Origin of the sequence: Pseudobutyrivibrio sp. OR37, from assembly GCF_900113655.1 — a bacterium.
In the GTDB taxonomy this organism is placed as follows: domain Bacteria; phylum Bacillota; class Clostridia; order Lachnospirales; family Lachnospiraceae; genus Pseudobutyrivibrio.
In genome coordinates this window covers 1-57671 of record NZ_FOQF01000006.1, presented here as the reverse complement: position 1 = coordinate 57671, position 57671 = coordinate 1, and the positions used below count along the sequence as shown (strand labels likewise).

48 protein-coding genes (1 of these 48 running past the window's edge) are annotated in these 57671 nt (G+C 39.6%); 15 read left to right on the top strand and 33 right to left on the bottom strand.

Annotated elements, in window-relative coordinates; all coding sequences use genetic code 11:
- The 4 genes from polA to BM097_RS04420 all read right to left on the bottom strand — a co-directional run.
- Nucleotides 1–279 carry the start of a DNA polymerase I gene (gene polA, locus BM097_RS04435; RefSeq protein ID WP_090546297.1) on the bottom strand. Its footprint begins 2424 nt before the window's first position, so 279 of the gene's 2703 nt are visible here — the first part of the coding sequence; the start codon lies at nucleotides 277–279; its stop codon lies beyond the left edge, outside the window.
- A gap of 148 nt (nucleotides 280–427) precedes the next feature.
- Entirely contained in the window at nucleotides 428–2221 is a 1794-nt protein-coding gene (locus BM097_RS04430) for an aminopeptidase P family protein (RefSeq protein WP_090546295.1), read from the bottom strand.
- A 13-nt stretch (nucleotides 2222–2234) separates the two neighbouring features.
- Complete coding sequence (locus BM097_RS04425) at nucleotides 2235–3530, bottom strand: glycoside hydrolase family 5 protein (protein ID WP_090546293.1); 1296 nt, start codon at nucleotides 3528–3530, stop codon at nucleotides 2235–2237.
- A gap of 14 nt (nucleotides 3531–3544) precedes the next feature.
- Nucleotides 3545–3751 (bottom strand): hypothetical protein, encoded by a 207-nt coding sequence (locus tag BM097_RS04420; protein ID WP_090546291.1) that lies wholly within the window; start codon nucleotides 3749–3751, stop codon nucleotides 3545–3547.
- 183 nt (nucleotides 3752–3934) lie between these two features.
- Here BM097_RS04420 and BM097_RS04415 point away from each other — a divergent pair, with 183 nt between their 5' ends.
- From BM097_RS04415 to proC, 4 genes are all read left to right on the top strand, one after another.
- Nucleotides 3935–4219, top strand: a complete 285-nt coding sequence (locus BM097_RS04415) for a hypothetical protein (RefSeq protein ID WP_090546289.1) — start codon at nucleotides 3935–3937, stop codon at nucleotides 4217–4219.
- 462 nt (nucleotides 4220–4681) lie between these two features.
- Nucleotides 4682–4933, top strand: a complete 252-nt coding sequence (locus BM097_RS04410) for an AbrB/MazE/SpoVT family DNA-binding domain-containing protein (protein WP_177197369.1) — start codon at nucleotides 4682–4684, stop codon at nucleotides 4931–4933.
- The gene (locus BM097_RS04405; protein ID WP_090546286.1) at nucleotides 4927–5217 is read left to right on the top strand and encodes a type II toxin-antitoxin system PemK/MazF family toxin; all 291 of its coding nucleotides are present in this window, start codon (nucleotides 4927–4929) and stop codon (nucleotides 5215–5217) included. Before BM097_RS04410 ends, BM097_RS04405 begins: the two co-directional genes overlap by 7 nt.
- Nucleotides 5218–5257: 40 nt before the next feature.
- Nucleotides 5258–6052 carry a pyrroline-5-carboxylate reductase gene (gene proC / locus BM097_RS04400; RefSeq protein ID WP_090546284.1) on the top strand — a complete coding sequence of 265 codons (795 nt, stop codon included), beginning with the start codon at nucleotides 5258–5260 and terminating at the stop codon, nucleotides 6050–6052.
- A gap of 86 nt (nucleotides 6053–6138) precedes the next feature.
- Here proC and BM097_RS04395 read toward each other — a convergent pair whose 3' ends face one another.
- The 8 genes from BM097_RS04395 to BM097_RS04360 all read right to left on the bottom strand — a co-directional run bounded on the left by BM097_RS04395 (nucleotide 6139) and on the right by BM097_RS04360 (nucleotide 16346).
- Nucleotides 6139–7350, bottom strand: coding sequence for a 6-phosphofructokinase (locus tag BM097_RS04395; RefSeq protein ID WP_090546282.1), 1212 nt, complete (start codon nucleotides 7348–7350; stop codon nucleotides 6139–6141).
- A gap of 87 nt (nucleotides 7351–7437) precedes the next feature.
- A complete protein-coding gene (locus BM097_RS04390) occupies nucleotides 7438–8727 on the bottom strand; it encodes an aspartate aminotransferase type Ic (protein ID WP_090546280.1) in 1290 nt (429 codons plus the stop codon).
- 91 nt (nucleotides 8728–8818) lie between these two features.
- The gene (locus tag BM097_RS04385; RefSeq protein ID WP_090546278.1) at nucleotides 8819–10138 is read right to left on the bottom strand and encodes a replication-associated recombination protein A; all 1320 of its coding nucleotides are present in this window, start codon (nucleotides 10136–10138) and stop codon (nucleotides 8819–8821) included.
- A gap of 93 nt (nucleotides 10139–10231) precedes the next feature.
- The gene (locus tag BM097_RS04380; RefSeq protein ID WP_330389554.1) at nucleotides 10232–11197 is read right to left on the bottom strand and encodes a carbohydrate kinase family protein; all 966 of its coding nucleotides are present in this window, start codon (nucleotides 11195–11197) and stop codon (nucleotides 10232–10234) included.
- A 20-nt stretch (nucleotides 11198–11217) separates the two neighbouring features.
- Nucleotides 11218–12744: a glycoside hydrolase family 32 protein gene (locus BM097_RS04375; protein WP_090546273.1), complete on the bottom strand. Its 1527-nt coding sequence runs from the start codon at nucleotides 12742–12744 to the stop codon at nucleotides 11218–11220.
- Nucleotides 12745–12771: 27 nt separating this feature from the next.
- The gene (locus BM097_RS04370; protein ID WP_090546271.1) at nucleotides 12772–14436 is read right to left on the bottom strand and encodes an ABC transporter substrate-binding protein; all 1665 of its coding nucleotides are present in this window, start codon (nucleotides 14434–14436) and stop codon (nucleotides 12772–12774) included.
- Between the two features lie 73 nt (nucleotides 14437–14509).
- Nucleotides 14510–15421, bottom strand: a complete 912-nt coding sequence (locus BM097_RS04365) for a carbohydrate ABC transporter permease (protein WP_242944656.1) — start codon at nucleotides 15419–15421, stop codon at nucleotides 14510–14512.
- 13 nt (nucleotides 15422–15434) lie between these two features.
- On the bottom strand, nucleotides 15435–16346 hold the full coding sequence (locus BM097_RS04360) for an ABC transporter permease (protein ID WP_090546267.1): 912 nt from the start codon (nucleotides 16344–16346) through the stop codon (nucleotides 15435–15437).
- Between the two features lie 263 nt (nucleotides 16347–16609).
- On the opposite strand from BM097_RS04360, the gene BM097_RS04355 reads away from it, so the two are divergent.
- The 3 genes from BM097_RS04355 to BM097_RS04345 are packed head-to-tail and all read left to right on the top strand — an operon-like array spanning nucleotide 16610 to nucleotide 18923.
- Nucleotides 16610–17665: a LacI family DNA-binding transcriptional regulator gene (locus BM097_RS04355; RefSeq protein WP_090546265.1), complete on the top strand. Its 1056-nt coding sequence runs from the start codon at nucleotides 16610–16612 to the stop codon at nucleotides 17663–17665.
- An 18-nt stretch (nucleotides 17666–17683) separates the two neighbouring features.
- Entirely contained in the window at nucleotides 17684–18304 is a 621-nt protein-coding gene (locus tag BM097_RS04350) for a YesL family protein (RefSeq protein WP_090546263.1), read from the top strand.
- A 4-nt stretch (nucleotides 18305–18308) separates the two neighbouring features.
- Nucleotides 18309–18923 carry a hypothetical protein gene (locus BM097_RS04345; protein WP_143084955.1) on the top strand — a complete coding sequence of 205 codons (615 nt, stop codon included), beginning with the start codon at nucleotides 18309–18311 and terminating at the stop codon, nucleotides 18921–18923.
- A gap of 322 nt (nucleotides 18924–19245) precedes the next feature.
- On the opposite strand, the gene BM097_RS04340 is transcribed toward BM097_RS04345, so the two are convergent.
- The 7 genes from BM097_RS04340 to BM097_RS04310 form a co-directional block, all read right to left on the bottom strand.
- Complete coding sequence (locus BM097_RS04340; protein ID WP_090546258.1) at nucleotides 19246–21792, bottom strand: heavy metal translocating P-type ATPase; 2547 nt, start codon at nucleotides 21790–21792, stop codon at nucleotides 19246–19248.
- 21 nt (nucleotides 21793–21813) lie between these two features.
- Nucleotides 21814–22143, bottom strand: coding sequence for a metal-sensing transcriptional repressor (locus BM097_RS04335; RefSeq protein ID WP_090546256.1), 330 nt, complete (start codon nucleotides 22141–22143; stop codon nucleotides 21814–21816).
- Between the two features lie 642 nt (nucleotides 22144–22785).
- Nucleotides 22786–23481: an L-ribulose-5-phosphate 4-epimerase gene (locus BM097_RS04330; protein ID WP_072918251.1), complete on the bottom strand. Its 696-nt coding sequence runs from the start codon at nucleotides 23479–23481 to the stop codon at nucleotides 22786–22788.
- Between the two features lie 125 nt (nucleotides 23482–23606).
- A complete protein-coding gene (locus BM097_RS04325) occupies nucleotides 23607–25202 on the bottom strand; it encodes a xylulokinase (protein WP_090546254.1) in 1596 nt (531 codons plus the stop codon).
- A 28-nt stretch (nucleotides 25203–25230) separates the two neighbouring features.
- Nucleotides 25231–25887: a fructose-6-phosphate aldolase gene (fsa, locus tag BM097_RS04320; RefSeq protein WP_028235785.1), complete on the bottom strand. Its 657-nt coding sequence runs from the start codon at nucleotides 25885–25887 to the stop codon at nucleotides 25231–25233.
- 163 nt (nucleotides 25888–26050) lie between these two features.
- Entirely contained in the window at nucleotides 26051–27550 is a 1500-nt protein-coding gene (araA, locus tag BM097_RS04315; protein ID WP_177197368.1) for an L-arabinose isomerase, read from the bottom strand.
- A 153-nt stretch (nucleotides 27551–27703) separates the two neighbouring features.
- Complete coding sequence (locus BM097_RS04310; RefSeq protein WP_090546252.1) at nucleotides 27704–28588, bottom strand: AraC family transcriptional regulator; 885 nt, start codon at nucleotides 28586–28588, stop codon at nucleotides 27704–27706.
- Between the two features lie 322 nt (nucleotides 28589–28910).
- On the opposite strand from BM097_RS04310, the gene BM097_RS04305 reads away from it, so the two are divergent.
- The 4 genes from BM097_RS04305 (at nucleotide 28911) to BM097_RS04290 (ending at nucleotide 33013) form a co-directional block, all read left to right on the top strand.
- Nucleotides 28911–30197, top strand: coding sequence for an ABC transporter substrate-binding protein (locus tag BM097_RS04305; RefSeq protein WP_090546249.1), 1287 nt, complete (start codon nucleotides 28911–28913; stop codon nucleotides 30195–30197).
- Between the two features lie 96 nt (nucleotides 30198–30293).
- Complete coding sequence (locus BM097_RS04300; protein WP_090546246.1) at nucleotides 30294–31178, top strand: carbohydrate ABC transporter permease; 885 nt, start codon at nucleotides 30294–30296, stop codon at nucleotides 31176–31178.
- A gap of 12 nt (nucleotides 31179–31190) precedes the next feature.
- Nucleotides 31191–32018, top strand: a complete 828-nt coding sequence (locus BM097_RS04295; RefSeq protein ID WP_090546244.1) for a carbohydrate ABC transporter permease — start codon at nucleotides 31191–31193, stop codon at nucleotides 32016–32018.
- 20 nt (nucleotides 32019–32038) lie between these two features.
- Nucleotides 32039–33013: a glycoside hydrolase family 43 protein gene (locus tag BM097_RS04290; RefSeq protein ID WP_090546242.1), complete on the top strand. Its 975-nt coding sequence runs from the start codon at nucleotides 32039–32041 to the stop codon at nucleotides 33011–33013.
- Between the two features lie 903 nt (nucleotides 33014–33916).
- On the opposite strand, the gene BM097_RS04285 is transcribed toward BM097_RS04290, so the two are convergent.
- The 3 genes from BM097_RS04285 to BM097_RS04275 form a co-directional block, all read right to left on the bottom strand.
- Nucleotides 33917–34273 carry an HD domain-containing protein gene (locus BM097_RS04285; protein ID WP_090546240.1) on the bottom strand — a complete coding sequence of 119 codons (357 nt, stop codon included), beginning with the start codon at nucleotides 34271–34273 and terminating at the stop codon, nucleotides 33917–33919.
- Nucleotides 34274–34558: 285 nt separating this feature from the next.
- Complete coding sequence (locus BM097_RS04280) at nucleotides 34559–34978, bottom strand: type II toxin-antitoxin system VapC family toxin (RefSeq protein ID WP_090546238.1); 420 nt, start codon at nucleotides 34976–34978, stop codon at nucleotides 34559–34561.
- Entirely contained in the window at nucleotides 34962–35204 is a 243-nt protein-coding gene (locus BM097_RS04275) for a type II toxin-antitoxin system Phd/YefM family antitoxin (protein ID WP_090546236.1), read from the bottom strand. The genes BM097_RS04280 and BM097_RS04275 overlap by 17 nt, the downstream gene beginning before the upstream one ends.
- A 643-nt stretch (nucleotides 35205–35847) precedes the next feature.
- On the opposite strand from BM097_RS04275, the gene BM097_RS04270 reads away from it, so the two are divergent.
- A complete protein-coding gene (locus BM097_RS04270; RefSeq protein WP_090546234.1) occupies nucleotides 35848–36633 on the top strand; it encodes a hypothetical protein in 786 nt (261 codons plus the stop codon).
- A 127-nt stretch (nucleotides 36634–36760) separates the two neighbouring features.
- On the opposite strand, the gene BM097_RS04265 is transcribed toward BM097_RS04270, so the two are convergent.
- The 7 genes from BM097_RS04265 to BM097_RS04230 form a co-directional block, all read right to left on the bottom strand.
- On the bottom strand, nucleotides 36761–37462 hold the full coding sequence (locus tag BM097_RS04265) for a hypothetical protein (RefSeq protein WP_090546232.1): 702 nt from the start codon (nucleotides 37460–37462) through the stop codon (nucleotides 36761–36763).
- 15 nt (nucleotides 37463–37477) lie between these two features.
- On the bottom strand, nucleotides 37478–37747 hold the full coding sequence (locus BM097_RS04260; protein ID WP_090546230.1) for a hypothetical protein: 270 nt from the start codon (nucleotides 37745–37747) through the stop codon (nucleotides 37478–37480).
- 177 nt (nucleotides 37748–37924) lie between these two features.
- Nucleotides 37925–38128, bottom strand: coding sequence for a hypothetical protein (locus BM097_RS04255; protein WP_090546228.1), 204 nt, complete (start codon nucleotides 38126–38128; stop codon nucleotides 37925–37927).
- A 58-nt stretch (nucleotides 38129–38186) separates the two neighbouring features.
- On the bottom strand, nucleotides 38187–38603 hold the full coding sequence (locus BM097_RS04250; RefSeq protein WP_090546226.1) for a hypothetical protein: 417 nt from the start codon (nucleotides 38601–38603) through the stop codon (nucleotides 38187–38189).
- A 106-nt stretch (nucleotides 38604–38709) separates the two neighbouring features.
- Nucleotides 38710–42030 (bottom strand): hypothetical protein, encoded by a 3321-nt coding sequence (locus tag BM097_RS04245; protein WP_143084953.1) that lies wholly within the window; start codon nucleotides 42028–42030, stop codon nucleotides 38710–38712.
- Nucleotides 42031–42260: 230 nt separating this feature from the next.
- Nucleotides 42261–46829, bottom strand: a complete 4569-nt coding sequence (locus tag BM097_RS04235; protein WP_090546223.1) for a hypothetical protein — start codon at nucleotides 46827–46829, stop codon at nucleotides 42261–42263.
- A gap of 19 nt (nucleotides 46830–46848) precedes the next feature.
- Entirely contained in the window at nucleotides 46849–48351 is a 1503-nt protein-coding gene (locus BM097_RS04230; protein ID WP_242944655.1) for a glycoside hydrolase family 32 protein, read from the bottom strand.
- A 230-nt stretch (nucleotides 48352–48581) separates the two neighbouring features.
- On the opposite strand from BM097_RS04230, the gene BM097_RS04225 reads away from it, so the two are divergent.
- Nucleotides 48582–49637, top strand: coding sequence for a LacI family DNA-binding transcriptional regulator (locus BM097_RS04225; protein WP_090546220.1), 1056 nt, complete (start codon nucleotides 48582–48584; stop codon nucleotides 49635–49637).
- Here the strand turns inward: BM097_RS04225 and BM097_RS04220 are convergent, their stop codons facing one another.
- The 4 genes from BM097_RS04220 to BM097_RS04210 form a co-directional block, all read right to left on the bottom strand.
- Nucleotides 49638–50522: a ParB/RepB/Spo0J family partition protein gene (locus BM097_RS04220; RefSeq protein WP_090546218.1), complete on the bottom strand. Its 885-nt coding sequence runs from the start codon at nucleotides 50520–50522 to the stop codon at nucleotides 49638–49640.
- 150 nt (nucleotides 50523–50672) lie between these two features.
- Complete coding sequence (gloA2, locus tag BM097_RS04215; RefSeq protein WP_090546217.1) at nucleotides 50673–51056, bottom strand: SMU1112c/YaeR family gloxylase I-like metalloprotein; 384 nt, start codon at nucleotides 51054–51056, stop codon at nucleotides 50673–50675.
- A gap of 64 nt (nucleotides 51057–51120) precedes the next feature.
- Nucleotides 51121–51249 (bottom strand): hypothetical protein, encoded by a 129-nt coding sequence (locus BM097_RS16810; protein ID WP_255406616.1) that lies wholly within the window; start codon nucleotides 51247–51249, stop codon nucleotides 51121–51123.
- Between the two features lie 260 nt (nucleotides 51250–51509).
- Entirely contained in the window at nucleotides 51510–55040 is a 3531-nt protein-coding gene (locus tag BM097_RS04210; protein WP_177197367.1) for a carboxypeptidase regulatory-like domain-containing protein, read from the bottom strand.
- Between the two features lie 194 nt (nucleotides 55041–55234).
- On the opposite strand from BM097_RS04210, the gene BM097_RS04205 reads away from it, so the two are divergent.
- Nucleotides 55235–57280 carry a M13 family metallopeptidase gene (locus tag BM097_RS04205; RefSeq protein ID WP_090546213.1) on the top strand — a complete coding sequence of 682 codons (2046 nt, stop codon included), beginning with the start codon at nucleotides 55235–55237 and terminating at the stop codon, nucleotides 57278–57280.
- A gap of 236 nt (nucleotides 57281–57516) precedes the next feature.
- Nucleotides 57517–57671, top strand: a 155-nt coding sequence (locus tag BM097_RS04200; RefSeq protein WP_177197366.1) for a helix-turn-helix domain-containing protein, incomplete at its 3' end; no start/stop codon positions are given.

The following is a 57671-nucleotide window of genomic DNA, read 5'->3' as shown; positions in this document are numbered from 1 at the left end:
AAGCATTTCCTGGATACGTGGAATCTGCTCCTTAAGCTCTGGAAGCATAGGCTTACGTGTGCCCTTGTATGCATCAAACATCTTGTGACGGAAGGTTGGTGCATGTACATCGAATGCAACAGCAAAATTATCTGGCTGCTCATCCTCTATAAATTTGAACATCATATTCAAGAAACCAAAAATGGCGCCGGTGTGTTCTCCGGCGCTATTTGTAAGGTCTGGGACTCCATAAAAAGCCCTGTTTGCAATACTATGTCCATCCATTAAAAGTAATTTCATAACATTAGTCCTAGTCTTTCTAAATTTTACGCTTGTTACGTGAACAAGCCCTAAATATTTTTCACTCAGCTAGGATGCTTCGTTCAAAACATTTAGTGCTTGTTCACTACAAGCTTGTGTTTAGATGTACCTAATACAACCTAGTATTTTATATCTCACGTGTTTCCTTAGCGAGCCATGCGTTTTCCTCGTCGGTGAGGTATGGCTTGAGTGTTTCGCGAACCATTGCGTGGTAGTCGTTAAGAGTCTTCTTTTCGTATTCTGTAAGCATCTCTGGAATAACTGCATCCAATTCGTATGGGCAGTATGTGATTGCTTCGAAATGACGGAACTCGCCGTATTCTGTAGTCTCGCCTGGTACGCAAAGGAGTTCGTTTTCGATACGGATACCGAAGCCGTCTTCAATGTAAAGACCTGGCTCATCTGTTGTGATCATGCCTGGCTGGATTTCTGCTGATGGTCCACCATTAACAGTTCTCCAACGGAAGTTGTTAGGTCCTTCGTGTACGTTAAGGATGTGACCTACACCGTGGCCTGTACCACATCTGTAATCAAGTCCCATATCCCAAACTGGTCCACGTGAAAGGATGTCAAGGTTTGCTCCTGTAGCTCCCTTAGGGAAGTTTGCAGCCATAAGTCTTAAGTGGCAACGAAGAACTACTGTATAGTATTCCTTCATCTGCTGTGTAAGCTCGCCAAGTGCGATAGTTCTAGTGATATCTGTAGTACCCTCAAGGTAGTGGGCTCCTGAATCAACAAGCAAAAATCCCTCTGGCTTAAGGGTTGCTTCAGAACCAGCCTTTGCACTGTAATGCATCATTGCAGCGTTTGGTCCGTAAGCAGAAATAGTGCCAAATGAAAGGTCCACATAGTTTTCCTGCTCCTTACGTCTAGCCTCGTAGTAGTCAGAAGCTGTGATTTCTGTCATTGGAATCTTGCCAACGTTTTCCTTGATGTATTTGATAGCCTTTGTACAAGCTACGCCATCCTTAATGTGGGCAATGCGTGTGTTCTTGATTTCTGTTTCGTTCTTGATAGCACGCATAAGCTCTGATGGGTTCTTTCCATCGATAATCTTAGCTGAGCCCTTAAGAGCCTTAACAAGGTTGTAGTTAACAATGCTCTCGTCAAGAAGTACTCTTCTATCTGCCATATCAGCGCTCTGCATGTAGTGATATACCATATCGTATGGATAAAGCTTAACGCCGTTTTCGTTGAGGTAGCTCATAGCCTCCTCTGGCCAGTTTGTTGTATCTGTAAATAAAATGATGCTATCGTCTGTAATAAGAAGGAATGAAAGGAAAACTGGTACGTTGTCGATATCATTTCCTCTAAGGTTCATGATGTAAGCAATATCGTAAAGGCATGTAATAAGATGTGCATCTGCCTTTTTCTTTTTCATCTCTTCTCTGATGCGGCTTACCTTTGACTGCATAGTCTCGCCAGAGAATTCGTCTGCAAGTACCCATGTAGTAGCCTTTGGAAGTGCAGGTCTGTCCTCCCAAATCATATCTACTAAATCTTCTGTTGTAGCAAGCTCGCCGCCCTTTTCCTGCGCAATTTCAAAATATTTTGCAGCATTCTTAGCTGAAACGCATCTGCCGTCAAAGCCAAGGCAACCGCCTGATGGGAAATTGTTTTCGATAAATTCGTTAACCTCTGGAACGTTTGGCTCGCCCATGCGCTCTAAGATTACCTCTGAACCAGCAATCTGCTTTGCAGCCTGAACGAAATATCTGCCATCTGCCCAAAGATGTGCCTCTGTAAGTGTGATTACAGCTGTACCAGCTGAACCTGTAAATCCTGTAATAAAGCTACGTGCCTTAAAATGCTCTCCTACATATTCTGATGAATGAAAATCGTCTGTTGGGATGAGGTACATATCGATACCTCTCTCTTTCATTAAATCACGCAAAGCTGCGATTTTCTCATTAGTTGTCATTGCTAAATATCTCCTATCTATTATTATTCTCAGGTGTGATCCAATCCACACCTTCTTCTAAATCACTGTGCTTAAGCTGTGAAATTTGATCAATCAACCACATTGCTGATTCAGAAAGGTCTTCTTCTGTAAAATCTGAAAGCTTATCACAATCAGCATTGATCATGGCAGAACCTTCATCCTTGTTTGAAAGATTCCACATGCAAGAAGATACACCATATTCCTTGCGAATCATATCATACCAATAATCAGCCTCTTTATCATTCAAGTCTCCATCTCCATCAGCATCTACCAAACCATACTCTGAAATGAAAACTGGAAGACCTTCATCCAACGCATCTCTAAGAGCGTTTCTTTCAGCTTTATGATGAGTGCCTGCATAAAAATGATATGTGTACATGATATTATCAAAATCAAGTGGTTTATCTAAAACTGAATCTAAATCGGTAGCCCACTTAGGTGTTCCCACTAAAATGATAGCATCCTTATCAACATTTCTGATGACCGGAATAACCTCGTTAGCGTATCTTCTAACGTCATTCCAAGTGGTATCTCCATTTGGTTCGTTACAAATTTCGTAGATAACATTCTCGTTATCCTTGTATTTGCGCACCATTTCACCGAAGAACTGAATAGCATCAGCCTTATATTCGTTAGGGTCTGCATCATTTAATGTGTGCCAGTCAATAATGACATACATATCGTTATCAGTTGCAGCTTCTACTGCATCATCAATAATATCCTTAAGCTTTTCCTGGTTTTCCTTACCTGCCACACAATAACCATTATAGTCGCTTGTGTACATAGCAAGTCTGATGACATTGATGCCCCAGGTATCTCTTAAGGATTTGAGAGTCTCTGCTGAAGCATATTCTGGATACCAGTTAATTCCATGAGTGCTGACGCCCATAAGAAGAACCTCATGGCCATCTGCATCTACAAGATGAGAATCCTCAACAGCAAGCTTGCCATAATATTTAAGCTTCATATCGTTAAGAAGATTATCAACAGGCTCTTCTTCAGTTTTTTCTGTTTCTTTTTCTACAGCTGCCTCTGCTTCTTCTTTGGCTTTCTTAAGCTCTTGTTCCTTTTTGGCGGACTCGTCCTGTTTCTTTTCCTTTATTACAAGCTTAGGCTCTTCCTTTGCAGGCTCCTTCACCTGTTCAGTTTTAGCTTCGCTATTTTGAAGCTGCCAAGGGAAAGTAACCCTGCCCTTAACAAAGCTGATTCCAAAAACTCCGCCAACAATAACTATAGCAAGAACTATTACAAGTATGACTGTTAAGAACTTCTGCTTCTTACTAACCATTATAATCCTCCCAATTAGTCAAATGATATAGTAGCCTCTCCATTGTGTGAGTACTGAATGTAGTCGTAAAGACGTGAGCTTGTGAGCAAATCAAGAGCCTCTAAATCGAAGTCATAATCTGCAAAATCCACCTCGTCGATAAACTTATCTAATTCCTCGTTGCTGAGAGAATTAACATATTCTTTTATTTCTAATATTGTTTTTCCTGTTAAATCGTACATATAAAACCTCTTTTCTAATCTGTAATTAATTATTCTCTATGGGACATATTTTACTACAATCTATGGCTTTAAAAAAGATGATTTTATTGTGAATACTATTGCTATAAATAGTTATATTTGCTAACGTATTAGTGTAGGGATGAATCAACAAGCTTTTTTAGAAGCTAGTTAGGATAATGTATTATGAGAAAGAAACCAAAACTATCTAAAAATGTTTGTAAAGATGTGGTATTATGCCGTACAACTAACAGACAGGTATCTAATCGCACATCTGATTTGCTTTTAGAGCAGTCAGTAGCGTTTTCTAAATCTTTCCAGCCCATTCCATTTTTCCTTCGCAGAAAATACAATGGTGCTCGTCAGTTTTATATTATTTCAATCAGCAGAATTCAATACTCTAAGGCTAGACACGCTCTCACTTTGCTGGAGGAGCGCGATTTAAGCAGATTGTGGTTGAATGTAATATAATCTGATATCTAACCATGTCATTAACAAGAATTCTACTACCTAACAATAAAAAAACAATTTCAGATAGTAGTGTAAATTCTTAAACTTACTATCTACAAAAAATATTTGTCAGTAGATAGTAGTATGATATAGCATAATTACTATCTGACGTGAAAAACAAAAAATAGATAGTAACACATTAATTAACAATTACTACCTGTATAATAAAATCTTTATACAGATAGTAATAACACCATAATCATTTACTATCTGTAACAAAAAAATGCAATCCAGATAGTAAATATCCATTCAAGCACTACTATCTCACATAAAAAACCTTTGACTAGATAGTAATATCATTAAACACCAACAACAAAATAGAGATTTTTAATTAGCATCAGCAATGATGCTTTCTTTATTTACTTATGAATGCATAGCGTGTACAATGTAGTATATACATTGTATAACTATAGGAGGAGCGATATGCAAGTTTCCATTAAAAAATGGGGAAATAGTCAGGGGATTATTTTGCCAAAAGAAATCATGGAATTAATGAATGCTAAAATAGGCGATGCATTGGATGCTGTTATTGATAATGGTAAATTAACTCTACAACCTGCCAAAAAACAATTTACGCATAAGACGCTTGAAGAAAGAATGGATGAGACAGGATTACAGCTTTCTTTTGGTCATGAGATAGAGTGGGGAGAAAGCCGAGGTAGTGAGTTGTGGTAAGCCAAGGAGAAATTATTAAAGTTGAAGGCATAAAAAACCATTTATTAGTTGTTAGCCGTGATATAATTAATGAAAATGAAGTTTGCATTGTGATTCCTTTAAGTAACAACTTTAGCGAATCTGTCACTCATATTAAAAATTCATTTTCTAAAGATTTACTTATTACAGAACAGCTAAGATATATTGATTTAAATACACGTTTCTATAAAAAACTTGGGACTTTACCACTAAATGAAATGCAAAATATAATAGATGTTATACAGGGATTATTCGATATTTTATAATTCAGTACAAATAATAGCAAAGTAGGAGGTATTGACTAAAATGAAAATCGGTTTTATTGGAACAGGTAACATGGGTTCTGCCATGATGGGTGGAATTATTTCTGCCGGTATGGTAGATGCAGAGGATGTGATGGCCAGTGATATTTTCCAGGCTGCTCTTGATAAAGTTAGCGAAGATTTTGGTGTAAAGACCAGCACTAACAATAGAGATGCTGTTGAATTTGCTGATATCGTATTTTTAGCAGTTAAGCCTCAGTATTTAGCACATGTAATTGATGGCATCAAGGATATGGATTTTAACAATAAGATTGTTGTAAGCATCGCTGCAGGCCAGTCGCTTGAAAAGCTTTCAGAGCTGTTTGGCAAGAAGCTTAAGCTTATTCGTGTAATGCCTAACACTCCTGCCCTTGTTGGCGAGGCCATGAGCGCTCTTAGCCCTAACGAACTGGTATCTGACGAGGAAGCAACAGATATACTAAAGCTTTTCGAATCCTTCGGAAAGGCTGAGATTGTTCCTGAAAGACTTCAGGATGCAGTTGTAGGAATCAGCGGTTCTTCACCTGCCTATGTATTTATGTTTATAGAGGCACTGGCAGATGGTGCCGTAGCAGAAGGCATGCCTCGTGCACAAGCTTACAAATTCGCAGCACAGGCCGTTCTTGGTTCTGCCAAAATGGTTCTTGAAACAGGTGAACATCCTGGCGTACTTAAGGATCAGGTTTGCTCACCAGGTGGCACTACTATTGAGGCTGTTGCAACACTTGAAGCACTTGGCTTTAGAAATGCGGTTATTGAAGCTGAAAGGGTTTGTATTGATAAATCTAGAGAATTGTAAAAAAATAACTGATGAGGGGCATTTGTAGACACAGCCCTCATCAGTCACCTTCGGTGACAGCTTCCCCCTTTGGGGGAAGCCTTTTTTTACATTGTCACATATACAGGTAATCCATCTTTATATTCAAGCTTTGGCTCTCCGATAACCAAAGGCTTTAAGTATTCAATCATTTCATCCGTAACCCAATTGTGAGTTGAATTAATCCACTCCTTAGGCACTTCCTTTGCTTCATTAGCAATATCATGTATCTTGGCGTAATCGTATTCAACAGTATATGGCGCGTTGCTTGTGCGCTTTAAGATAACCATCGCACCTGTAACTCCATCCTCAGCATACTTAACTCCATGCTTACCAAGCTCTACAGATTCTTCGATATCCGTAAGCGAGCACATGTGAGCAGCTGCACGCTGAAGTACGTTTACCTCGATAGAACGGCACTTGCAACCAAGTCTGTCCTTTACAAGATATTCAAGTGTCTTTCCAGCACCCGAAAGCTGGGCATGTCCAAAGTTATCAAGTGTTCCTGTTGATGCTGAGATATATTCTCCTGCTGCATCACGAATCCCCTCTGAAACTGCAACAACGATGTTTGTCTTTTCCTTAAGAAGACGAGACAAATCGTTAACAAAAATCTCTGTGTTAAATGGAACCTCAGGTAAGTAAATTAAATCTGGGCCTGCACAGTATTCGTTTCTGGCAAGTGATGTAGCTGCTGTAAGCCATCCTGCATCACGTCCCATTACTTCGATGATAGTTACGCTAGGTGAATTGTAAATCTTAGCGTCGTATACTACTTCCATTGTGGTAGTAGCGATGTATTTAGCTGCCGAACCAAAACCTGGTGTATGGTCTGTGACACAAAGGTCATTATCAATTGTTTTAGGGACTCCAATAAATCTGATGTGTGAATCGATTTGTTTTGCGTATGCAGAAAGCTTATCAACGGTATCCATAGAATCATTTCCGCCGATGTAGAAAAATGCGTCGATATTGTACTTATCGAACTGCTCGAAAAGATGCTTGTAAATAGGGTCATTTGACTCAACACTAGGTAGCTTAAAGCGGCATGAACCTAAAAACATAGCAGGTGTTGTTTTAAGTTGTTTAATAAAGTTTGGATCTGAATTTGCGATTTTTCCAAGGTCGATGACGTTATCATCTTTGATACCGAGAATTCCATTTAAGGAACCGTAGATATTATCGTATTTTGAGGCAAGTGCTCCCTCGATGACACCAGCAAGACTGGCATTAATTGCAACAGTAGGACCACCTGACTGTGCGACGATTGCGTTACCCATGATATATCCTCCCATTAATTGCTCATCAGAGCTTATTAATGGTTATTTTACCATAAGTAGATGGGAGGATGAATAGGTATTTTTATATTATTCCATCTTAGCTAAAATAAGCTTTTCCAAATATGCGATACGTGCGCATACTGTAAAGATTTTAGCTGCCTGTTCAAGCTCTTCGATTGGTGGAAGAGATGGAGCAAAGCGGATAATTGAATCGCCTGGATCCATGTGATATGGGAATGGTGCGCCGGCTGGTGTAAGCTTAACGCCTGCCTCTGATGCTAAATCTACGATACGAGTAGCTGTTCCCTTTGGAGCCTCAAATGTGATGAAATATCCACCCTTTGGTGAAATCCATGAACCGCATCCAGGACCTGTTAAATCCTCTTCCATTGTCTTAATAACAAGCTCAAACTTAGGACGAAGAATCTTTGCATGTCTCTCCATGTGCTTAGATACTGATTCCACATCCTGGAAGTATCTAGCATGGCGAAGCATGTTGATTTTATCAAATCCGATTGTCTGAACAGTAAGTGTCTTCTTAAGTTCTTCACGGTTGTTGTGGTTGCAAGCGATTGCAGCGATACCTCCACCTGCAAATGTAATCTTGGATGTAGATGCAAATTCAAATACAAGATTTGGATTGTCTGCTTCCTCACACTCGTGAAGGATATTTAAAATCTTGCTCTTTTCCTTGTAAAGATGATGTACCGCATAAGCGTTATCCCAGAATACTCTAAAATCCTTAGCTGCTGGCTTAAGGTTTGCCATACGTCTAACAACCTCATCCGAATATACTATACCCTGTGGATTAGAATATTTAGGTACGCACCAAATACCCTTGATACTATCGTCTGCGGCAACAAGGCCTTCGATAACATCCATATCTGGACCGTCCTCGTTCATAGGAACGTTAATCATATCAAATCCAAAATGCTGTGTGATAGCAAAATGTCTGTCATAACCTGGAACTGGGCATAACCATCTTACACGCTCAAGCTTGCACCATGGTGTGCATCCATCGAAACCAAACATGTAACCACGGGCAACCGTATCAAACATGATATTAAGAGATGAGTTACCACATACGATAACCTGCTCTGGCTGGCAATCCATGATTTCTGCCATAAGATGCTGTGCCTCTACGATACCTTCAAGCTGACCGTAGTTTCTGGTCTCTACACCATTCATACACTTCATAAGTGACTTTCCATCAAGGATATCGAATAGTGGCATAGATAGGTTAAGCTGTTCAAGTGATGGCTTTCCACGGCTCATATCAAGCTTAAGGCCCTTTGCCTGCCATGCTACATACTCTTTTCTGAGTAGTTCCTTCTCTGCTGCTAATTCTTCTGGGGTCATTTCAGTGTACTTTTTCATAGTTGTCCTCTCTCTCTTTCTATATATGAAATGTCATACCCTCATCAGTCAGCTGCGCTGACAGCTTCCCCCTACTTAAGGGGGAAGCCTCTTAGTGGGTTCTTATGTATTCTAAATAATCTTTAATTTGCTTTTCGTAGCCAAGGTCCCCTGGCTTGTAGAAATCACCGATTTCAAGTCCCTCAGGCAGATACCTTTGGTGGGAAAAATGATTTGGGAAATCGTGTGCATATTCATATCCAATGCCATGTCCAAGCTTGCCTGCTGATTTGTAATGGGCATCCTGAAGATGTGTTGGGATTGGTCTGGTAGTGTTGTTTTTTACCTCCTGCATAGCAAGGTCAATGGCTCCGTAGGCTGCATTTGACTTTGGTGCACATGCCACATAGGTGGCTGCATGAGATAAAATAATCTGGCATTCTGGCATGCCGATGCGTTCTGTTGCAAGGAATGCTGATGTGGCAACCACAAGGGCCTGTGGGTCTGCATTTCCTACATCCTCTGATGCACATATACAGATACGTCTTGCTATAAATTTTGGATCTTCTCCTGCGTATAGCATCCTTGCCAGATAATATACTGCCGCATCTGGGTCAGAGCCTCTCATACTTTTAATAAAAGCAGAGATGGTGTCATAATGATTATCGCCATCTTTGTCGTATTTGATAACTCTTCTTTGGATGCATTCGCTGGCTACATCTATAGTGATGTGAATCTTACCATCCTCAGACCTGTCTGTAGTAAGAACGCCCAGCTCTATAGCTGTAAGTGCACTTCTGGCATCTCCGTTTGCTATATCTGCTAAAAATTCCAGTGCGTCATCATCGATAATGGCATCATAGCTGCCAAGTCCCTTCTCAACATCTGTAAGGGCTCGCATAATAAGTGTTTTTATATCCTCAGAATCAAGTGGCTTCAGTTCGAAGATGATGGAACGAGACAGAAGCGCTCCGTTTACCTCGAAGTAAGGATTTTCTGTGGTGGCACCTATCAATATGATTGTGCCATCCTCCACAAATGGAAGAAGATAATCCTGCTGGCCTTTATTAAATCTGTGAATCTCGTCTATGAAAAGTATGGTCTTTTTGCCGTAGGCTCCAAGGGTCTGTTTGGCTCCCTCTACCACGGCCTCCATATCCTTTTTACCTGATGTAGTTGCGTTAATTGATGTAAATTCCGCCGATGTTGTGTGGGCAATAACCTGTGCTAGTGTAGTCTTTCCTGTGCCTGGCGGTCCATAAAATATAATAGAAGAAAGCTTGTCCGCCTTGATGGCACGATACAAAAGCTTGTCTTTGCCAATGATATGCTGCTGCCCAACCACTTCATCAAGAGTGGTAGGACGAAGTCTTGCAGCAAGAGGCGATTCTTTTTTCTTCGCTTCCTGCCTCATGTAATCAAATAAATCCATGTAATACCTCTATATAAAAAGATAGTATCAAAAGCGCTCACTTTAATATACTAAAGTATTCACTCTTGATACTATACTATAAATCAATTGTTATTACAATGTTTTCTTGTAATTCTCAATTTCTTCTACTGTAGGCATTACCCTTAAAGCTCCGCGCTTAGTAGTGATGAGAGATGCAGCTGCATTAGCTGTTGTAAGCATAGCCATGAGGCTGTCCTCATCGTAATTGTCGATACCAACCTCAAGCACTGAGTTAAGAACTGAACCCATGAATGTATCACCAGCTCCTGTTGTCTCGATTGTGTTTGGATTAAGGAATGGATTGCATTTAACTACCTTATCACCATAAAGTGCATAGCTGCCATCCTTACCAAGCGTAGCACATACAAGCTTGATTCCGTATCTTTCTTTGATGAGCTGTGCTCCCTTAAGGACGTCAGCCTCGCCTGTAAAGAAAGTAACCTCATCATCAGAAATCTTTAAGATATCACAATTACTAAATCCGTAATCCATCTTTTCCTTTGCAACGCTTAAATCGTTCCAAAGAGGTGGACGTAAGTTAGGATCAAAGCTGATTAAGCAGCCATTATCCTTTGCAAGCTGAATAGCCTTGATTGTGGCATGTTCAACTGTTGAATGTGTCATTGAAAGTGTGCCGAAATGGAAGATTCTGGCACTTCCGATAAGCTCAGGATTAATTTCCTCTGCGCTTAATCTTACATCAGCACCTGGATTTCTATAGAACGAGAAATCTCTGTCTCCATCTTCGTAGGTGTGTACAAAAGCAAGTGTTGTGTGTACCTCATCATCATATTTCAAATTAGAAATATCGATGCCAAGACTCTTAACAGTGTCTGCTAAGATGTGTCCGAAATTGTCGTTTCCTACCTTGCCAATGAATGCTGTGGACTTACCATAATTTTGAAGCATTGCAAGCACGTTACATGGGGCGCCACCTGGGTTGGCCTCAAGAAGTGGGTTACCCTGCTCACTTAACCCGTTTTCAGTGAAATCAATTAATAGCTCGCCTAAAGCAACTACGTCAAATGTTTTACTCATAATCCCTCGCTCTTAAAAATTTAATTTAAATCATATTTTGTGATGCTTACGATAGCATCCTCGTTAGTATTGAAATAGATTCCGTCGCAGGATACATCTGTTGGAAGTGATGCTGTCATAACATACTTACCTTCCTCAAAGAATACCTCCATGCTGTATCTATCCATGACAATTCTAACCTTTATTGTCTCATCTGTCCATGGAATATGAGCACGTCTTTGATGCACTATTGCGCGTCTACTTCCAGAGAACTTTCTGTCAATCTTTGCAATATTTTCCTTTGGACGAAGTACAATATCTGTATGGAATTTGTCATCTGCAGCGATTGAAATAACAAATCTGTCGAACATTGCGTCAAGATCCTTTGGCTTAACCTCAAGCTCCATATCAAGGCATCTACCCTTGATTCCGTCGAATGAAACACCACCTGTGATAGATTCGCTATCACTATCCTTAAGGTCCTTTGTTGCTTCAACAACTGCATCTTTGTACTCTACCTTATTTGTACGCATGTCGTCAAGTTCTTTTATAGGCCACTGACATAATCTGCCGTCCTTGATTGTAACTTCTCTAGGAAGTGACATCTGACCAAACCATGGCTCTCTAGCATCATGAGCACCTGCTGTATCCCAGTTCTGCATCCAGCCAATCATTACACGTCTGCCATCCTTTGTAAGGATTGTTTGCATAGCGTAGAAATCGATTCCGTAATCAACAGCCTGAACATTTTCCTCTGTAAAGGTATCTGTAGCATCATCATAAGAGCCAATAATGCAAAGGTTACCGTTACCATTGTGGAATTCAAAGCCTTCTGGGAGCATATCCTGTGGACTAGTGAGAAGTACGCCCTTTCCATCTAAAGTAAAGAAATCTGGGCACTCCCACATGAGACCATAGCGTCTCTGATTTTCAGCAAAAACTTTTTCAAAATCCCAGTGGATGCAGTCGTCACTCTTGAATAAGAGTAACTGACCACTTCCATCTGCTGGACGGTTTGCTACAAGACATCTGTAGGTTCCATCAGCCTTTTCCCAAATCTTTGGGTCTCTGAAGTCTGTCTTGCTGGCACCCTCTGGAATTAAATCCGAATTGATTACCGGATTATTTTCATATTTTTCATAATCTAGGCCATCGCCTATAGCAATACACTGTGTCTGAAATTCCTTCATCTGTCCATTTTCCACAGTGCGCTTCATAACTCCCGTGTATATGAGCAAATGTCTTCCATCCTTTAAGGTAATGGCGCTTCCTGAGAAAACGCCATCCTTATCGTAATACTCATCTGGTGCAAGTGCTACAGGAAGGAACTCCCAGTGGAGCAAATCCTTACTTACTGCATGACCCCAATGCATTGGTCCCCAATGTGCATCATATGGATGGTACTGATAAAACAAATGGTACTGATCGTTATAGATGCAAAATCCGTTTGGATCGTTCATCCAACCTACTCGTGGAGACAAATGAAATTTTGGTCTTTGCTCCGCTGGAATTAACTTTTCAAAGGCCTCCTCGTATTTTCTAGCCTCTCTCAAAGTTTGACTGTTCATATATCTTCTCTTCCTTACTATTTAATATTATTTTCCTGAATAGAAATCATCGAAATACTTCTGATAGATTTCAAGGTACTGGTCTAAGCCGTAGCTATCAACCTGGTTAATGTATGCATTCCATGAATCATCTGTAATACCATCTCTGATGAACTCAGCCTTGCTTGAGTTTAAGTATGATACTAAATCTGTCTGGATTGCTGAAAGCTTTTCTGTGTCTTCTGCTGACATAAATACGCGTGGGTAAACATACTTGCAGTGCATATCATCTGTGTAGTAATCCTTGATCCAATCAAGACGATACTGTGCATCATCTGGGCATGTTACATACTTTCCGTAGTACTCATCAAGTACTGCAAGAGGACCACCAACGCACTCAGCCTCACGAACTTCTACTGGAGAAGCATCGCCAAGTGGTGCATGCTTAAGCATCTTCTCGCCATCTGCGTTCTCGCTAAGCTCGAAGATATCGAAATCATCATCTTCACCGTATGTTCCCCAGTTGTTCTGTGGAGACTGGAATGGATCATACATCTTATCAAGCCATGCGCAAACGAAAGCTGGGTTCTTGCATACACTTGTTACAACACAACGACCTCTATCAAAACCTGATGTAAATGAACCGTTCTGAGGTGTTACATTTACTGTATCAGCCTTAAGAGCCTTAAGTGGAACATAGTCCTGAATGTTATCGATGTTAGCTACATCCCATGTGAAGCAAACGCCATATCTGTGTGACTTACCCTTTGCAACGTATGTTGACCAATCCTGTGTAAAGCACTCTGGATCGATAAGTCCTTCAGCGTAGAGCTTGTGTAACCATTCAACACCCTTTCTGAAGCCATCTGTTGTTGCTGTACAAACAACCTTCTTGTCATCTGTAACTGCAATGTGCTGTCCCATATCAACATCACCGATACCATCGCCAAAACCGTTGATAAGAAGGTTTGGATCCTGGTCGTTTACGATGCAAGACATTGGAATGATGTCACCATCAATACCGAATTCCTTCTGAAGCTCTGGAGCGTGCTCCTGGAAAGCAAGTAATACCTGCTCGAATTCATCAACTGTTGTTGGTGTCTCAAGTCCAAGGAAATCTAACCATTTCTGGTTGATGAATGTCATGTTGTTACCAACTGTCTGGATAGCAGTCTTTTCTGAACCAAGCTGCTCAATCCATGGAAGTGCCCAGATGTGTCCATCAGCATCCTCACACATTGTGCGATACTCTGGGTACTTGTCAAATACTGCCTTAAGGTTTGGCATGTAGTTATCAATGTATTCTTCAACTGGAACGATAACGCCCTGGTCAGCATATCTGATTAAGTCGTTGTCGCCGAAGCCTGCTGTAAATACGAAATCTGTAAGTGTGTTTGCATTAGCCATGTTAAGTGAAATCTTGTCACCCCACTGGTCTGATGAAATTGCTGTCCAATCAACATGTACGTTTGTCTCTTCCTCTAATCTCTTGAAGATTGTACGCTTGTTTGGATCTTCTTCAGTTCCTACAGGATAGCTTGTTGTACCTGTAATAGTAACTGTCTCTGCAAGTGGGAATGTAAGGTTTTCCATATCAACCTTATCAGCGTTACTTGCATTGTTTCCCTTTGAACCGCAACCGGCAAACATTGTAGATGCCATTGTTACGGCTAGAGCTGCTGCAACAACTCTCTTTGCGCTTTTCATTTTCATTCTTTTCTCTCCTCCTATATATGAAACTACTTTAATGTAGTCTCTTACAGTGTTTTGTGACCCCTTATTGAAGTTAGCCCTTTACTGAACCTACCATAATTCCAGCATCGAAGTACTTCTGGAAGAATGGATACATTACAAGAAGTGGTAAACTTGAAATAATAATTGTTGAATACTTAAGTAGCTCTGCAAGTCTTGCTCTTTCAGCTGTAGACTGCATATCAGCAATCATACCTGCATCTGGCTGGTTCTGAATAAGGATAGCTCTAAGTACAAGCTGAAGTGGCTGCTTAGATGCTGTGTTTAAGTAAATCATAGCATCGAAGTAGCTGTTCCACATTCCTACGAACTGCCACAAGCAAAGTACTGCGATAACAGGTGTACATACTGGAAGAAGTATTCTGAAGAATAATGTAAGCTCGTTTGCGCCGTCAACCTCAGCTGCTTCTCTAAGCTCACCTGGGATTCCTCTAAAATATGTACGTGCAATAATCATGTTCCATACTGAGAATGCTCCAGGAAGAACTACTGCCCACATGCTATCAAGTAAGCCTAAGTTACTGATGAGCAAGTATGTAGGAATCAAACCACCACCAAAGAACATTGTAATCATGAAAATTACGTTAAAGAATTTTCTACCTTTAAAATCTTGTAAAGACATTGGGTAGGCACATAGCATTGTTATAGCTACTGAAAGGAAGGTGAACACCAATGAATAAATCACTGCATTTTTAAAGCCTACCCAAATTTGTCCATTGGAAATTACTCTTTCGTAAGCTGTAAGAGTCCATTTATCTAAGTCAAATGTAATACCTGTATTCTGTAATGTAATAGGATCCATGAAGGATGCTATTACGATATATACCATAGGAACGATTATCGCAAATACGAATAATGCTAAAATCAAATATCCTACAATTAAGAATGCTTTGTCACCAGCTGAATATCTGGAAAACGCACTTTTTTTCTTTTTCTTTGTTTCCATTTCATCCTCCTGATTACAGTCCCTGTCCATCATTCATCTTCTCTACAATCTTGTTAACTGAAATAAGCAAGATGAGATTGATTACTGTGTTGAACAAACCAACCGCTGTTGAATAACTGTAGTTTCCGTCAAGCAAACCTTTCTTATACACATAGGTTGCAATGATTTCCGAAGCACCAAGGTTAAGATCTGTCTGAAGTGCGTAAGCCTTCTCGAATCCGATACTCATGATGTTACCTGCCTGTAAGATGAACTGGATAACAACCATATCCTTGATTGCTGGCCATTCAACTGCCTTAATCTGCTGGAAGATATTTGCTCCGTCGATCTGAGCTGCTTCCTTTAATTCCTGGCTGGCATTCGCAAGTGATGCTGTGTACATAATTGATGCCCAACCAGCTCCCTGCCAGATACCACTTATAATGTAGATTGGTCTGAATGCTTCTGGCAATGTAAGGAAGTTAATTGTTGTATTAAACATCATATTAACTGGTCCTGTAACTGAAAGCAGAATTCTTACCATACCGCAAAGTACGATAACTGAGATGAAGTTTGGCATGTATAAAACAAGCTGAATCTTCTGCTTTATCTTACTGCTCTCTATTCTATTAAGAAGAAGTGCCAAAATGATTGGTACTGGGAAGCCCCACAACAATCCGAAAACACTAAGCTTCAAGGTGTTAATAAGATAAGACATAAAGTCTGGTGATGATAGGAACTGTTTGAAATATTCAAATCCTACCCATTCACTTCCAAAGAAGCCTTTAAAAGGGCTATACTTTTCAAAAGCAATCAATATACCGCCCATTGGCAGGTACTTAAATATGATTGTAAGTAATAGTGCTGGTCCTAAAAAGAACACATATAATCTCCAGTGATGCATAACGTAAGTAAGGGTGTTATGCAATTTTCCTTCCTTTTCCATTAATCCTCCTCAAAATATGTCACATTTATTTGTGCGTTTGCACAACTTGTTTATGCATAAACTATACCATGTTTTACATTTGTGTCAATGTATTTTTGTTTATTTGTAAAATTATAACAAGTATTTCCGCGAGTTTTTGTAACAATTTTCACATACATTTTTACATTTGACAAATAGATTTTTACATTTTATAATTAGACAGTAATATTTTACTAATGAATTAAATAAATTTTTAATTTTACATTTTTATATAGGAGAATATAATGGCAAACAAAGTTACTATTCAAGATATTGCCGATGCATTAGGGGTTTCTAGAAACACTGTATCAAAGGCTATCAACAATACCGGTATCCTTGCTGATGCCACCAGAGAAAAGGTTTTGGCAAAAGCTGTGGAAATGGGGTACAAACAATTTTCATACGCTAATTCAGTTTCTGATATATTAGGAAGCACTACTGTAAAAGAGCCATTAAAAACTGGGGAATTTGCTCTTTTCATAGGAAACTTCCTTGATAATTCCCACTTTGCATCTACTATGCTAGACAAATTTCAGCACGAAATCACAGGACTCGGCTACAGCATGACCATGCACAGAGTCACCAGTGACAACCTTAGGGACCTGACCTTTCCAGCCAGCTTTAGCAAAGAACGCACCGTTGGAATCATCTGCGTTGAAATGTTTAATCTGAAATATTGTGAGATGTTAGGAAGCCTTGATCTTCCACTTCTATTTGTAGATGCTCCTGTGGAAAGCCATGAAAAACAGCTAGCTGGTGACATCCTTATGATGGACAATTCTTCTGGAATCTATCAGCTTATATCAAATATGAAGGCTAGAGGTGTTAAAAAGATAGGGTTCGTAGGACAGGCAAATCACTGCCGTTCCTTCTTCGAAAGATATATGGCTTTCAGAAATGCCATGTATCTTAACGGCCTTCCAATAGATGAGAAATTCTGCCTTGTAGATATTCATCAGCATGGTCCGGATTATTTTTCAAATCTATTCAACGTTTTTTCAAAGCTGGATGAGCTTCCTGAGCTTATAATCTGCGCCAACGATTTCATTGCAATCGACATCGTTAACTGCCTTAAGATTATGGGCAAATCTTATCCAGATGATATGATGATTTGTGGCTTCGATGATTCAGCAGAATCAAAGGTAATGACACCAGCTCTTACCACCTGTCACATTCACTCACAGGCCATCGGCTACACAGCAGCTAATCTGCTGTTATCACGTATCGAGCAGCCTGATTTGAACTACAGAACTGTTTACACAGAGACAAATCTTATTTATAGAGCGTCTACTAGAGATTAATGCATATAGGAGTTTTTTATGCGTAATTTATTGAACTACGACGGACCAGTCCTTAGATTTTTAACAAAGGTTGTATACAGCGTTTGGCTCAACATCCTATGGTTCGTTTGCTGCATACCTGTTTTTACAATAGGTGCATCCACCACTGCCCTTTGTTACTGCACTCAGAAAATAGCAAGGGACGAGGAAGGATATATCACAAAGTCTTTCTTTTCAAGCTTTAAGAATGGATTTTTGAAAAGTACAATCATCGGAGTCATTATGACCGCACTTGGTGTGGTACTTGCCGTTGATGCTTATGTTATGTACCATTTATGCTTTACATCAGCATTTTGGACACTTGTCAGCGCCATCCTTGTGGTAGCCTGCATCGCATACATCATTGTACTATTATGGGTTTTTCCACTTAACGCCCACTTCGAAAATACGATAATCAATATGTTCAAGAATTCCATCATGCTTGGAATGAGATTTATCTTCTGCACTGTTATGATGGCTGGCGTATACGTAATCATGGCTTATCTCATCTACTACGTATGCACACCACTTATCATTTTAGGCGTAGGCACATGTGCATTGTTTTCTGCCATGCTTATGAAGAACATCTTAATCCAATGCGAAGAACAGAGTGAAAGCTAAAATTATGAAAGAAAGAAATTCAACCTTTAAAGAATTAAGCGCAAAACAAAAACTACAGTACATATGGGATTACTACAAAATCCACATAATCGTAACTGTAGTTTTGATTTGCGCTATTTTTTCTATTATCAAGACTATAAAAAACAGCAATTCAGCTGATTTATATGTAGCCTACGTAAATGTAGCCGTAGACGAATCCATGACAGATGAATTAGAATCCCAAAGCGGACTAATCATCAGCAGCTACCGTGATCTGCTCATCACAGAAGACCCATCCGGCGAAAACCTACAATACGCCTACGCTTCTTCCATGAAGCTTATGTCTGCCATCAGCGCTGAAAAGCTAGACATCATCATAGGCGATTCCTTCGCCATGGACAACGCAAAGGGCTCCGACTACCTGTTAGACCCTGAGGAATTCATCAAGGCCAACAACCCAACACTTTTAGATGAATTCGAGCCACTATTTATACGTGATGATGCCGGCAAGCCTTACGCCATCGACATCTCCGGCTTTCCACCATTTTCAGAGGCAGGCTACACCGAACCCATCTACCTAGGCATCATTGCCTCCGACACCAACACCGAATCAAAGCTGTCGCTACTGTCTACACTCTAGTAATCGCTACCCCACAGGCACTGCCACCCGCTGGTACCGTCCCCCTAGGTGGGGTGATACAGTCACAGATTTTAGATTATCTAAATGTGAAATCTTGCATATTTATTAGTAGGTGTTCTTACAATGTTTTACAATTCTATCAGTAAAGTATGTAGAGAGCGGACATATTTGTAATTTTAAAAAGCAAAATAATTTTTCTTAGCGAGTGTAGAAGCAAAAGCAATACTGCATAACTAGCTTCATACTTTTGCTTTGTAGGCTAATGATATCACCCCACCTAGGGGGACGGTACCAGCGGGTGGCAGTGCCTGTGGGGCGGGGATTATTTGATGCCTACGTATTCGTAGCCGGCAGCTTCTACGGCAGCCTTGATATCGGCTTCGGCTACGTCGGCTGAAGTTTTAAGGGTTACAAGGTTGGCCTCGTGGTTTGCTGTAGCCTCCTCGATTCCTGAAATCTTTTCAAGAGCTTCCTTTACGTGCGCTTCGCAGTGCATGCACATCATTCCATTAACTGTAATTTCCATAGTATTGTTTTCCTCCTTAACTGTTACATTGTTATTAATAAGCATATCGTGGCCCAAAGTGTTTCTCATTGGTTTGTCCTTTGAGCTGTCATGCATTTTAAGTAGATTTAGTCTTAGGGCGTTTGTTACAACGCAAAAGCTTGAAAGGCTCATTGCGGCTGCTCCAAACATTGGGTTGAGAGTCCAGCCGAAGGCGTGTATATAAGCACCTGCTGCAAGAGGTATTCCAATTACGTTGTAGAAGAATGCCCAGAATAGATTCTCGTGGATGTTTCTAAGTGTGGCCTTGCTAAGTCTTATGGCTGCAGCCACATCACTTAATCTGCTTTTTACCACTACCACATCAGCAGCATCTATTGCCACATCAGTGCCTGCGCCGATGGCTATTCCGATATCAGCACGTGTAAGGGCTGGCGCATCATTTATTCCGTCACCTACCATGGCAACCTTGCCATGCTCCTGAAGCTTTCTGATTACCTCTTCCTTGCCATCTGGCTTAACGCCTGATATAACCTCATCAACTCCAGCTTCCTTGGCAATAGCCTGTGCAGTCTTTTCGTTATCACCTGTAAGCATTACTACGTGAATGCCTAGATTCTTAAGGTGTTCTATTGCTTCTGCTGAATCATCCTTTATTACATCTGCAACAGAAATGATACCAAGATATGTTCCGCCCTTTGCGAAAAATAAAGGTGTCTCGCCTTTTTCTGAAAGCCTGTCGGCTAGGCCTACTATCTCATCGCTTACATCAACGTATTTCTTTATAAGCTCCAGGTTGCCGCCAACAGTTATCTCGCCATCCAGTTCAGCCTTGATGCCATGACCTGACAATGCTTCAAAGCCTGTAACCTCTGCTGGCTCCATGCCATTTTCAAGACCATTTTCTACAATGGCTTTTGCAAGCGGATGCTCGGATTTATTTTCAAGGGCAAAGGCTACTCTAAGTAAATCTACATCATCAACGCCTTCTGCTTCGAAAATTCCTACAACCTTTGGTTCGCCCTTTGTGATGGTGCCTGTTTTATCAAGTGCAATAATCTGAGTCTTTCCTGTTTCTTCCAGTGATACAGCGGTCTTAAACATGATGCCATTTTTTGCACCCATGCCGTTGCCTACCATAATGGCAACCGGTGTTGCAAGTCCCAGTGCACATGGGCAGCTGATTACAAGCACCGATATGGCCCTGGCAAGAGCAAAGCCGACTGACTGTCCTACAAGCATCCATATAATAAATGTAACAACAGCTATAGCTATAACAGCTGGTACAAATACCCCTGACACTTTATCTGCAATCTTTGCGATAGGCGCCTTGGTGGCTGCTGCATCGCTGACCATCTGGATAATCTGGGAAAGAGTGGTGTCCTTTCCAACGCGAGTGGCCTCACAAACCATATATCCGCTTTCGTTGCTGGTAGCTGCAGATACTGTATCCCCAACTGTCTTATCCACAGGGATGCTTTCACCTGTAAGGGCAGCTTCGTTAACAGCGCTGCTGCCTTCCACCACAACTCCATCCACAGGAATGTTGTCTCCTGGGCGTACTACAAACTTATCGCCTATTTTTACCTGTTCTATAGGAACCTCTACCTCTTTACCATCCTGCATGACAACAGCTGTTTTTGCCGCAAGCTTCATCAAATCCTTCAGAGCATTTGTGGTTCTGCCCTTGGAAATAGCCTCAAGCAATTTTCCCACAGTGATAAGAGTAAGAATCATGGCTGCAGATTCGAAATAAAACTCATGCATCAGCTCCATCACTCTTGTTGAGTCTCCATTCAACTGTGCCGTCGTCATTGCAAAAAGTGTATACACGCTATAAATAAAGGATGCAGCCGAACCTAAAGCAACAAGTGTGTCCATATTCGGCGCACCGTGAATAAGCCCTCTAAATCCACTGATAAAGAACTTCTGATTGATGACCATGATTGTTGCTGCAAGAATCAACTGGTAGATTCCCATACCGATATGGTTACCATCTAAGAATCCAGGCAATGGCCATTCCCACATCATGTGCCCCATGCTCACATACATAAGGGGAAGAATCAAAATAACCGATGCAATAAGTCTCTTTTTGATTTTGGGAGTTTCGGTATCCTTTAATTCATTATCATAATTAGGAATCGTACTGCCTGCATCCGAAGCCTGCCCCTTAACACTGGCTCCATAGCCAGCAGACTCAACTGCCTTTATGATAGCTGCTGCATCTGCACTGCCCTCTACACCCATGGAATTAGTAAGCAGGCTCACGGCACAGCTGTCAACACCAGGTACAGCCGAAACAGCCTTTTCCACCCTGGCCTGACAAGCAGCACAGCTCATTCCCGTAACATTGTATTGTTCCATAATATATCCTTTCTAACCGGATTACTTCATCAGCTTCTGTAAAACACCTACAAGCTCATCCACAACATCCTCGTTCCCCTCACGGATATTATCAGCCACGCAGGTTTTTACATGGTTCGCTAAAAGTACCTTGTTAAAGCTGTTAAGTGCTGATGTTATAGCAGAAACCTGCATCAGAATATCAGTACAATAAGCATCCTTCTCAAGCATATTCTCAACGCCCCTCACCTGGCCCTCGATACGCTTAAGACGATTCATTAAATCCTTATATTCCTTGTCATCACGGCTTTTGTGCTTGCCAGAACAGCAGCATTCACATGCTTCTACAGTAATCTCTTCCTTATTTCCCATAATTGTAACTCCTATATACATATACCCCATATGGGTATCTCTTATATTGCCATGATATACCCCCACAGGGTATTTGTCAAATTCTATTTATAATTAAGTGAATTTTCCCATTTTCCATTTACCACTTAAAAATCGGAAAATGGGTTAAGTGGGAAAAAGAAAAAAATATTTTCACTTAACTTTGATTAAATATTTTGAACTAAAGTTAAGTTTTATAGCAAAATGTATTTTTCCACTTAAATTCATGTTAAGTAAAAAATAGATATTCTCTATTTCCACTTAACTCTAGTATTAATCAACGCAAAAATGAGCAAAAAAGTTAAGTGAAAAATTTTTTCTTCTGAGAAAACTTAACAGGAATTTGTGATTTTAAGTGGAAAAATTATTTTCTCATTTTCACTTAACTTTGACAGGATTTTTTGTTAAGTGAAAATTCATTTTTTTACTATACACTTAAGTCATCAATTCTTGCTGCTATTATAATGATAGATCAACAAGAACTTGGCTTTGTGAGCAAGATTTTCTTTAAAAAATATTGGTCTGTATCCAGTTTTATATATTAAAAAGGGCGGTTCATTACGAACCGCCCACGCATGTTAGTTTCTTTATGTTTTTTATGTTAGTTTCTGCATATATGTTTGTTTAGTTCTGTCCGTAGTAAGCGTTTGCGCCGTGCTTACGGTTGAAATGCTTGTCACGGATACAATCTGGAGCTGGCTTAACCTGTGGGTTTACCTGCTCTGTGAAGAGTGCCATTTTAGCAACCTCTTCAAGTACAACTGCGTTGTACACTGCTTGGTCTGCATCCTTGCCCCATGTGAATGGGCCGTGGTTCTTGCAGATAACGCCTGGCACATATTTTGTATTGATTCCTCTGTCTTCGAAGGTCTCGATGATTACCTTACCAGTGTTTACTTCGTATGCCTCATCGATTTCCTTTTCAGTAAGGTTTCTTGTGCATGGAATTGTACCGCAGAAGTAATCTGCATGTGTTGTTCCATATAGCGGAATATCGCGGCCTGCCTGTGCCCATGCTACTGCATAAGTAGAATGAGTGTGGACAACTCCACCGATATTCTCGTACTTTTTGTATAACTCACAGTGAGTAGCTGTGTCAGAGCTTGGTCTATACTTGCCCTCTACAACCTCACCATCAAGATTTACAAGTACCATATCCTCTGGCTTTAAATCTTCATATTCTACGCCAGATGGCTTGATTGCAAATATTCCAGATTCTCTATCGATTCCGGAAACATTGCCCCATGTGTATGTTACAAGACCACGCTTTGGAAGCTCCATGTTGGCCTCGTACACCTGCTTCTTCAACTCTTCTAACATCTTATCTCTCTCCTAGTCCGTCCGTTACGGTCACAAGCATTATATTTCTCCGTTCGGCAACACGCCTCTCTTGAGAAATATAATAGCTTGTTACCTACGGACTCATCTAATATCCAAGCGGCTAACTATCTCCACTCCGCTACGGCGCAAGCCTCGGCTTTGAGTGCCTTTTTGTATTCTGCAATCCACTCGTCGTAGCCCTTAACCATTTCTGGGTCTGGCTCCATTGTGGTAGATTCCTGTCCTGCGAATACCTTTTCATCAAGGTAAGACTGAAGCTTCTGGCTCTTGTCGTCGCGGATGCAGTAGTTTGCAAGTACTGCCATACCCCAAGCGCCGCCTTCGCCAGCTGTTGCCATTACAGTGATTGGTGCATTAAGTGCAGCTGCAAGTACAGACTGACCAACGCCCTTTGTCTTAAAGAATCCACCGTGTCCTGTAATAGACTTGATAGAAACCTTTTCTTCCTTAAGAAGAATATCGTTACCTATCTTAAGAACACCAAGTGCTCCGTAAAGATTTGAACGCATAAAGTTTGCAAGTGTAAACTTTGCATCTGGCTGACGAACAACCATAGGACGTCCTTCGTTTACACCAACTACTGGCTCACCACCGAAGTAGTTGTAAGAAAGAACGCCGCCGCAGTTTGCATCCTCTGTAAGAGCCTTGCGGTAAAGTGTTCCGTAGATATCATTCATAGAAACATCTACGCCGAATGCATCTGCAAACTCCTTGAAAATTCCAATCCAAGAATTAAGGTCTGATGTACAGTTGTTGCAGTGAACCATTGCAACAGCCTCACCAGTTGGTGTTGTAACCATATCGATTTCCTCGTATGGCTTTGAAAGTGCCTTCTCTAAAACTACCATAGAGAATACTGATGTACCAGCTGATACATTACCTGTTCCAACTGAAACAGCATTTGTAGCAACCATACCTGTACCTGCATCACCTTCTGGTGGAGCAAGTGGGCAGCCTGGCTCGAGCTCGCCTGTTGGATCAAGAAGCTTTGCACCTTCAGCTGTAAGTGTACCTGCATCATCACCTGCTACAAGTACCTCTGGAAGTAAATCCTCTACCTTTGTAGTGATGCCGTGAGCATTTGCAAGCTTATTGAACTTCTCAAGCATTGCCTTATCATACTGGCAAGTCTTTGAATCGATTGGGAACATACCTGATGCTTCACCAACGCCTGCAACCTTACGGCCTGTCATCTTGTAGTGAACATATACTGCAAGTGTCATAAAGTAAGCTACATTCTTAACATGCTCTTCCTTATTAAGAATGCACTGATAGTAATGTGAAATACTCCAACGCTGAGGCATGTTGAAGTTAAGCTCCTTAGAAAGCTCTGTAGCAGCCTCGCTTGTGATTGTATTTCTCCATGTTCTAAATGGAACCAAAAGATTATCATCCTTATCGAATGCAAGATATCCATGCATCATTGCTGAAAATCCAATAGCACCAATCTTTGTAAGCTTTACATCATATTTGTCATTAACATCCTTCTTAAGCTTTGCGTAGCAATCCTGCACGCCAGCCCATACCTCTTCAAGAGGATATGTCCAGATGCCATTATCTAAATGGTTCTCCCACTCATGGTCGCCCTGAGCAAGCACCTTGTTGCTCTCATCAACCAAAACCGCCTTAATACGTGTAGAACCAAACTCAATACCAAGAGCAGTTTTCTTGCCCTCAGCAATCACCTCATTTATATTCATTCGCAAATTCCCCCTAGGTTATTGTGTTTTACTCACCGAATACGGCGATGTAGTCCTTCTGGAATTTCTCGATGCCAGCTGTTGTAAGTGGATGAACAGCCATCTGCTCGATTACCTTGTATGGTACAGTTGCAATATCAGCACCTGCAAGTGCGCAATCGTGAACGTGGATTGGATTGCGGATTGATGCAGCGATGATTTCTGTCTCATATCCATAGATGTCGAAGATGTCAGCGATATCGCGGATAAGCTCGATACCTGGCTGGTTGATATCATCAAGACGTCCAAGGAATGGTGAAACGTATGTAGCACCAGCGTTTGCAGCAAGAATAGCCTGGTTTGCTGTAAAGATAAGTGTTACGTTTGTCTTGATTCCCTCAGCTGAAAGAACCTTAACAGCCTTAAGACCTTCTAGTGTCATAGGAATCTTTACAATCATGTTTGGATGAAGAGCTGCGATTTCGCGGCCTTCCTTAATCATTCCTTCTGCATCAACAGTTGTAGCCTTAACTTCGCCTGAGATAGGGCCATCTACGATAGAAGCAATTTCCTTAAGGATTTCTTCCTGGCTACGTCCACCCTCTTTTGCGATAAGAGATGGGTTTGTTGTAACACCACAGATAACTCCTAAATCATTTGCTTTTCTAATGTCCTCAATTTTTCCAGTATCAACGAATAACTTCATTTTTTCTCCTTCTTTCTTTGGCCATGCCAATACATTAATTACTCATGAAAGCGTTACTGCTTCACACTAATTAAAGTGTATATGTTTTGCTTTCTGGCTTCAATCAAATAAATGACTTTGTAATGGCACAATTTTTACTTCAATAGCTCAGCAACCAGCAGGATTACTTTCCGTATACAAGATTTCCAAGTGCAAGGTCACGCTTGAAATCACGAATCTTTGTATCCTTATCAATGAATACAGCCTCGATGCCCATAGCAGCTGCCCAGTCACCCATCTGCTCTGCAGTAAGGTCATAAGAGAATGCTGTATGATGTGCACCACCTGCAAGGAGCCATGCCTCTGTTCCTGTGTAGAAATCTGGTTGTGGTGTCCAGAAGTTGATTGCTGTAGGAAGCTTTGGAAGTGGCTTTTCTACCTTCTTGCAATCTACATCCTGAATAATGAGACGGAATCTGTCGCCAAGGTCGATAAGTGATGTAGCAACACCCTTGCCTTCCTTTGACTGGAATACAAGACGAGCTGGATCTTCTCTGTCGCCCATTGAAAGTGGCTGGACCTTAATCTGTGGCTTTTCTGCTGCAAGTGAAGGACAAACCTCAAGCATGTGAGCCTGGATGATACCTTCCTTACCCTTTACAAGGTTGTATGTATAATCCTCAAGCATTGATGTACCCTTGGCATCCTTGATGCCTGTTGTCATAATCTTCATGAGGCGAACCATAGCTGCAACCTTCCAGTCACCTTCAGCACCAAAGCCATAGCCCTTTTCCATTAATCTCTGGATTGCAAGACCTGGAAGCTGCTTAAGTGAACCAAGGTCACCAAAGTGTGTAACGATTGCCTGATAGTTCTTCTCCTCCAAGAATCTCTCGAAGCCAAGCTCGATCTGTGCCTGAACTGCAACGTGCTTCTTGAACTCCTCTGGGTCTCTGCCCTCAAGGCAGATATCATATTTATCATAATACTCATCTACAAGTACATTTACGTCTGACTGAGATACAGCCTCAACAGCCTGCGCGATTTCATTTACTGGATAAGCATCTACTTCCCAACCGAACTTAAGCTGAGCCTCTACCTTATCACCTTCTGTAACTGCAACGTTTCTCATGTTGTCAGCTACACGCATAACGCGGATGTGGCTAGATTCTACAACACCTACTGCTGTACGCATCCATGAACCAAGCTTGTCCTGAACCTCTGCATCCTGCCAGAAGCCCACAATTGTCTTTCTCTCGATACCCATTCTTGAAAGGATGTGAGCGTATTCTCTATCGCCGTGTGCTGCCTGGTTTTCGTTCATGAAATCCATATCCATTGTCTCGTATGGAATCTCACGGTTGTACTGTGTGTGAAGATGGCAAAGTGGCTTTCTAAATTCCTGATGTCCTAAAATCCATGACTTTGCTGGTGAGAATGTGTGCATCCATGTGATTACACCTGCACAAGTTGGATCATTGTTTGCCTCGTTAAATGTGCGTCTAATTACTTCGTTTGTAATCATTGTTGGCTTCCATACAACTTCAAAAGGAAGACGGCCAGACTTGTTTAAGCAATCAACGATTTCCTTTGAATGTGCTGCAACGTGCTCTAAGCACTCGTCACCGTACAAATCCTGTGATCCTGTACAGAACCAAAACTTGTAGTTAAGCTGTGTTTTCATAATAATTTTACCCTCCGCTTGTGTTTTAGTACCTAAAAAAAGAATACAACTTGTTTGCAAGTATACACAAGTTGTATTCCGTAATGATTCTTTTCCAGTTTTACGCTGATTAGCGGTGGGTATACAAGTGAATTCCACCATGTACAAGTGGACTTATCGTATCATGGTTTTCTGCTCTGTACTCCAATACATGTTTTTAAATTCCGTTGGAGTGCAGCCCTTTTGGAGCTTAAACATTCTTATAAAAGAAGATATAGACATAAAGCCGCAGCTAAGAGCAACATCCGTTACCGAATTGCCTGGTTCAATCAGTAGCTCCTGGGCCCTGGCGATTCTCTTTTGGTTTACATATCTATAGAAGCTTACGCCTGTGAACTGCTTGAACAATCTTTCAAAATAGAATTTACTAAATCCACTTTTATTTGCCACCTCGTCAAGCTTTAAATCCTCTGTACAATGGGCATTGATATAATCGCAAATTTCCAAAAGCTTGCTTGCATAATTTTCTCTGGACATAGAGCTTATGTCGTTATCCTTATTATTAGGGACAGTATAATTATTTCCAATTAATACAAGCATTTTCAAAAACTTGCTATAAATATCTACCTCAGAATAAGAATTTCCCTTAAGATATTCCTCTCTGATTTCAAGCAGCATATTAGCAAGAGACTCATGTATATCAGGGTATTCCTCTGGCGTGATTACAGCGTAAGGAGAAAGAATTGCAATAAGCACCTCAACCTCCTTCATATATCGTAAATACGTAGTGTTAGGTTGAAAAATGATTCTTCGTCCTGTTTTAGGTGCACTGATTCCATGTATGCAGCCAGGACAAATAATGCAGATATCCCTTTCTCTAAGCTCCACTGAAGAATTAGAAAATTGCATATAATATCCATTATTTACAGGCATGATAATCTCAAGAGCAGGATGCCAGTGCATTGGATAATCTTCATATTGAACATTATCGTAAAGTTTTAAATTAGTACTATTCTTATAATTTACGGTCTCGAAAATACCATCTAAAGTTTCAATCATAACATTTCCCTTTCCAGCAAGAATTAGAAGTAATTGCTACTATTAATTGTTGCGTTTATAAGCAAAAATTGCAAGACTTTTTTCAAAAGTTGTCCTTTAGTTACGATTATATTTATACATTATGCACTATTCGATTTTTTTAATTTAGGTATATTTGAATAAAGTGCCGATTTTTCAAGTTTTTTCTAGGGCAATTTTTGATAATCAAAAAACAATAATTCAAAAGAATGTGACTATACTGTATGCTACATTAAATTTAACAAGTAACACAGGATGAATTGTTGGGGATTCATCCAAATTTCATATGAGAAGGAGAACGGTAATGAAAAAAAAGTTTTTAGCAACACTACTATCAACAATCATGGCTGCATCTCTATTAACCGGATGCGGTGGTACAAGTAGCTCTGGAGACACAGCTTCTTCAGGCGGGGATGGCGTTCAGGAAATCACTTGGATGTTCTGGGATGACCTTGATGCCACACAGGATCTTATCTCTCTCGGATACAAAGAGAACGTTGAAAGATTCAACAAAGATTACGAAGGTAAGTATCATGTAAATGTTGTTACTACAAACCTTGAAGAATATTACGACAAGTTGAATGCATTAGTTGCAGCTGGGGAAACTCCTGATGTATTTATTGTCAGCCCAGGACCACAGCTTACAGATTATGTAGCTCCTGGCATCGCTGCTCCACTTGATGACTATCTTGCAGATGGTTGGAAGGATACCTTCACAAGTGACGCAGTATTCACACAGCAGACATACGATGGCAAGATTTATGCAGTACCTCTTAACACAGCTGCTGCTTGCTGTTTCTATAACACAAAGATGTTTGAGGATGCAGGCGTTGAAGTTCCTACAAACTGGGATGAAATGCTTACAGCATGTGACAAGCTTCAGAAGGCTGGTTACACACCAATCACAATTTCAGCTGGTACAGCTTGGTGCTTATCAATGGTAGCTGGTTACCTTTGTGAGGAAGAAGGCGTTGACCTTGCTAAGCTTGCAGATGGTAGCGCTTCTTGGGAAGATGGAAAGCTTGAAGCAGCAGCTACAAAGCTTGTTGAGCTTTCAAAGTACTTCCAGCCTACAGCAGCTGGTGACACAAACGATGTAGCTACAGCAAACTTCTACAACGAAGAAGCTGCTATCCTTATCCAGGGTTCATGGGCAATCGGCCAGATCAACGGTGAGAACCCAGAATTCGAAGCTAACTGTGGTGTATTCCAGTTCCCAGGTTGTGAAAGACTTATCGCTAAGTCAGATTCACTTTGCATGAGCTCTTCTACAAAGTGCCCAGAGGCTTGCGCAGCTTTCATGAAGTACTTTACAGATGACACAGCTCAGAAGTACACAGCAGAGGTTGGTGGAAAGATTCCTGTAACAAAGGTTGAGTACGATGCTTCAAAGGCTCCTGCACAGCTTGCTTACGTAATGGACATCTTTGAAAATGCGAAGGGTACATTCGGATTCTACAACGAGTCAATGCCTACAACAGAGACAGGCTCACACTTTGATGACACAATGGTATCAGTATTCCTTGGTGATATGACACCAGCTGAGGCTGCTACCGATATGGAAGAATTTTACGAGGCAAATTGCCGTTAATAACATTCTTTTTCTTCAATACCTTTATTGTATGGGGCGCAACTTCCCTGCGCCCCTATTCTTTTATCAAAATGAGCACATTAAGGAAGTAAGGTTATGGATAAATTATTAAGAAACAAAAAGGCCATCGTCATATTTATGGCGCCTGCCCTTATACTATTTACTTTTATTTTATTTATTCCAATTTGTCAGTCTGTTTACTACTCTTTTTGTGATTACAACGCACTGACACCTGCAAAATTTGTTGGATTAAAAAACTATCAGGGATTACTTGGAGATAAGACTTTAAAGATTGCACTTAAAAACTCTATCTTCTTTCTCATCTATTCCTGCGTAACTCAGCTTATTATGGGTCTGTTTTTAGCAGCCCTTCTAACCAATATAGATAAAGGAAGAAATCTTTTTAAAAACATCATCTACCTACCATGTGTTCTTTCATCAGCAGCACTTGGTTTGCTATGGATGTTCATTTTCAGCCCAAAGCTTGGTATCAACCAGTTACTTCAGAAAATGGGAATGGAAGGTCCACTTTGGCTCATGGATACAAAAGGCTTCATCATCCTTCCAATGTGGGTAATCGCATTCGTTGCTTTATGGCAGTATGTTGGACAGTCAATGATGCTTTACATGGCTCAGATTTCTGGAATCAGCAAATCATTATATGAAGCCAGCTACATCGATGGCTGCAGCAAGGCAATGAGCTTTAGATACATCACTCTTCCACTTGTAAGACCAATGGTTGCTACAGCAATGTCTCTTAACGCCATCGGCTCACTTAAGTTCTTCGACATGATTTTCAACATGACCGAAGGTGGTCCTAATCACAAGACCGAGGTTCTTGCAACACACCTTTATCAGCAAGGCTTTAAGTATTTCAAATACGGCTACGCCAGCGCAATCGGCGTGTTATTGCTTGTGCTTTGCTTGGCTGTAACATTGTTTATAAATAAGGTTGTAAAAACCGAGCCTTACGAGATGTAGGAGGGCGTGAACATGAAAAAAGTATCTATTTGGAAAATAATCATTTATATCTTTTTGGTGCTGATGGCAGTGCTATATTTAGCACCACTACTTTGGACTTTTAATGTGGCCTTCAAAACAAACAAGGAGATTTTCACAGCTCCATTTGCTTTACCACAGAATCCAACCTTTGAAAACTTCACCTTTGCCTGGACTGCTGGAAAGCTTGGCATCGCAACACTTAATTCTTTCATCGTCTGCGTTGTAACACTTTTATTTAGCATGATTATCGGCTCCATGGCAGCCTTCGGAATCGCAAGATTACGCTGGAAGTTTTCACATTTAGCACTTGTATATTTCCTTACTGGAATGATGATTCCTGTACACTGCGTATTGATTCCACTTTTCACTCGCTTTGCAAAGGTTGGCTTATCAAACAGCCTTACAGGCTTGATTCTTCCATATTTGACCTTCTCTCTTCCAATCACCATTTTCATCATGGTTGGTTTCTTCGAGGGAATGCCAAACGAACTGATTGAGAGTGCCTGCATCGACGGCGCATCAATCTACCAGATTTTCTTTAAGGTATGTCTTCCACTTGGAAAGACAGGACTTTTCGTTACAGGCCTTATGACCTTCGTAGGCAACTGGAACGAGCTTTTACTTGCAATGGTATTTATATCCGACGATATGAAGAAAACACTTCCTGTTTCTCTTTCAAAATTCGTTGGACCTTATAATACAAACTACTCACAGATGTTTGCAGCCATCATCATCGCAATCATACCAACAATCATTGTATATTGCGCATTCTCTAACCAGATTGTAGATGGATTGACTGCGGGGGCTGTGAAAGGATAAGGAGAAAAGAGAGAATAATAATGAAAACACAAAACAAACCCCTAGTTACTGAACTATTCACAGCAGATCCTTCTGCTCACGTGTACGAGGACAAGATTTACATCTATCCTTCACACGACATTCCTCACAATGGCGAGGACAATGACAACGGTGATGAATACCAGATGGAGGATTATCACATCTTCTCTATGGATGAAAACAGCGACGAGGTTACAGACCACGGCATGGTATTACATCAGGATGATGTGCCATGGGTTAGCACACAGATGTGGGCTCCAGACTGTGTCTTCAAAAACGACACATACCACTTAGTATTCCCAGCAAGAGACAAAGATGGAATCTTCAGACTTGGTATCGCCGATGGCAAAAAGCCATACGGCCCATTTACTCCAAGACCTAACTACATAAAGGGAAGCTTCAGTATTGATCCTTGCTCTTTCATCGATGATGACGGACAGGTTTACATCTACTTCGGAGGCCTTTGGGGCGGTCAGCTTGAGAAATACCGCACAGGCACATTTGATCCAAACGGCACAGAGCCAGAAAAAAATGAACACGCTGTATGGCCAAAGGTTGCACCAATGTTAGATGATATGACCGAATTTGCTAAGGCTCCTTCAGATGTTGTAATCCTTGATGAAAACGGCAACGAGCTTCTCGCTGGCGATGAAGACAGAAGATACTTCGAGGACCCATGGATGCACAAGCACAACGGCAAGTACTACTTCTCTTACTCAACAGGTACAACACACTATATCGTATATGCGATATCAGATAGTCCTTACGGACCATTCACATATCAGGGACGCATCCTTGAGCCAGTACTTGGTTGGACAACCCACCACTCTATCGTGGAATATCATGGCAAGACATATTTGTTCTATCATGATTGCGAGATTTCAGGTGGCATCAACCACCGTCGTAATGTTAAGTACTGCGAGCTTGAGTACAATGCTGATGGTACTATTAAGACTATTACACCGGAGTATAAGTAAGAATAAGGTTTTATAAGAGGCTAGCAGGTTGGCTAGCCTCTTTTTTTGTGTTAAACCTGCTGGCGAGAGGGTACCCAATAAATGGGAGTGTATCAATGATTCCCTTCGGCACTGACGCGTCATTGACACACTCCCATTTATTGGGTACAGATTAGTCAAGCAGGTTTGAAGGTGGGGGGCTGTGGCAGGCCGCCACCGCGTTTTCAGGGATTCAGCGGGCTGTGTGGCTTTGAGATTTGTGGAGCTACGGCAATTTGCTATAAATAAGTGCTTTTTACCGTAATATTTCGCTGATATTGGGCTGTTTTTCTATTATTCCTTAATTTTACTTTAGTTGATTAAAGTGTATTCCGCTATTTTTAATATGTGTAGCCTAGTTACGCCACACTGCCTAATCTCATTACAGCACAAATTCATATTTTCACTGGTTTTACGTAACACTACACTATTTTCCTCTATTTTGTTTTGCCCGAGGTATCAAGTGATATAGATCCACCCCGGTTTTTTCTAATGTATGGGAATTTGACGATAGGGAACATTAATGATATTATGTAGATACAAAAAAGAGCTACCGATAGACGGTTTAGCCCGATTCATAAAAGACGTTTGTAGCCGTCCTAGTTTCTCAGGCAGGGGCGGCTACTTTTTTGTTTTGCTATCTCGACCAATTTTGTAGCCGAGTGCAAATGAAGTAAATAATAATCCAGTAATAGCTACAAAATCTGAAATTGTAAACATAAAAGTGTACCTCCGCAAGTATTTCCGCTCTATGACGGATTATCTTAAATAGGGTTATCAGTACCCTAGTCGAAGGCTATACCGCCTACCGTAAATGGTAGCTCCAGCGATTATTATACAAAAACCACCTCTATAAAACAATAACAGCCAAGGTAATCCTGACTGCTAAATAATATCAACCTGCATATCAGCTTGATTTAGTATTATCCATTCTTCAGTTTTCTCTTCAGTATACAGACCATGACTATATATAGCGTTTATTGTGCTACCACCATTCTTGCCTAAATCTTGGCCTTCATCATAAAAAGCATTTGACAGTATTGCTGCAGATACCATTGAGTGTTCTTCTTGATATTTTGAAAATTCGTATCCAATATCATGATTCCAACCTATAACAAACATTTTCGTTGCAAATGTTTTGTTATGGCCTCGCTCAAGAGCAATCTTATATGCTTTTCTTGCTACTCCCAGCATGTGATGCAATCTATCTTCTGATATACCTATATACTTAGAATCTGGCATATTCTATTCCTTTCCTGCGCTGTGTTATTTGTTTTTATTTACTTATAATAGTAATAGTCTTATCTTCTTCTAAATAATGGAAAATATTTTTATTCAATTGCCCAAAACAAAATAGGTTGTTATAATGAATATAGGCAAAGAAACGAAGTTAATATACTTAACAATGTTAACGCAAAAAAGCTAGGAGTTGCGGCTCCTAGCTTTTTCTATGTCTTGCTTTCAAAACGTTTTTTTATTTTAAATAATAGAGACTATATATATTTTTTTTCGTTGTGAATTTTTTTACTAATCATCAAATTCTATACGTTGCATAAATTCCAGTGGCGTATATGCCGGTATAGAGCTCTTTATGAAGTCTTTTACATTTCTTGTGATAATAAAATCAGCACCGACCCGTTCAGCTGTTTCCATCTGTACGGCATCTTCAAAGTCTTTTTGCTTTTTCATAAGCGCATTTTTAACATCTTCTTCGGTTAGATCCTCAAAAGTAAAGATTAAGGAAAGAGCTTTATAAGTTTCTTCGACTTTCTCAGGAGTAAGCTCTTTTCTCAAGATATACACCATGTTCATAAAGGTAAGTACAGAAACATATCCTGTGACTTTACGAGTCTCACACAGCTTCCAGATGATAGCAGAATATTTACAGTGCGGTTCTCTCTTTTGAAGAACATCGAGTATTATATTTGCATCAATCAGTAATTTCATATTTTTCTTTTAAAGCTTCCTCTCTAGCATCGTCATAATCATAATTGCCCTTTAATAATCCTGTGAGGGAATCTGTAAGATAAGATACTGTTTTAGCTTTTGGAATAAATCTGCCTACTTCCTGTCCGTTCTTAGTTACGATAACTTCATTTCCATTTATGATCATCTGCAAGTATTTGCCAAACTGATTTTTCATTTCTGTAGCGGTTGCTATTGCTTCTACCATAATAATAGTCTCCTTTCTTGTTAGCTAATTTAATTATATCATAAATTAGCTAATATTTAATCATGTATAATAAACTTGAAAATACCTAGCGTAATAAGTTATATTTGATTAGCAAGATTTATTGACGGGGTTTATAACATGTTTGACATTTTAGATTGAATTGTTATAATGAACATAGGCAAAGAAATGATGTGATTATTTCTATACAAGCTAACAAAAAAAGCAAGGAATGGCGGTTCCTTGCTTTTTCTATGCCGTTTTGGTCAAGGTGGCTTATGCCTTAGGCTCATTGCCATCGTCACCTCTGTCGAGCCATTTGCAAATGTAATAGGCGGTTACGCTTGCCATAACAGAGATTAGAAATGATGTGATAATTTCCAAGCCAACACCCCCTTCCTGTGCCTGTCTAGGGGTGGCAACGCCTATCATTATATCATTTATAGATTATTCCCTCTACATTATTCTATATTAAAAAAAATAATATTTTTTTCAAATTTCCCTCTATTTTGATACCCTTTATCTTTAACCCTGACATTATTTAATATGTAAACAACGTTACAAATACTTGACAATAATAAATTTAGATAGTATTTTGTAATTATTAGTAAAAGAATTTCATTATTTTGGAGGTCTAAAAGATATTATGAGAAAGAATTTTGTAAGAACACTCGCACTTGTAGGTATGGTTGGTATGATGTCATCAACAGGACTTGTAGCACACGCTGCAGAAGCTCCAGCAACTCAAACACAGGTAGTAAAGCAGAACCTTAATGCTTCAGTTATTGCAAAGGTATTTGATGCTAAGTATTATGCAGAAAAGAACGCTGATGTAGTAGCAGTCCTTGGAACAGATCCAGCTACATTACTTAATCACTATATGACAAGTGGTATTTACGAGGGCAGAGATGCTTCTGCTACATTTAACGCTTCTATCTATGCACTTGCTAATCCAGATATCAAGGAAGTTTATGGTGATAATTTAGAGGCTTATGTAGAGCACTTTATCCAGTTTGGTGCAGCTGAAGGCAGAATTGCAACAGGCGCACAGATGGCTAGTGCAGATCCTGCTACAAAGAAGGCTATTTCAGAGTCAATTTCAACAGGTAAGGAGAATCAGTCAATCCCTTCATTTATTGATGCAGCTTCTCTTGATGATCCTGACTCAACAATCAATAATGCTTGCGTAAATGATAAGACTGGTCAGCATTATACATTTGGACAGCTTTATAAGGGTGATGCTCCTGGTCAGTACTTCAGAGCTGGTGAATGGACACCTGTATATGATTTTGCTGAAGTAGATGCATATTATGGAAACACCGCTGAAGATAGAGCTGCAGAGTGGGCTAATGGTGAGGGCCAGGCTTATGCTCATGAAACAGCTAATATAGACTATTCATGTGGTGGTGAAGGGACTCCAATATTTGACTAACAAATATTTCTCATATAAACCTCTTTAATTATAAAAGACCTTAGAGTAAATTCTCTAGGGTCTTATTTTTTACTTTTGTAATTTATCGTATTGTGATTTGATACGTTTTATATATAGCAAGTTTATTTTATATAACTAAGTACTTGTTTGCTATATCAACTATTTCTGGTCTTGGTGGTAATGGTCTCTTTGAGTAAATCATTTTATTAAAGAAAAAAGGGTCAACTTCTATTTCATTTTCTGAATAAGTATCATAAGTCCCATTGCCATCAGGAATACCTATATGTAATTTTAGATACTCCTTAAGTCCAGATGTTGAGTCGCCTCTAAATTTGTAATTAGATACATTAAACATTAATTCTAAGTATCCGATTGTACTTTCTATTCTGTATAATTGAATACCTGTTTTTGTTTTTCCATCTGGAACTAAACTTATCTCTTTTTTGCTTTCTAATAATTTATATATAGGGCTATCTTTTTCAATCTTTCTTTTAACAAGCCCAATTCCTGTCATGCAACGATCCATTATATAGGGGACGTTTTCTCTTGTGACATCATAAGTCATATAGCCAGGATGTGCCATATAATCTCTAGCGATTCGTTCTGCTAAATTGTCTGATATAACAAGGCCTGTTGTTTTTCTAATGATATATATACATTTATCAAAGTAATCGTGAGCTAATTGTAATATTTCTGTATTAATGGGAAGCATATCCGCTGGATTATCTATTGAATAATGGGGAGCTTTCTTTTTTGTTGTTTCTACAAAATCATCTAATGTTACATTATGAATTTTAGATTTTCCTAAATGATATTTTACCTCAACCATGTATTGACCTCGGGTTTATTTGTCATAATTAATACTATAATTGTACCAGTTTATTCCGTAGCGCTCTTCAATTTGTTGCCAGAAGGAGTTACCTAATTTAGGGATTTGCTCAGCTTTTTCAGCAACCAATATACATTCTAAAATCGTATCAAGCCCAACTAGGCATTTACCGCATTCTGTTTCTAACTCGAAATAAGCCTGATGTGAAGTGGCTATAAATTCTAAATCCTTCTCTTCTATTGCATTCTGATAGACTTCATTTGTAAATGTAGCTATTTTATTCATATCGAATCTCCTTTGTTTTTGTATTCTTGGTTGATTAAGGATGTTAAATAATTTTTAGATAACATACATTTTTAATTCTTCGCAGCTTGGAAGTGATAAAACAATTAGCTTTTGTTATCGTCAAGAAAATGAGTTAGATGATGCAACTATAGCAATGTCATTACATTCTTCGAGAGCTTAGTCGTTCACAATATAATAACCATTAGATAATACAGATTGATATTCTTTAAAATCTAAAATAGAAACAACCTGTCGCTCTAATGCTCCGTTTTCTATTTGACGGTCACAAATAAGCTTGTGAAGTTTCAAATTTGAAATTTCAGTTCTACCATCAGTGTTTAAAACATCTGATGTAATGTTTGTAATATATACTTTATTCATAATTTACCTCCATAATTCACTGTGTTAGCGTTAATGTGATACACTATATCTGCTGAATTTAGCATTTATTCAACTGATTAATTATTTCTTTAATTGCTTCTTTATCTGATTTGTTTAGCTGTGCTTTATTACCTGTAGCATCATATTCCGTTTTAGCTAAAATACCGCAAATATCGTATTTATTATGTATAAGCTTATCATCGAATAGCTGTTCAACTGAAAAACTATTTTGGGGGCCACGTATGTCGAGAAGAACATAATGTATTTCTTCATATTTATTATTTGCCTTAATGGCCGAATCAAATGATATATTATCACATTCTACCAAAACTAGTGCTTTTGTTAATAGAATTTCCATTATTTCATCCGGTGTATATTGTCCAATGTTATCATTTATTAATGTCTCAAGTCGGTCTCTTAAGTCGATAGGACAATTAAATGTTGTTTTTACTGTTTCTTTATTATTATTTTTCATATTGTGCTTCCTTTTACTAATCATTATTTTTCAAACTAAACACAAAAACCACCTGCCTTCAAATTCAAGTAGCAAGTGGTTTTGTATTTATTTTATTAAGTTACTATTAGTATCTGACCTCTAAAGTATCAAATCTAATAAATGTGTAAGCATTAGCTGGCTCTGAATCATCAGTAGCTGCATAGGTTTTTGTAGAAACTCTAGCGTCTATTGTTAAATATGCACCATTTAGCTTTGAGTCATCGATGTATCCTTTTGACAAATCAATTTTTGATGAAATAGTGCCATGATTTTTATTTGTGGCTATTGTATTACCTTTTCTATCCTTAAGTAGGATATTTAAGTCTTCAAGGTTTTCACTATAAGCATACTTAAGTGTTATGGACTGCGCACCTGCTTGAATATATCCAGCTGGAATTGTAAAGCTTACAGATGTACTAGCTTCCTTATATATACCACCCCATTTAGCCTGTGATTTTGAACCTGCAGCATGAACTGTGTTAGTTCCTGTTGACTCATTCTTACATGGATGAGCTTTTGGAGTACCTGTAATTTTAGTGTTACCGTTTAATTTAAAGGAGTTACCGGATTGTCCACTTAAATAAACCACTCTTCTAAATTTTTGTTTAGTCAAAGGATCTGTACAGTTATATGTAATCTGTGTACCATCTGCTGATAACTCAGGAATTACATCAGCCTTCTCTGGCTCAAGTGTATGTAAGCATTTCTCACAGACATGCTCAAAATGAGCTCTAGGGTAATGTGTTACACCCTTTCTTACTTCACTTTCCCATACAACCTTTGATGTATATTTATGGTTTTTAATCGCACAGTCTTTAGGAGCTCTGATTGTGTAGCACCAGTTAGGGAAGTCGATTGTTGCAGAAGTACTGCCACCACCGTAACCAAGACCATTGTAGTATTGATATTGTGTCGAAGAAAGGTGAATTACTAGTTTAGCAGTTTTTCTTTCATTCGAAAGCATCTCAAGATCACCTAAATAAAGAGCTGTACCAATTTGCTTAGCAGATACTTTTGTATCCCACTGTGTATCAGTTCCGCTATATGTTCCTGTATAAGTATTTCCATCAGTACCGACAAATGAATATTTTGGATTGTTTCCTTTAATAAAAAATGTTTCGTAATCATAGTCTCCAGAAGATACTATCTTACCGTCCTTAATGACTACTCGACCTGATGAATCCATCTTAGGTTTAAAACCGAAATATCCAGGTGAAAATGTAAGTTCTTTTTGAGGGATAGTACGTTCATCTGTTTCAATCTTCATTGTGGTTAAGTTTTTAGTACTATTTTCTGGAGCTCCCTGAACGCCGCCATTATCAGCATCATGAGCAGTAAATGCAACTGTTTTTGGGAATAGAATGTATTTTGCATTATCTGCAAACATATTTCCAAGAGAGTTATCAACATCTACGCTTGTCCAATGAGTTGTATCCTTTGATGGGTTTACTAAATCATAACAATAAGACCATTGATCTGTATTTTTATTAGGCTTAAGATCTGCAAATTTGCCCATGTCCTCCCAAAGATCATTTGTATAATCCTTAGAAGTATTAAAGCAACTAACTGCTAACCAATTATTCTTATCGTTTGCTGGCTCTTTGTAAGTGTATGATGTAGACTTTTCCCACTCAGTCTTATTTGCAGATGGCTTTTTAGTTTTATCTGGATTACTAACTAATGCAGTATAAGTTGCATTGCCATCTTTTACTAAGTCACCTTTATAATAAGTATGATCCTTTTCCCATGAGACAAAATATAATCTCTTTGTACCAATATATTTATAATATTTACGATCTTTTCCTGTTCCTACTACAATATATCGTCCATTACTGATATCAATAGACTTTTTATCCCATGTGATAGGATTTATGCTAGAGGTGTATACGTTCTTAAACAAGTGGGCTACTTCTCCAACAGCATGTTTTGTTATATCGCCATTCTTGTATTGCTTATTTTTATCCCATGTGTCAAAACTATATGGATAATAGCTATTATTTCTATATATCTCATATCTGATTAAGTTGCCCTTATCGTCTGCAATAGGTCTAGCGATATAACCATATCCATTTACAGACATTTCCTTATCAGACCATTTTGTGGCTTCAGGAATTGCCGAAATACATTTATAGATTGACTTATTGTCAGTTCCTTTAACGTATTCGCCAGTTTTGTATCCGCCTAAATAGCTGTTTGTCCAACCATTTTTAAAGAATATTTCATTTGTATTTGGATGTGCATATAAGCTAGTTGTACCCTTTATAGAAGCAGAATAAGTTGTACTGGCCGTGCCATCTTTATGTTCTTCTTTAGTGTTACTATATGGTTTATTTGCAACCATAATTCTTGATCCAAGTAAACCTGGCTCAGCACCTACGCCCATGTGTTTATTCTTAAAGCGTGTAAGATAATCTGGGTTATCTCTATCTTTTCTATTGCAATAAACCTTATTTGTCTTTGATGCATATTTTAAATAAGCATCAGCTGTGCCATTTTTCATTAAAGCATAGACAATAGGATCTGTGCCCTTATTAAACTCGCTACCGCATTCAGCTCTGTAGGTACAATCAGATTCACGTTCATGCTGTCCACACCAGCCACCTGCGTATTCAATAAGTGTTACAAGGTTATCCCAGCCATCAAGACCAACAATATTAATGTTATTGTTTTGATTAAGCCACTTACCACCGCCAAAACCTGAGTTTACAACATATTCAAAGAAGCGATTTCCAAGACCTCTTTCATTATTAGAGGCATAAGAGCTTCTGGCAATTAAGTCATATACCTTAGGATATTTAGCAGCTATTGAGCTAGAACTTCTATCAGCATAATCGGTATATAGCCAATGTGTATATGATTCTACCCATTTATTTTGCGCTTCATTTAAGTAAGGCTCACCATATTCATCTACTTCTTTATAGAAGCTTGCAAGACATGCTAAGATGTACTTGTCGTACGAATATCCATTGTACTTTACAGAATCATTGTTGAACATATTATTAGGGTCATCAATTGTAGTTCCAATATATGTTCCGTCTGCTGTAAGTTGAATGATACCTTTTGCAAATCCTTTATATTTTTGAGGATTGCTTAAATATGTTGTAACAATAGTCTTCATAAGGCCATTTGTTTTTTCTGTATCAGCAGCCTCATATCCTGGATATCCAAGTAATTCAGGTAAAAATTCCTTATTGGCTGCAACTGTATTTCCGAAGAAACCATCAAAAATAGTGTTATAACTTAAATTCTGGCCTCTTGATGAATGTGAACCAGATGCATCTGAATAATCTGAATAGTATTTATCGGACCATTCACATATCAGGGACGCATCCTTGAGCCAGTACTTGGTTGGACAACACACCACTCTATCGTGGAATATCACGGTAAGACATATTTGTTCTATCATGATTGCGAGATTTCAGGTGGCATCAACCACCGTCGTAATGTTAAGTACTGCGAGCTTGAGTACAATGCTGATGGTACTATTAAGACTATTACACCAGAGTATAAATAAAAAGGCTTCTCCCTTTTAAGGGAGAAGCTGTCACCGCAGGTGACTGATGAGGGTCACCTTTATAAAACCCTCATCCGTCTGCTGCGCAGCCACCTTCCCCCTTAAAAAGGGGGAAGGCTTTTTTAGTTTTCAGTTTCTTTATTATCTGTTACTTCCTCTGATTCAGATTCTTCCTCAGCCTCAGAATTCTCTGACTTGTCGTCCTCAGAATCGCTATCATCAGAAGCATCGTCATCATCTTCATCCTCAGACTCATCAGAGATGTTAACCTCTAATCTACCACCATCCCAGGCGTCGTTTCCATCTGGGTCGATGGCGAAGGTGATTTCGTCGTTCTTCTTTACTTCATAGTGCTCGTCGAATGTAACTGTTCTATCATCTGAGAAGTTGCCCTGTGTAACACCGCCAAGCCACTTCTTTTCAACTCCGTTTACGAAGATTCTCATGCAGGTTCCGTTTGCATTTGGGTCTGCACTGTTAGCAAACTTTGTGTAGCTTCCTTGAACATGAATTCTTCCATCCTGAGCTACTATCCATTTGTAAGCTGCATTTCTGCCGTTACCTGGCTCTAGACAATCAGCCTTAAGCTCTGGCTTACCGCCATTAAAGTATCTATTGTTCTCGGCATCGTATGGAAGCTTTTCAAAATTCTTGCCATCCCAATCACATGTACCATAGAACCAGCCGTTTTCACCCTGAGCGCCAAAGCCTTCTGCCAATGTTGTCTTGTTGGTTCTGTTGTCATCTACTACAGGCTCCTCTGGCTCTACTTCGTCAGCATCCTTGATTGTAATATCAAGCTTTCCGCCATCGTAGCTGTCATTGCCATCTGAATCGATAGCAAACATTACCACATCACCTTCGTGAACAAGGTATGCCTCATCAATTGCCTTTACAACATCTGCTGCAAAATTGCCCTGGATATCTCCACCAATCCACTTCTTTTCTTCACCGTTGATGAATATTCTCATACATACGCCGTTAGCTTCTGGATCTGCACTGTTTGCAAACTTAGTGTAGCTTCCCTTGATGTTGATTCTGCCAGTCTTTGCAACAACCCACTGGTATGCAGCGTTGCGTCCGTTACCTGGCTCTACAAAATCAGCCTTAAGCTCTGGCTTGCCATTATTAAAGTATCTGCCCATTTCAGCATCATAAGTAAGTCTTTCAAAGTTCTTGCCGTCCCAGTCGCACATGCCGTAGTACCAGCCGTCAGAACCCTGCTCGCCGAATGCATTAAATAGATTTGTATTATTCTCTCTAGCTTCTTCCTCTGGTGTCTTTTCCTTTGCTGCATAAATGCTAGCTGAAAGTCTTCCTGCATCCCATGCATTATTTGATTTAGCATCGATTACAAATGAAATCTTGTCTCCTCTTACAACATCAAGCTTTGTAAGCATGATTTCAAGCTTGTTGTCATTGCCATCGCCTCTAAATGCCTCTACATCCTGCTCTAACAAAATGTCATTATTCTTATAAACGCTAACCTTTACGCCATCAGGATAATTTGGATTTGAATCGTTCTGACCAAACTTAACATAATCAGCAATTATATCGATTTTTCCATCCTCATAGGCAACCCACTGATACATAGCAGGCTTATCCTTGCCTGGATGAACGTAGTCCTTCTTCATTTCAAGGCCTTCGTTTTTAGTAGACATATAGGCTGTGCCATCAGCGTTAAGATATGTAAGTACCTTGGCATCGGCAGGTGTTTTGCCTTCAAGGAACCACCAGCCATCGGTGCCCTGTGCCATTGATGTAAGTGCTCCAAGAACTGTATTGTTTGTGCGCTCTTCATCACCTACAACAACCTTTATCTCGTTTGAATCTGCGATGTCGATGTTGAAGCGTCCACCGTCCCATGCATTGTTTTTGTTGCAGGTTACTTCGAAGGTGATAACATCTCCAGCATGTACATTTAGCTTTTTAATATTTATAGGCTTTTTATTGCCCTTATCTGAGCCTCTTGGGCAGGTTACTGTTTCATCAATGATATTGTGGCGATTGATGTAAACGCCGATTCTAGTACCATCTGGCCAATCCATATTTGGATCTTCATTACCAAATTTGGTGTAATCTCCAGTTATATCAATCTGACCATTTGCTGCAACTACCCATTTATACATGGCATTTGCATTAAGTCTAGGCTGTACAAAATCCTTCTTAATCTCAAGGTTCTTTTGCTTTCTTGAAATGTAGCCCGAACCGTCCTCGGTCTTCTTCTGAAGAATCTCAAACTTTTCAATGCCACGGCCTTCGCAGTAGTACCAGCCGTTGCTTCCCTGTGCACCAAAATCCAGAGCAAGGTTTGCAATATTTTTACCGCTCTTATTTACCATAGGAACAGTCTTAAGCTCGGCATCCTCAACTACAAACTTAAAGTTTCCACCATCATAGGCTGTATTGTCTTTGCCATCAACCAATAGAGAAATGCAATCTCCTGGCTTGACCATAAGGCCGTTTACTGATAAATCCTTTGTAACTTCGCGGCCTACAACTGGTGCAAAGCTTTCCTTTTTAATCTGCTTGTCATTCTTGAAGATGTAAACATCTACACCATCTGGCCAATCTGGATTTTTGTCCTCGTTCTTGTGCTTAGTGTAATCTGCAAGCACATCTACAGAGCCTTCCTCATTTGCCACCCATTTAACTATGGCTGAGCGACCCTTGTTTCCTGGCATGATGTAGTCACGCTTGATTTCTACGCCATCGATAGTTGTGTACTTATCATTCTTCTTATAAGTTTCAAGATTTACTGCATAGTTAGGATTCAGGTAATAGCCCGACTGATAGCAGTATCCATTAGCACCCTGGTTGCCGAAATCTTCCTGGGTGGAAGCATTGTTTGTACGCTGACCACCGAAATAGGTTACATCCTTTTCGGTCTTTCCAACCATAGGAGTGATTCCCTTAATTGAAAATTCATAATTTCCAGCATCATAAGCATTGTTAGATTTTGGATCTACAACCATTGTGATGAAATCGCCCTTCTTAACATCTACTGATGCTACATCAAGGCGCTTTGTGATTTCTCTTAATCTGTCTGGGGCAAAATCTTCAGTTACAAGGGGTTTATCGTTATGGAAGATTGTAACGATTGTTCCATCTGGCCAGCTTGGATTCTTATCCTCGTTTTTAAACTTGGTATAAGCGGCGTCAACCTTTACCTTGCCGTCCTGAGCAACCTTCCATTTAATAACTGCAGATTTGCCCTTACCTGGATTTACGAAATCTCTTTTGATTTCCAAATAGCTGGAATCAAAATATCTTTCTTCTTCTTTTTCAAAATTCATTATGTTGTAAGAATTTGTAGCTTCGCTTGCAAATCCATCCTGATAGAACCAGCCGTTTTTACCCTGCTCACCAAAATCGTATTTTGTATCAGCGAAGTTTTGTCTGGTTTCTGTCTCATCGATAGCCACATCAGCCTCAGTCTTGGCCCCTGTTCTATCTACAATGTCGATATCGAAGCAACCACCATCATAAGATGAATTGCCACCTGCATCTACCACAAAGTAAAGCTCATCAGTTGTTAAAACATCAAGGTGCTTCTCTCTGAAGGAAATTTCATTTTCACCTTTTCTTGGTGCAGCGACCTTTTTGCTAAACAGCTTTTCATCGTTCTTGTAAACAGATACGATAACGCCATCTGGCCAGTCAGGATTTCCATCGTTCTGCTCGAACTTCTTGTACTTTCCTCTTACCTCTACAGCCCCATCAACAGCAGGCTTCCAAGCCAAAATCGCATTGTCGTTGATAGCAGGATGAATGAAATAGTGGCTAAGGACAAGGTTTGGAGATGTTACATTCATAAACTCTCCATTGTTGTCTGTGGAAACAAGCTTTGAATCCTTGCCTGTTTTTCCGAAGCGATAGGTCCAGCCGTTCTGTCCCTGGGCGCCAAAGTCCTCAATGGAATTTGCATTGTTATCTTTTCTTGCCACATCATTGATGGCTGATGGTCCCTTGGCATCTACATCATTTATGGCTACATATAATGAACCACCATCGTAGGCATTGTTCATGTTAGGATCAACGATGAAGTAAAGGCTTTCAAGCTCGTCTACTGATAGGTTGCTAAGCTCCTTTTCAACAACAGTTTCACCATCAGTTTTAACATCTACCTCATATCTACCGATGGCCTCATCGCCCTTGTACACATATAATGTGACACCATCTGGATAAGATGGATTTTTATCCATATTTACATTCTTTACATAAGTAAGGCTGACATTTATATCACCCTTTTTAGCAGCGCGCCATTCAAGGATTGGTGCTGTGCCTTCTGCAGTGTGGATAAAGTTTGATTTGATTTCCATACCTGTCTTACCAAGCTGGAAATACTTTTCCCCATCAAAATTTTCCATTCTTTTTGATGCTGCAGGATTTGTTGCTGTACCGTATCTATAGAACCAACCGTTGTTTCCCTGCTCTCCAAAGTCAGCCACATTGAAGGCATTGTTTGTACGGTTTTTGTCGTCTACAAATTCTGGCTCCACATAATCATCTGCCATAAAAGACTGTGGCCAGCCGCCTGCCAAGGCAACGATTTCATCCTTGATAGTAATTTCGCCATCGCCTGACCCCAGTGCCATAGCGCCCGCAAGGCCTGCTGCTGCAACTACTACCACACCACCTGTGGCAAGTAGCTTGGCCTTAAGACTAGCACCCAACAATTTCTTAAACATATTCTCCCTCCTATACTACCTACTTATAAAGCTTTGTATCCTTGAAGGCCACTGGGGATTTAATGCTAAACAATCCCCATTGGCCTCCCTGTGAAAGATACATTCTCGATGTAAATGCCACCTCATCATTTACATAGCAAACACACACGCCATCGGCAATAACAGCCTTTATATTAAGCTCCCCTGCATTTTTTATATCATAGTCTAAACTAGACTGTGCTACTGTTTGCACGATGTCGCTGGTGTTGTAAAACTCGATTCTATTTGTAGCTGCATTAAACACAATGTTAAGATTTCCAACGCTTTCATCATTTGTGTTAAAGCAAAGTCCAAACATACCATTTTCATCAAAATCCGAAACTGTAGTTTCAAGTAGGTAGCTTCCCATAATATTTTTAAAACCAACTACCTCATAATCATTGCCGCTAAATGAATAGTTTCCAGCCTTTTCCTTAACTGATTCTGTCATCTTCACTGGTGAAAACTTGCATTCATTTTTCAAGGTACTCTTGATGCTAGGATTTAATACAGGATTAAGTGTTCCATCGCTATTTTGATTAAGTAAGTGAGTGACCATATTTCCGCCCCAGTCATACTCATCAGCATCCTGGTGATTCTTCTTTGTTCCGCACCAACCAACTACATAAAGATTATCTCCATCTGTCTCTAAGCGGCCTGCATAAAAACCATTACAGTCAAACACATCATTAGCTGGCTTTTCAAAGGTTCCATTTAAACTATCGGATATACGATAATGAACCTGTCTATTTGGCCACTGGTCTGAAAATGACAGATACCATTTGTCCTTGTACTTAAGTACTGTAGGACATTCCATGTTGGAATCGTTTCCCATATCGTTTTCAAAGAAGATTCCCTCATCCTTCCAAGTTCTTAAATCATTAGAAGAATACTTTGCTATAACGCCATTGTTGTTAGCTCTTGTTGTGATAAACATGAGATAGCATTTATCTTCCTCTGAATACATTACGTAAGGATCTCTGAAATCGTCCTGTGAATAATTACCGCTTCCTGTAAAGGTGTCATCTGGAATCTTATCCCAGTTTTCCATGTCCTTACTTGTGGCATGCATTACTGCTTCCTTTGGCGAATAGGTATCATTGTGCCCTGTGTAAAAAGCATGATAGATTCCATCCTTATCCTTGATTACACTTCCTGTACCAAGGGCAATATCCTGACTCTCAACTGTTTCACCGTAATTTATAACTACTCCCTTATCATCAAAACTGGAAAAATCCTCGGTCTGAATTAAGCCCCAAGGATGATATCCCTGTTTGCCATTTCTTTGGTCAGCCAGATAGAAAACATTGAATTTTCCATCATCATAAAAGGGCATTGTGTCACCGACAAATCCTTCTATTGAAGCTGGGTAAAACACGTAATTACTCCACTCCTCTCCTATGTACTTTTCTTCATCTGTGTCTTCCACATTAGAACCTGCGCCACAGCCTACCGCATTTACGCACATGGCAGCTAGCAGAAGCATCAAAACAACCTTCTTCATATTCCCTCCTATAGGTGCATTTGCACTACTAATTGTTACGTATAGTGTACATTCATGTTACATTTAAAGCAATATTCTAATGCATTTGCACATTATTTTTGTGAAATATGTGATTAATCAAGGGTTTTCTTTTGGTGAAAATTACAACCAGTGTAATTTTACAATGTTACATTTGACACATTGGCGCATTTTCAGTATCATTATTACTAGATTTTACGCAGGAGAAAATTATGGGAAATAGAGTTACTTTACAAGAGATAGCAGATGCCTTGGGACTTTCTAGAAACACTGTTTCAAGAGCACTTAACAATACAGGAAATGTATCAGCAGAAACCAGAAATAAAATATGCCAGACCGCTATGTCTATGGGCTACAAGCAGTTCAATATGGCAGGGTTCACTCAGCCTGCTGCAATGTCTGGGGAAGCAATGGCTCCCGCTGATAAAACAGAAATTGCTTTATTCACCCAGGCTTTCCCTGGCAGCTCTCACTCCGGAACAAAGCTTTTAGAGGCCTTTCAGCACAAGATAGATGCGCTAGGCTACAAGCTTTCTATAAACATCATTCGCGATTATGAAATCAACAACATGTGCTTTCCAACCAACATCGACATTGAAAATGTTTCCGCAATACTTTGCATGGAGCTGTTTTCAGAAAGCTACTGTGAATTCCTTTGCAAGCAGAACATCCCGCTTTTGTTTGTGGATACTCCACTTAGCCAAAGATGCCCTATTAAGGCAGATGTTATATATATGGAAAATCTTTCAAGCGTTCACCACATGCTTGATACCATGATTGACAGCGGCTGCAAAAGGATTTCGTTTATCGGCGATAGATTCCACTGCCAGTCCTTCTATGAAAGATGGCAGGCTTACGTTTCAGTCCTTACTGACAGAGGCATTGCAATAAATATGGATAGCTGCATACTTGCAGACGACAGCAATCCCTACTCTGACACAACTTGGCTTAGCCAACAGATTGCTTCCCTGAAGCAGCTCCCTGATTTATTTTTCTGTGCCAACGACTTTTTAGCTATGTCTACAATCAAAGCAGTGAAATTGTTAGGGAAGAAGGTCCCAAAGGATATTCGTATATGCGGATTCGATGATGCCCCAGAGGCAAGCCTGATGGAGCCTAGCCTTACCACCATCAAAATCCATTCCAGCTCTATGGGCTATATAGCAGCAGATTTGCTTCTTGCAAGAATCGCAAATCCTGCCATGCCTTATAAAAGAACTTATATAGAAACAGATATTATCTACAGAGAATCAACAGCTTCCGAGTAATTACTCAGAAGCTGCTTCTTTTTTATGAATCTGATCAAGTATATCAATCGCATCACCTGACCAGCTATCCTTATGAAGTTCGTATTGTAGTGATTTCTTTGCACTACGCTTTACATAAAAAAGAGCTTCGCCATAAATGTGAATTGTCACATCATATTTTTTTTCAAACAGTTCTGATAACTGCTTTTTCTCCTTTGAATCTGTTGTATCAAATCTTGTGGCACCAGTAACAATAAAGCTGGTGTTGATATGATAAAGCTTTAGCAGACGCTGAATGTATTCTCTTGAATATAGGCCTGTGGTGTAAACCCAAATATCATAGCCATCATTCGCCAGATGATTGCACACAGCTGGAAGCCCCTTAAGAAGATGCTCCTTGTAAACATTCTTAAATGGGAAGCCTAATTCCTTTTCAACATCCTCACTTACTGGCTTTTTAAACATTACCTCGTCCAGATTAATAGTTACGCGCTTGTCGAATTTAGAATTATTTAACATCTGGAAAATATCATGGCTATTAGTAAGGTTTACGATATTAATTGGAACTTTCTTCTTGCCTATCCTCATATAAGCTGCCCAACGATGATGACCATTGAGAATCATGTAACCATCAGGATACATTTTTTCTACAGTAATAGATTTATCTTCTAGACCAGAAAACATTCCATCAAATTTATCTTCAACCATCTGCTGCACATATTCATTGATTATTCGATAGCTAGGTCCTACCGATGGCATACAAAATTCATCCTCTGGATTTGGATGAAGCTTTTTATAGCTAACCCTACGCACCAAAGCTCGCTCTAAAAGACTTGCCTTTAATGGAAAGGCATTACCCCTATACTTCTCTACTTCTCCTGCGATAAACTTATCGAAATCAGTCATTTATAATCCTCTCAATATTTCATTCTTATGAATATTATAATTTTATTTTATATTAATTGGATTTAAATTTGTGATTTTTCTTAGAATTTTTAGATATGCAAAAGAGCACTTCCACAGCTCCTCTAAGGCAGCTATTGAAGTGCTTTTTGATTATTCATGTAATTCTAATGGTAATCCATCTGGATCAAAAAAGAATGTCATTTTCTTATTTGTAAATTCATCTGTCCTGATTGGTTCACACTCGATTCCAAGGCCATTTAGCTCAGCTACAGCTTTTTCAATTTCATCTACTTTAAAAGCCAAATGTCTAAGCCCGCATGCCTCTGGAAATGAAGGTCTTTTAGGCGGATTTTTAGGTGCAAATATCTCAAGCTCTGTTGTGCTATCCACTCTTAAATCCAATTTCCAATCTTCTTTCTGGGGTCTGTAATTTTCACGAATCACTTCAAACCCAAGCTTATTTACGTAGAAGTCCTTTGATTTCTCATAATCCGAAACAATGATAGCTATGTGATGAATTGTAGTTAATTGCATTTTCTTACCCTCTCCACTATTAAATTACTGGACTGTTCTAATAATCCAGCTACGTTATAGCATGTCAATTATATCTATAATTATTCATTATATATTCTAAATCAGACATTTCAACATAAATGCTAATTTGAGACTGTGATTGCTGTGCCTGAACCTCTTCCTGAGCCTGTTTTTCATCCAGCTCATCTGCCAATGTACTCACTGACATTTGGGACAAGGAAAATGCCGCTGCAAGTGTTAGCGCTATTCCCTGCCTAAAAAACCTTTTCTTCTGTGAGCATATTCCGCTTAACAATTCCTGCAATAGTTAAGTGTATTTTAGCTTTTTTCATTTTACGCTAAGCATAGGAGCTGCTAAGATTAAGCTTATACCAAATAAGGAATCAACATAACAATGGCGCAACCACATTTGTGGTCGCGCCATTTATGAAAGAGAGAAATGAAAAAGTTTTTTTACTTGAATATCTTAAATTTTAATGCTGCAATGCCTGCACCTGCTAAAGCAACTATGCCAATTACAGCTACTACAAAGCCTGGATTTGTTTTGCTGTCATCTATTGTTGTGGTGTCCTCTGCTGCAGCTGGAACGGTATCTTCTTGAATTTCTGTTGTATCATCAGCTGTTTCGTTATTAAGTGCTGTTTCTGTAGAATCCTCCACTGTAACATCAGTGCTATCTTCTGTTACCTCCTCTGTAGTATCTACATGCTGATTACTTCTAGTAGTGTTGTTTCTTCCAGTCTTATTGTTGTTTGATATCGTATTTACGTTATTTGCTGAAGCGGTAGGTGCCTGAGCTACTACAGTGCTATCTGCAGTTTTTGTGTTTCCGTTACTTGATGGTGTAGCGCTTGCTGGTGTACTACCTGAGGATGTGCTTCCAGCCGATGTGTTACCTGAACCGCTTTGACCTGAAGGCTTTGAGCCTGATGAAGTATTTCCATCTGACTTGTTATTGTCCTCCTTGCTTGTCTTCTTAACAACTGCTGTGCTGGTACCTACAAGCGTCATGTCTTCAATACTTTCAGGTGAAACTGCCACTGCAGGAGTATAGTCTGGATCCATCTCCTCACTTTCCTGCTCCACTGTTTCTGTTGATATAGAAATATCATCTCCTAAATATCCCAGGTGGAAATCATCGATATTTGCCCATTTACCAGAGGACATATTTCCCCTAATTCCGATTGTAAGAGTTCCATCTGTAACCTTAATCTTTACTGCATATAATTCGTATGGGCCATCACCTCTTGCTATTGTATCTGTATATGTATCGCCATCACCGTTTGTAGCATAAAGACTTAGTGAATCACCTTCTGCATAATCGCTATGACCGAAGGCAGAAAGAATATAATAGCCATTATCAAGGCCTTCAAGATTCTGATAGGTATCAACCTTGAAATCACTATTTGCCCAAGGTGCAAGGTCATAGGTGCCGTGGCTTTGATTCTTTCCTGTTCTGCATCCGCCTGCATCACCACCATTTGACCAGCCACTTACTGACTTTCCATCGAAGGTAGGATTGTTGATAGTAGATGTCTTGTCATCTCCAAATCTAAGACTAATATCTATGCTCTTAGTGCTTGATACTGTAATCTTTCCTGCTGTTGTAGGAAGGGAAGTATACTGCTTGTCCGGTGTAGATGTCGCAACGATTACATACTCTCCACCAGGCAGTGATTCAAACTCAAAATGACCTTCGGAATCTGTTCTAGTCGTAAATCTATCTCCGTACTCTGCCTCATTAGGGCGAGCGATTACAAGAGCATCTGAAACTGTATCTCCACTTGTGTTTCTTACTGTTCCTGCAACCTTGCCAAGCTCCTTGCCCATCATGGCGTCAGATTTAACTGTAGTAAATCCAGCTGCCACCTTTGTCTCGGCTTCACCGCCAGAAGCAAGTGAATATCCGCTCAAAGAATATTTGATTGAATAGCTGCCCTGGTTTACATCATCAAAGCTATATTCACCATTATCATCAGTGGTAGCTTCAAATTCCTTGCCCTCGCCTGAAAGTTCAACCTTTACTCCAGCCAAGGCCTTGCCTGCTTTAGTTACTACTCTGCCCTTTACAGTTCCTGTTGTGCTGATAGCCTTGATAGCTGCAACTGTGTTGTCTTTAGCAGATTCATCAATCTTGATAGCCACCCCATCACCAGATGCTTCAATGCTGTATGTTCCTGCTGGAATATGCTCAAGCTTGTACTCTGATTCACCTTCCGTTAATGCAACTGATTTTTCAAAATATCTGCCTTCAGCGTCTGTAGCCTTCACCTTAACAGTCTTTCCTGAAGTAGCGCTATCACCAGAAATCTTTCCTGTCAAAGTTCCTGTAGCATAGTCCTTTACATCACTCTTTTTAAAGGTGAAATCATCCGCATAAAGAATCGCCCCATCACCCTTTGCATGAATTCCGATTGTAACCTGTCCATTTTCCACTACTACGTTCTTTAGAGTTACTTCTGTGTAGGCTTCGTTTGCTGTAAGTAACTTCTGTCCGTATGTCACACCCCCGCTAGTAGCATATAAACTAAGGTCGCTGAATCCCTCTGTATTTTTAACCTTTGCTGAAAAATCATAGATTCCATCAGCTAAAGCTACATCCTTTGTAGAGAGAACCGTCTGGCTAATCTGCTCCTCGTAAGCCCCATGGCCTGACATGATAAGAGCATATTTTCCTGTAACACAATCCTTGTTGTTGGTAATGCTTCCATTTCCATCCAGGATTTCTTCATTCCATCCAACAAAATCTGTTACTGTAATTCTATCTGCATCAAAGCTTCCGTTTTTCACGTAATTGTTATCGCTGGCAACCTTCCACTCACCTGTGGATGCGTTTAATTTCCAAGAGCTAACTGAGTTGAAAAATGGCTTTCCATTTTCGTCGAATGAAAGTGGACACCAAACGTTATAGCCATCTCCATTATCAGCAAAATCTGACCATCTGTCTCCGCAGAAGATTACTGTATCCTGCTTTGAACCTCTGACTGTATAAAAGAATCCAGTCTGGCTCACATGACAATAATCATCATTTGCCCCATCCATCAGCTGCATGCTGGTGGTGACTGGTCTTGATTTAAGATACTCATCATCAAGACTGTCAAGCACAAGATAATATCCATGAGATGCGTTCCATCCGTACAAATCAGATGCACACACATAATACTTTCCGCCATATTCAAACATGCAGTTACCTTCACGGCCTGCGCCTGAATATATCATTCTAGATTCATCCAAAGTAACAATGCCGTCATCACCCTTTACTACCTTAGACAAATACATTTTGCCACGGCCACTTCCATAGGAATAAAGCAAATATCCCTGGCCTGTAGCTGGGTCCACAAATACAGTCTGGTCACCTGTGTTTGTTGTGCCGATGTAGCTTTTCATGTTTACACGGTTGTTCCAGGTGAAATGACCATTTGGCTTGTCAGATGTCATAATAAGCACCTGCTTGCTCCAGCCATCTGTCTCTGCCTTAGTGTCTCCTCTGTTAGCATTATCAATGCTATTGTCGGCATCATCACATTCATGCTGAACAAGAAGTGCGTACGTGCCATCTGAAAGCTTGGTCACACCTAATCGTCCTACCCAAGCTGCCTGCTGCCCCTCCATGATTGTCTCGTTATAAACATCCTCTGGAGTAGCTATAATTCCTTCGTCTGTCCAATTAACTAAATCTGTTGATGAATAACATGTGATTCCTACGAAATGATTTTCGCTAGATAACACCTTTGTCTCAGGATAGGTTACTGCTTCCGCGTACTTTACGCCGTACCAGTAGTATTTTCCATCAAACTCAAATATTCCTCCTCCTTGAGAATAGATGAAATTACCATCCTTGTCTTTGAAAAAAGTGTCGTTTGTGATTTGTTGAAATTCCCCATTTTTTGCCTGCACTGATGGCATTGTGCCCATTATAGGCATACTTCCAGCCAGCATAGTAGCAGCGCACAAAAAGGATGCCGCTTTACTAATCTTCCTCATCATTAATCCCCCTAAATGATAGTTTTATTAAAACCTACTAAAATTTTAGTTCTTTTAGTAAAATTTTACAATTAGCCATATTTACTAAAATTCGGTGTGAAAAAATGGCAAAAAATCGCCTTCACACTTTTTCCTTATTTAATTCATAGATATTTGATAAAGTCTATTAATAAACAGCAAAGGAGGCAACATATATGCTAATCAAAAAATATTTTAGAGCGGCTTGTTCTATTGCTATTGCTTTTGCGCTGACATTGCAATCCAGTGTTACTGCCTTAGCAGCCCCTGATTCCTGGAAGGATCCGTCTACGATAGGAAGTGTATCAGCAACTGAAGCCTACAATCTTAAGGATGATTTCTACACTACAATAAATCGCGATTGGCTTGCAGCGACGGCTATTCCTGATGGAAAAGACAACTATGGAGAGTTTAATAGTCTTCAAGAACAAAATGATGCAAATTTAATTGAGATAATGAAAAAATCTGATTCAGACGATTTAGACCAACAGATTTTTAATACATATTATGAATTTCTATCTGACTGGGATACAAGAAATGCTTTAGGATATGCCCCAATAATACCTTTTATTGATTCCATCCGCAGCATCTCTTCCCTGGAGGAGATGAACAAATATCTTGTAAATCCTGATGTAAATGTACTTGAAAACGGAATAGTAAGCTACTATAGCACTGTTTCTTTTGATGATCCATCAAAATATGTTTTAAACCTTTCTGAAAGTGATCTCCTTTTACCTGATGCTAACGACTATACTACACTGTCCGATTTAGGTTCCATATATAAGGATATGTACACTGATACAGCCAGCTATATGCTAAAGCGCATGGGGTACTCTTCAAAGGAAGCAAAGAAAACCATAAAGGACTGTTTTGCCTATGAAGCCCTTCTTGCAAAAAACATGTATACCCAAGATGACTTGAACTCCCTTGATTTTTTCAAAAATATCAACAATGTTCTTCCTTTAGCTGATGTTAAAGCACTCCTGGGAAATTACCCTATCGAAGGTATTCTAAACAGTGTTGGCTTTACAGATATAGACAATGTGGTAGCCGAAAATCCTAAATATTTAGCTTCTGTAGGCAAGCTTTACAACGAAAAAAATCTAGCTCTCATGAAGAATTATTTTATAGTTCATACTGTTATCTATTTTAGTGATATTTTGGATAGAGAGACCTATGAAACAACGGAAAAAATAAAAAATGACGCCTTTGGTGTGTCTGGTATGAAGTCTGACGATCAGTACTATTTAGACACGGCCAAAAATAACCTTATGACAGTTATCGATAACGTTTACATTAATAATTTTACATCTGACAAGATGAAAAAAGATATCGAGGGAGTTATCAAGGATTCCATTGCCTACTATCGAAAAATGCTTATGAATGAGGCTTGGTTGTCTCAACAAACAAAAGATGCAGCTACACACAAGCTAGATTCCATGGTTATACATGCAGTAAAACCTGATAAGCTCCAGGACCACAGCGGTTTAGTACTTATACCAAAATCTGAAGGTGGAAACCTTGTCGTAGCTTCATTAATAGCCATGAAATATTGGGCTCAGGACAATTATAAGAAATATAAAACAACAAAAGACCGTGATGCATGGGATTACGACAGCATGTACGAGGTTAACTCTTACTACAACTTCACTGATAACTCAATCAATATTATTCCAGGTATCTGTGGTGGAGTATTCTACAATGAGGACATGACAAAAGAAGAAATTTACGGCGGCATAGGAGCAGTTATAGGCCATGAAATCTCTCATGCCTTTGATTCAAGAGGCGGACAGTTTGATGCCTCTGGCGCACTGGCTGACTGGTGGACACCAGAAGATAAAGCAGCGTTCGATGACAGAGTTTCGAAGTTAACTACCTACTTTGATAATCTCAAAGTAAGCGATACAATGGGCAACTGCAATGGTGTAATGTTAAGTGGGGAAGCTATCGCAGACATGGCTGGTATAAAATGTATGCTTAACCTTGCAGCAAAAGAACCAGACTTCGACTACAATAAATTCTTCACCCATTATGCAGTAATGTGGCGTCGATTATTGACATCAGAAAATGAGTTGTATCGTATGTCACAGGATCCTCATCCTCTTTCTTATTTGCGTACAAACCTTGTTCTGGCTCAGTATGATGAATTCTTAAATACTTACGGAATCACAGCTACTGACGGAATGTACATTGCTCCAGCTGACAGAATCGCAGTATGGTAAAAAACTCTTTTTCTATATAGTAAAAAAAAGCATGCGTTAAACTATAAGTTGATACAAAATAGTGAATTGAAAAACTAACTTCCAGTCAGCCTTAAGCAAGCCAGAAGTTAATAATGCAAACGAGGAACTAGAAGACAGTCTTGCAATAATAGCAGGCTGTCTTTTCTTTATGTTTGGTTTTGAGTACAATACCTGCTGATGTTTAGAAAGCGGTGCCACTAATGGAGGAACATACCATGACATGTAAATATAAGCATCTAACACTAGACGCCAGACAAGAAATTCAGAAGGGCTTAAAAGATGGAAAGACTTTTACAGAAATAGGAGAAATTGTTGGAAAGGATCCATCTACTATTTCAAAGGAAGTAAGAGCACATTTGATTACTGAACA

Excerpts from the sequence above, each read along its gene's own strand:
- BM097_RS04425 (WP_090546293.1), bottom strand. The coding sequence starts at position 3,530 with ATGGTTAGTAAGAAGCAGAAGTTCTTAACAGTCATACTTGTAATAGTT.
- BM097_RS04390 (WP_090546280.1), bottom strand. The coding sequence starts at position 8,727 with ATGAAAAAGTACACTGAAATGACCCCAGAAGAATTAGCAGCAGAGAAG.
- BM097_RS04260 (WP_090546230.1), bottom strand. The coding sequence starts at position 37,747 with ATGAATAAAATAGCTACATTTACAAATGAAGTCTATCAGAATGCAATA.
- BM097_RS04210 (WP_177197367.1), bottom strand. The coding sequence starts at position 55,040 with ATGAGGAAGATTAGTAAAGCGGCATCCTTTTTGTGCGCTGCTACTATG.
- BM097_RS04410 (WP_177197369.1), top strand. The coding sequence starts at position 4,682 with ATGCAAGTTTCCATTAAAAAATGGGGAAATAGTCAGGGGATTATTTTG.
- BM097_RS04370 (WP_090546271.1), bottom strand. The coding sequence starts at position 14,436 with ATGAAAATGAAAAGCGCAAAGAGAGTTGTTGCAGCAGCTCTAGCCGTA.
- BM097_RS04220 (WP_090546218.1), bottom strand. The coding sequence starts at position 50,522 with ATGACTGATTTCGATAAGTTTATCGCAGGAGAAGTAGAGAAGTATAGG.
- BM097_RS04360 (WP_090546267.1), bottom strand. The coding sequence starts at position 16,346 with ATGGAAAAGGAAGGAAAATTGCATAACACCCTTACTTACGTTATGCAT.
- BM097_RS04420 (WP_090546291.1), bottom strand. The coding sequence starts at position 3,751 with ATGTACGATTTAACAGGAAAAACAATATTAGAAATAAAAGAATATGTT.
- BM097_RS04250 (WP_090546226.1), bottom strand. The coding sequence starts at position 38,603 with ATGAAAAATAATAATAAAGAAACAGTAAAAACAACATTTAATTGTCCT.
- BM097_RS04380 (WP_330389554.1), bottom strand. The coding sequence starts at position 11,197 with ATGAGTAAAACATTTGACGTAGTTGCTTTAGGCGAGCTATTAATTGAT.
- BM097_RS04325 (WP_090546254.1), bottom strand. The coding sequence starts at position 25,202 with ATGAATATAAATGAGGTGATTGCTGAGGGCAAGAAAACTGCTCTTGGT.
- BM097_RS04385 (WP_090546278.1), bottom strand. The coding sequence starts at position 10,138 with ATGGATTTATTTGATTACATGAGGCAGGAAGCGAAGAAAAAAGAATCG.
- BM097_RS04295 (WP_090546244.1), top strand. The coding sequence starts at position 31,191 with ATGAAAAAAGTATCTATTTGGAAAATAATCATTTATATCTTTTTGGTG.
- BM097_RS04265 (WP_090546232.1), bottom strand. The coding sequence starts at position 37,462 with ATGGTTGAGGTAAAATATCATTTAGGAAAATCTAAAATTCATAATGTA.
- BM097_RS04255 (WP_090546228.1), bottom strand. The coding sequence starts at position 38,128 with ATGAATAAAGTATATATTACAAACATTACATCAGATGTTTTAAACACT.
- BM097_RS04415 (WP_090546289.1), top strand. The coding sequence starts at position 3,935 with ATGAGAAAGAAACCAAAACTATCTAAAAATGTTTGTAAAGATGTGGTA.
- BM097_RS04330 (WP_072918251.1), bottom strand. The coding sequence starts at position 23,481 with ATGTTAGAAGAGTTGAAGAAGCAGGTGTACGAGGCCAACATGGAGCTT.
- BM097_RS04300 (WP_090546246.1), top strand. The coding sequence starts at position 30,294 with ATGGATAAATTATTAAGAAACAAAAAGGCCATCGTCATATTTATGGCG.
- proC (WP_090546284.1), top strand. The coding sequence starts at position 5,258 with ATGAAAATCGGTTTTATTGGAACAGGTAACATGGGTTCTGCCATGATG.
- BM097_RS04305 (WP_090546249.1), top strand. The coding sequence starts at position 28,911 with ATGAAAAAAAAGTTTTTAGCAACACTACTATCAACAATCATGGCTGCA.
- fsa (WP_028235785.1), bottom strand. The coding sequence starts at position 25,887 with ATGAAGTTATTCGTTGATACTGGAAAAATTGAGGACATTAGAAAAGCA.
- araA (WP_177197368.1), bottom strand. The coding sequence starts at position 27,550 with ATGAAAACACAGCTTAACTACAAGTTTTGGTTCTGTACAGGATCACAG.
- BM097_RS04235 (WP_090546223.1), bottom strand. The coding sequence starts at position 46,829 with ATGTTTAAGAAATTGTTGGGTGCTAGTCTTAAGGCCAAGCTACTTGCC.
- BM097_RS04340 (WP_090546258.1), bottom strand. The coding sequence starts at position 21,792 with ATGGAACAATACAATGTTACGGGAATGAGCTGTGCTGCTTGTCAGGCC.
- BM097_RS04345 (WP_143084955.1), top strand. The coding sequence starts at position 18,309 with ATGAAAGAAAGAAATTCAACCTTTAAAGAATTAAGCGCAAAACAAAAA.
- BM097_RS04375 (WP_090546273.1), bottom strand. The coding sequence starts at position 12,744 with ATGAACAGTCAAACTTTGAGAGAGGCTAGAAAATACGAGGAGGCCTTT.
- BM097_RS04280 (WP_090546238.1), bottom strand. The coding sequence starts at position 34,978 with ATGAAATTACTGATTGATGCAAATATAATACTCGATGTTCTTCAAAAG.
- BM097_RS04430 (WP_090546295.1), bottom strand. The coding sequence starts at position 2,221 with ATGACAACTAATGAGAAAATCGCAGCTTTGCGTGATTTAATGAAAGAG.
- gloA2 (WP_090546217.1), bottom strand. The coding sequence starts at position 51,056 with ATGCAATTAACTACAATTCATCACATAGCTATCATTGTTTCGGATTAT.
- BM097_RS04225 (WP_090546220.1), top strand. The coding sequence starts at position 48,582 with ATGGGAAATAGAGTTACTTTACAAGAGATAGCAGATGCCTTGGGACTT.
- BM097_RS04205 (WP_090546213.1), top strand. The coding sequence starts at position 55,235 with ATGCTAATCAAAAAATATTTTAGAGCGGCTTGTTCTATTGCTATTGCT.
- BM097_RS04290 (WP_090546242.1), top strand. The coding sequence starts at position 32,039 with ATGAAAACACAAAACAAACCCCTAGTTACTGAACTATTCACAGCAGAT.
- BM097_RS04310 (WP_090546252.1), bottom strand. The coding sequence starts at position 28,588 with ATGATTGAAACTTTAGATGGTATTTTCGAGACCGTAAATTATAAGAAT.
- BM097_RS04335 (WP_090546256.1), bottom strand. The coding sequence starts at position 22,143 with ATGGGAAATAAGGAAGAGATTACTGTAGAAGCATGTGAATGCTGCTGT.
- BM097_RS04245 (WP_143084953.1), bottom strand. The coding sequence starts at position 42,030 with ATGATAGAACAAATATGTCTTACCGTGATATTCCACGATAGAGTGGTG.
- BM097_RS04365 (WP_242944656.1), bottom strand. The coding sequence starts at position 15,421 with ATGGAAACAAAGAAAAAGAAAAAAAGTGCGTTTTCCAGATATTCAGCT.
- BM097_RS04275 (WP_090546236.1), bottom strand. The coding sequence starts at position 35,204 with ATGGTAGAAGCAATAGCAACCGCTACAGAAATGAAAAATCAGTTTGGC.
- BM097_RS04395 (WP_090546282.1), bottom strand. The coding sequence starts at position 7,350 with ATGGGTAACGCAATCGTCGCACAGTCAGGTGGTCCTACTGTTGCAATT.
- BM097_RS04270 (WP_090546234.1), top strand. The coding sequence starts at position 35,848 with ATGAGAAAGAATTTTGTAAGAACACTCGCACTTGTAGGTATGGTTGGT.
- BM097_RS04350 (WP_090546263.1), top strand. The coding sequence starts at position 17,684 with ATGCGTAATTTATTGAACTACGACGGACCAGTCCTTAGATTTTTAACA.
- BM097_RS04230 (WP_242944655.1), bottom strand. The coding sequence starts at position 48,351 with ATGAAGAAGGTTGTTTTGATGCTTCTGCTAGCTGCCATGTGCGTAAAT.
- BM097_RS04355 (WP_090546265.1), top strand. The coding sequence starts at position 16,610 with ATGGCAAACAAAGTTACTATTCAAGATATTGCCGATGCATTAGGGGTT.
- BM097_RS04285 (WP_090546240.1), bottom strand. The coding sequence starts at position 34,273 with ATGCCAGATTCTAAGTATATAGGTATATCAGAAGATAGATTGCATCAC.